This is a genomic window from Pseudomonas sp. GM30 (genome assembly GCF_000282275.2).
In the GTDB taxonomy this organism is placed as follows: Bacteria; Pseudomonadota; Gammaproteobacteria; order Pseudomonadales; family Pseudomonadaceae; genus Aquipseudomonas.
This window is the reverse complement of record NZ_AKJP02000026.1, coordinates 344,224-397,919: the sequence shown is the minus strand read 5'-3', so window position 1 is coordinate 397,919 and position 53,696 is coordinate 344,224. Positions and strand designations below refer to the sequence as shown.

Genomic DNA, 53,696 nt, shown 5'->3' with positions numbered 1-53,696 from the left:
AAGCGCAAGTCGCTGGCCAGCATCGAGCGTCGCGAGATCAAGGTACGCAAAGAGAAGCTAAAGAGTAGGGCGGATCATCTACGCGAAGCCCAAGCCGCGGTGAACAAGTACGTCCGCCTGCGTGACGCGCACCTGCCATGCATCAGCTGCGACTCGATGCCGAAGGACAGCGACCTGATCACCGGCAGCCGCTGGGACGCTGGGCATTATCGATCCGTGGGTGCCTGCCCGGAACTGCGTTTCGAGCCACTGAACATCCATCGTCAGTGCGTGAAGTGCAACCGCAACCTGTCCGGTAATGCCGTCGAGTACCGCATCCGGTTGGTACAGCGCATCGGCGCCGAAACCGTGGCCTGGCTGGAGGGGCCTCATGAGCCCCGCAAGTACACCGTCGAAGAAATCAAAACCATCAAGACTGAATACCGGGCCAAGACCCGCGAACTGAAAAAAGGGGAAGCCGCATGAAGCTGATCAACGCAAGGCAGGTATGGACTGAGGCTCAGCATGAATCGAACGCGTCGATCAGCGCTGCAGCCATTGACCGGGCAGAGTCTGCGCCGGTGAAAAAGGGCGCCCGTATGCGCCGGCATGAAGCGGTATTCGCCGCACTTGGTGAAGACAAGGAAGAGCGTATTCAAGTTGTGCGCGAGCGGATCAGCATCAGCGAGACGCGTCGCACGCCAGTTGGACGATCGACTGCTCGGGCTGCGCACTTGGCAACCATCGGCAAAGTTCTCCGCGCGATCGATACGCTACCGTTCCAGGTGCAGCAGCTCGGGCACTACATGTATCACCCATGCATGACGATGGTTCACGTGCTCAACGCCGAGAAACTGATCTGGAATTACGTGGATTTCTCCGCGCTGACAGATGCCAAGGCTGCGAAAGCTCATTGCATGATCACCGTCGCTCTGCAGTCGTACAAAGTTGAGGCTCATGGCGGGGAGCAGTGGGGGCCGGCACGCGTCGCCGAGGGGATGCTCAATCTGTACGGAGTGCGCATCGAGCCGAAAGTGTGGGACCGCGACTGGAAGGATGTGTGGAATTTCCTGCGTGAAGCTATTTCAGAAGTGGATGTTCAGGCCTTGCAGCCTGTATGGCAGGTCATATTTGATGAAAATTCTGAAGATGCGGCATAAAGGTGTTGCTATGTTGGGGTTTATGAGGTAATTTTTCCATAGTGCACAAGTAACGCGAAACGCACATAGATATTCAAGCCCGGCCAAGCGCCGGGTTTTTTGCTGAGGTGATATGGATACTGCCGGCCACCAGTTCGACCAAATCTACTTCGTGACACTTTACCTTCCCGGTTTCTTTTCGTTTGTATTAGTCATCGCCTTAGCAGTGCTTAGGAGGCGGTTTCTCGTCATACGGCAATGGAAAACTTTTGCGCTCTTTACGTTAGGGTTGCTGATCATCGGCGGTGCGTTACCAGTATGGCGGGCACTCTTTCCTGTGCCGTGCCTCTACTACCCTTTTAAGCCATTGAGCCCGTGTTGGATGGAGCCATCAGCAGCATTTCAGATGGGACTATTTGGCGGGGTTGTCGGTGCGCTAATAGCGCTGGTAGTACTCAAGGTTTCGCGAGTATCCGCCAGGAAAATAAGCCGTCTAAGGCAGTAGAAAGCCCGCCCGGTGCGGGTTTTTTTATTCCTCGAATTTACGTGTAGACAGGACAGCCTTCGGGAAGCCTGGACGTCGATAGGCGGATAGTGCGACGTACGGAATCAACACCGGCAGCCCGCGTACCCTGATCTCACAATGCTGCAGGGTGGCGCGACGTCGAATGGTGAGCGCAAAAGCACTGGACTGTATACGTGGGGGGCGCTCAGATTGGGGGTACCTGATTTTCAGGACCCGACCCTCCGGCCGGGCCGCATTGTTACTAGGTTATTTTGTCTCGCTGGTCTGCAACTGAAGCGACTGCAGCTCCATTGGCGAGAACTCCTTGGGATCCAGCTTGCGGTCGTATGTAGTAATCACGGGCTTCGGCCCCGACACGACTGGAGTGAGATCAGCAAGTGTTCCCTTATATGCCAAGGTATCCTTCGGAATCATAAGTAAATTTACGAATTTCACTGTTACGGTATTGCCTCGTTGAGAGTCTGCTCCTGACGTCAAGCCGCCGCCAGCCTTGGCCGTCCCAGCTCCTCCAGCAATTGGAGCTGCCAAATCGATCGTCAAATTTCCTGACTTTTTGTCACTTGCAGCGATGTTGAATACCACGGTTACTTCCGACGCGATCAGCCCGGTTTTCACATCCCCTTCAGCCATTTTCATTGCTTTTAGACCAGTACCGACTTCCTGCATAGCTTTCGCAAGCGTGATCTCACTCGGCTTTGCCGTTTGCTGGAATAGGCCACATCCTGAGATAGACAAGAATGCGGTTGCTATAAACATTTTTCCCAACATGATGCGCTCCTTTTTTTGGTGGCTATGCGCCACCCTCTGAGCGTAGTCGTTTAAATCTCTGGAGAACTGAATGGATCCTACTGACCTCGGCCCAGGCACAGCTACCTGGCTGGGCGGTAGTGCCACGGTGATACTAGGCGGGCTGCTGTGGCTGCGGAAATTCCTATCGAAGGATGCTGCTGACCGGGCAATGGACAACGCCGATATCGGCACCGTCCGCCGCCTCAATGAACTGCTCGACTCGGAGCGCACCGCCCGGAAGGAAGCGGAGTCCCGTGCCGATCAGTTCGCGAAAGAGCGCAACGACCTGGCTGCTTCGGTTGGCCGCATGGAAGGGAAGATTGAAGCGCTGACCAGTCAGGTCGCCCAGCTCACGGAGCGAGTGACCCTGCAGAGCGACGAGATCACCCGCCTGCGGAACAAGCTCGGAGGTGCTGTGTGATGGACAGATGCGCGATGGAATTCATTGCTCGCCGCTGGTGGCGCCGGGCAGAAGTTTGGGCGATCGCCATTGTGCTGGTCGCCGGCGGCACGGTGCTGGGTTATCAGGCCTGCTACTGGTCGCTTGCCGAGAAGCAGGCGAAGCAGGTCGAGGAGATCCGCAGTGCATACGCCACCGCCATGAATGAGCGGGACCACCGCCTGGACGAATTGACCCGCAAGACTGGGACTGCTGCCGAGAAGGCTTCGAAGGCCGCAACTACTGCCACCCAAGCAGCGGACAAAGCGCTCGAAGCAGTCGATCGGGTAAGTCAGTAAGTCGCGACACGTTTCGCGAATCAGCAAATTGTGTCGCGCCTTGTAGATCAGTCAGAGCTTGCCCTGAGTTTTCAGATTACTTAGCAACTGATATAGCTTGTTAAATCTACCTTTGAGGTCCTCGCCATAATTGTCGAGGAAGGAATCGAACTGGGCCTTTTCTTGCTGGGTTATTTGTTCCTCCTGGATTCGAAACCCATCGGGTTGATCAGTAAATAGGCCGCGTTCTATTTCTACTGCTGAATTGTCGCGGTCCAGCAGGGCTTTGGCCAAAAAAATGGAGGAGTCGATTACACGGTGGAGAGGGAGCTCTTCCGATTGTCGCGACCATTTGTCTTTGTAGCGCATGATTTTCAGCGAGAGCTCGTCGCTATCCCATTGCGAAAAGCCAACAGAGAGGTATCTGACATCGGTGTTTTTTCGGTACATGCCATCAAATGTTTTGTAAGGCATGGCATAGACGGGCTTATGATCTAAGTGCAGAGGAAGAGGCGGGGAAAATTTGTAATTTTCCTTCGCTGCGAATTCTTCGATGGGCATGGTTAGCAATCCTTTGAAGTAGGGGCACAGTTGTGCCGCAGGTGAGTGCGGCACGGATTGCCCAGATCTTAAACATTCTCTTTTTTGTGGCCTGTGCGGGCCTCTCTGTGCTTGTGGTCAAGCTCAATGAACTCGTCTGTCGGCTCGCTATTGTGAAGTAATACGTATCGTTCTGACTCTTGTCGTGTAAGTCCGACAAACAGTTCTTTGTCGGATTCAACTATGAGCGCTCCCGTAGCTTCCAATTGCTTCCTGTTGAAGTTGGGAAGATACAGGGGCTCCACTCCCGAGTTCAGTAGGCCGCAAGCGCTCACCGCCTCATCCTCAATTTGATACGGGCCGCCGACGTAATCGCCGTCAGCCTGCGAGTCCTCGATCTGATAACAGTATTGATCGATCGGGAGCGCGGGTGGCTGTGCCCCATGTTGAATTGCGAGAAGTGCCACGTTTGGGCGGTGCACCACACTGTATCTGTTGTTCATTGAATCCATCCTTGTGTTTGACGCTTACCAATACCGTCAACCAGTTTTCATTTCAAGCAATCGGGACAATCTATGGCAACCAAGCAACCCGACTGGGAGGCGATCGAACGAGCCGACCCAGCCGAGGTTGCAAGCATCAGGGCTTACTGAGCAGGCAAGCAACGATCCCGGGCTTCACACATTCCGGAGCGATCATCAAAATGACGACGGCTACTGCAAGCACTAAGTAAATTGTGTTTTTCATCCTTCGAGCCTCGTTGGTTAATGAGCGCTCATTAGGCCGGGCTGGCTCGCAAATAGGCGGGTAATCTGCCCCCCTTTTGGGGGCGAACTCTGAATTCAAAAGGTTCTTCTGGTATGAATCGGCCGCGCCCTCCTGCGTCATTGGTCGAGCTATCCGATCTTTCGGATTTCGGCACCCGCCTGATCCCAGCGCCTGAAGTTTGGGAATGGCTCCAAACCGAGATCCTCACCGAGACTGGCAGCATCCACAACGAGGACCATGCCCATCTGATCGACGCGGACATTCGTGTGATGTGGGCTTCTGCTGCCTTCACGAAGAAAGGGCAAACGGTGGTTGGCCAGGCTGAGCAGGTAGCGTTCCGCGCGGGTGGCTGGCAGAAGGCCCGGATGGAGCAGCAGATGCGTGATTGGTTCGGCGAAGTGCCGGGCTACATCATCACCCTGGCCGCCGACTACTGCGCTGACTGCTCCGATGCTGACTTCTGCGCCTTGGTCGAGCATGAGCTGTATCACATAGCCCAAGCGACCGATAAGTACGGTCAGCCAGCATTCACCCAAGACGGATTGCCCAAGCTTGAGATGCGCGGACACGACGTTGAAGAGTTCGTCGGTGTGGTGCGTCGGTATGGGGCGAGCCGTCAAGTGCAAGAGCTGGTGGACGCTGCAAACAAGCCTGCTGAGGTAGGGAAAATCAACATATCGAGGGCCTGCGGAACCTGTCTGCTCAAGTCGGCCTGATTCTGGACAGGCTCTGGACGGATGAAAATCTATGGCAGCCCTTCAAAACGACGTGAAGGCCTTTATCGTTCAGGCCTTGGCGTGCTTCGACACGCCTTCACAGGTTGTTGAAGCCGTCCAAAAGGAATACGGGATAACGGTGACTCGCCAGCAGGTGGAGACACACGATCCCACAAAGACATCAGGGAAAGGCCTTGCCAAGCGCTGGGTGACGATGTTTGAAGATGCCCGCAAGCGCTTCCGCGAAGAAACCGCCGAGATCCCGATCGCGAATCGTGCCTACCGCCTCCGGGCCATGAACCGGTTCGTTGAGAGGGCCGAGTCGTTGAAGAACATCGGCCTCGCCATGCAGATCCTCGAGCAAGCCGCGAAGGAAGTCGGCGACGTCTACGTCAATCGCCACCGTAAGGATGAGCCCGACGACGAACCGGCAATCCCGACGCGCATTCAGGTCGACGTAGTGGATGCGAGGAAGCCGAATGCCGAGCCTTAACGTTCCGCAGTCGCAGTTCCTCCTGTTACCCCACAAGTTTCGCGCATTCGTTGCTGGTTTCGGCTCCGGAAAGACCTGGGTCGGATGCTCGGCGCTCAGCAAGCATTTCATGGAGTGGCCCGGCGTCAACGCTGGTTACTTCGCACCGACTTACCCGCAGATCCGCGACATCTTCTATCCAACAATGGAGGAGGTGGCCTACGACTGGGGGCTGAAGACCAAGATCAACCAGGCGAACCATGAGGTTCACATCTACAGCGGTCGGCAGTATCGCGGCACTGTGATTTGCCGGTCGATGGAGAAGCCGCAGACCATCGTCGGTTTCAAAATCGGTCACGCCCTGGTCGACGAGCTGGACGTGCTGACGTCAATCAAAGCGCAGCAGGCCTGGCGCAAGATCATTGCACGGATGCGTTACAACATCCCCGGGCTGAAAAACGGCGTGGACGTGACCACGACGCCGGAAGGCTTCAAGTTCGTCTTTCTCCAGTTTGTGAAGCAGTTGCGCGACAAACCGGCGCTGAAGGAAATGTATGGGCTGATCCAGGCCAGCACCTTCGACAACGAGCTGAATCTGCCGGATGACTACATCGCCTCGCTGATGGAGTCGTACCCCGAACAGTTGATCCGCGCGTACTTGAACGGCCAGTTCGTCAACCTGACGTCCGGATCGATCTACCACGCTTACGACCGCAAGCTGAACCAGTGCTTCGACACGGTCCAGCCCGGCGAGCCGCTGTTCATCGGTATGGACTTCAACGTCGGCAAGATGGCGGCGATCACCCACGTCAAACGTGAGCAGGGCCTGCCGCGCGCCGTGGACGAGTTGATGGATGGCTACGACACGCCGGACATGATCCGCCGTATCAAAGAGCGGTACTGGGAACACACCGGCAACGACTTCAGAAAGACCTGCGAGATCCGGATCTACCCGGACGCCTCCGGCGACTCGCGCAAGTCGGTCAATGCCAGCCTCACCGATATCGCCATGCTGAAACAAGCAGGCTTCACGGTCATCGCGCCGGCGGCCAACCCGCCGGTGAAGGATCGGATCAACGCCATGAACGCCATGTTCTGCAACGCGCAGGGCGAACGGCGGTACCTGGTCAACCCGTTTACCTGCCCAACCTACGCCGACGGCCTGGAACAGCAGATCTGGGCGCCCAATGGCGAACCGGACAAAAGCCAAGGCAACGACCACGCCAACGACGGCGGCGGTTACTTCATTCACCGCGAGTACCCGATCATCAAACCGGTCACCGCCATCAAAATGGGATACGCCCGATGAGCAACGACGTCTCCTTCAAGCGGGCGGACTACATCGAAGTGCTGAATCGCTGGGCAACCGTGCGCGATGTTTGCGCCGGTCAGCACAGGGTTGTTGACCGACTGCCGTACATCAATGCTCACGACAAGTCGCCTGAGAACGTAGACCGAAACAAGGCCTATCGCGAACGGGCGGTGTTCAAGAACGCCACCGGTCACACGCGCAATGGCTTGCTCGGTTTGGCGTTTCACAAAGACCCGACGCTGACCGTCGCCAAGAAGATGGAATACCTGCAGGACAACGCCAACGGCTCCGGCGTGAGCATCTACCAGCACTCGCAAGGCACGCTAGAGAAGGTGCTTGAGGCCGGTCGGCATGGTCTGTACGTCGACTATCACCATGACGCCGGCGCCGGTGGTCACTCCGTGATCCTGTCGTACTGCGCCGAAGACATCATCAACTGGCGCACGGGCATGGTGAACGGACACTGCGTGCTGACCCTGGTGGTGCTGCGCGAATCGCCGGAAATCGAAGACGGCTTCGGCTTCAAGGTGATCGAACGGTACCGGGAACTGGCTCTCGAGGATGATGGCTTCGTCTGCCGCGTTTGGCGCCGATCCGGGCCGAAAGGCGGCGGGCCGCTGGCTGTTGTTGAGGAGTTCAAGCCCACCGGCGCCGTCGGCCGCTTGAAGGAGATTCCATTCACCTTTGTCGGCGCGCAGAACAACGACCCGAGTATCGACGAGTCACCGCTTTACGATATCGCCATGATCAACTTGGGCCACTATCGGAACAGCGCCGACTACGAGGACAGCGTCTTCTGGTGTGGCCAGGCACAGCCATGGATCTCCGGTCTGGATGAACAGTGGCGCGACTGGATGGAGAAAAACGGCGTTTACGTTGGTTCCCGTGCGCCGATGATGCTGCCATCAGGTGGCGCCTTCGGTTATGCCCAGCCTCTGCCGAACACGCTGGTGAAGGAGGCCATGGCCGACAAGAACCAGATGATGATCGAGTTGGGCGCACGAATGGTCGTGGCTTCTCTCTCGTCCAAGACGGCGACCGAAGCCCGTGGTGATCAGTCTGCATCGACTTCGGTGCTTGCCGGGTGTGTGGCGAACGTAAGCGAGGCGTATACCAGGGCGATCATGTGGTGCTGCACCTACATGGGCGTCGACGACGCGAAGGTTGCTTATCAGATCAACCAAGAGTTCGTGGAACTGACGGCTGATCCGCAAATGATCACCGCGCTGGTCGCCCTCTGGCAGAACGGTGGATTCGCCAAAGCAGATCTTCGAGCGTACCTGCGTAAGTTGGGCCTGATCGCGCCAGAGCGCACCGACCAGCAAATCGACGGTGAGCTGGCAGAGCAGGGCGACGGCTTGGGCCTGGACGATGAGGGCGTAATCGATGGCAGCAAACCAAGCAATCCTTGACGCCACGATCCGGCACGCGGTCTTCCTTGAAAAACTTAAGGCCGGGGAGGTTGGCAAGTTCGCTCCCTTCCTCAAGGAGATCGACCGCTCGATCCGCGACCGGCTCACCCAGTCGGATCTGACCGAGTACAACGTGAAGCGGCTGGAAGCGCTGCTGAAAGAGGTCGACAGTCTGCTGCTGGGCATCTTCGACCGTTACAGCGCGCAACTGAACCTCGACCTGATCGACATCGCCAACTACGAGGCTGAGTTTGAGGCGTCGAGCCTGGCCCGGTCGGCGCCGGTGGGTGTCTCGTTGGATGTGGTTACGCCCACGGCGGCGGCTATCCGCACCGCGGTGCTGACCAATCCCCTCAGTGTGCGCGGCACCGGCGGCGGTAAGCTGCTGAAGTCGTTCATCAAGGGCTGGACCAGTGCCGAGCGCGAGCGCGTTACCGGCACGATTCGGCAGGGATTCTTCGAAGGTCAAACGAACTTCCAGATCATCCGCAACATCCGTGGTAGCAAAGCAGCCGGATACAAGGATGGGGTTCTTGCCATCACCAACCGCAATGCCAGCACGGTGGTGCATACCGCGATTCAGCATGTGTCGTCCCAGTCGCGCATGGAGGTGGCCAAAGCCAACACGGACATAGTGTCCGAGGTTGAGATGGTCGCCACGCTGGACAGCAAGACCAGCCAGCAGTGTCGGTCGATGGATAAGCGCCGATTCCCGGTCGATTCCGGGCCGCGCCCTCCGTTTCACCCGAATTGCCGGACCACATTCGTCCTGCTTACCAAGCTCAGCGAAATGTTCGCCAAAGATGCTACACGGGCGGCGGTGGGCGCAGGTGGAGCAGGACAGGTCAGTGCGAGCCTCGACTATTACCACTGGCTTCAGCAACAGCCGGGATCGTTTCAGGACGTGGCTATCGGCCCCGTGCGAGCCAAGCTATTTCGCGAAGGCGGTTTGAGCGTCGAGCGCTTCGCAGAGTTACAGCTTGATCGCAACTTTGCGCCGCTGACACTTACTCAAATGAAGGGGTTGGAGCCCTTGGCATTCGAGCGTGCAGGAATATGACTCCTCAGCAATCTTGTCGCTGAGCGTCCAGTTCTGACATGTATTTGTAGTAGGCATCTTTCCAATCTGTGACGAGCTTTTCGTATTCCTCTTTGATGAACTCGGGTCTTTCGAATGATTTGTAGTCCGATACCCTAATGGTCATCCAGTCGGCGAGCTCGCCGGACTTTTCTCCGAGTTTTGAGTTATTCAACAGCATCAACGAGTAACCAGCTCTCGAGAACGCTTCTACATAAGCAGGTTTCTTCTCTTGAAATCCTGGTGAAGCACTGCCGGTCGCAAGTGTCGCTAGGGAAGCGATGAAAGCGTCACTTTTGATTCGGGCGTACTCCTCCCTTTTGTCTAACCGGCTTATGCAGCTAAGTTTTTCGCTAGATCTGGTCGTTTGCGCGCTGCTTATCCAAGACGTAACGCTGGTCGCAAGCACGCCGGTGAGTGTTAGTGCGGAAGATAAAACAGCGATCTTTAACGCGTTCTTCAGATTTTTTTGGGTTTCATATCTTGATGCCGATGACGCCATTTTTGTTTGTCTCCTAAAAAGTCGGCATTGAAATGCTTTAGCACTGGAAACGCAACGTGACCCGCTACGGCGGGTTTTTTTACGCCTGCAAAGTGGGCAACACATACCCAAGGGGTGCATCAACGTGGCAGAAGAAAACGAAATCGACCTGGACAATCCGGCAATCAAGGCCGCTATCGCGACTGCCGTTGAGACCTCTGTTTCTGGTCTGAAAACCAAAAACTCCGAGCTGCTGGGCAAGCTGAAGGAAACCACCGGCAAGCTCAGCCAGTTCGAAACCCAGTTCGAGGGCATCGACATTGACGCCGTCAAAGGCTTGCTCAGCCGGGCCGGCCAAGACGAAGAAACCAAGCTGCTGACTGAGGGTAAGGTGGACGAGGTGTTCAATCGTCGCACCGAGCGCTTGCGCGCCGACAACGATAAGCAGTTGAAGGCGCTCACGGCGCGGGCCGAAAAGGCTGAGGCCTTCGCCGCCAAGTTCCAGGGCAAAGTCCTGGGCGATTCGGTACGCGGTGCAGCACTCAAAGCCGGCGCACTGCCGGAAGCAACCGACGACATCATCCTGCGCGCCAAAGGCGTGTTCTCGCTGAACGAAGAGGGCGAAGCGGTCGCCGTTGATGAATCCGGCCAGGTCATCCTCGGTAAAGACGGCAAAACCCCTTTGACTCCGCTCGAATGGGCGGAATCCCTGCGCGAAAGCGCACCTCACCTGTGGCCAAGGGCTTCAGGGACACAAGCCCCGGGCGGGGGTGGCGGCCAGGCTGCATTCAAGCGCTCCGAAATGACTGCCGAGCAAAAGCGTGACTACCAGCGCAAGCACGGCCAAACCGCATACCTGCAATTGCCCAAGTAAGGGGATTTACCCATGGCAACGACTGTGAACAGCGACTTGATCATCTACAACGATGAGGCGCAAACCGCATACCTGGAGCGTGTCCAGGACAACCTCGATGTGTTCAACGCATCGTCCAATGGCGCGATCGTGCTCGATAACGAGCTGATCGAAGGCGACTTCCGCAAGCGCTCGTTCTACAAGATCGGCGGCTCGCTAGAGCATCGCGATGTCAACTCCACCGGCAAGGTGACCGCGAAGAAGATCGGCGCGGGCGAAGCCGTTGGCGTCAAGGCGCCGTGGAAGTACGGCCCATACCAGACCACCGAAGAGGCGTTCAAGCGCCGCGGTCGTCCGGTCGATGAGTTCTCCCAGATCATCGGCGCCGACGTTGCTGACGCCACACTGGAAGGCTTCATCCAGTACGCCACCGCTGCGCTGCGCGCCTCGATCAGCTCCAATGCTGACATGGTGGTTTCGGCCAACATCGAGACTGACGGCAAGAAAACCCTGACCCGAGGCATGCGCAAGTTCGGCGACAAGTTCGGTCGTATCGCGCTGTGGGTCATGCACTCCAGTGCTTACTTCGACATCGTCGACGAGGCGATCGCGAACAAGGTCTACGAAGAGGCGGGCGTCGTCATCTACGGCGGCCTGCCTGGCACTCTCGGCAAGCCGGTGCTGGTCACCGACACCGCGCCCGCAGATGTGATCTTCGGCCTGCTGCCAAACGCTGTGGTTATCACTGAGTCTCAGGCGCCCGGCTTCCGTTCGTACGCAGTGAACGACGAAGAGAACCTGGGTATCGGTTACCGCGCAGAAGGCACCGTCAACATCGATGTGCTGGGCTACAGCTGGAAGGAAGCCGCTGGCGGCGCGAACCCAACGCTTGCCGCCGTGGGCTCGGCTGCGAACTGGGTCAAGCATTCCAACAGCAACAAGGTGACTGCTGGTGTGCTGATCACCCTGACCACCACGCCACCAGCCGGCGGCTGATACTGGCCCTGACAGCGGCCAGCAATGGCCGCTACGGAGACTTTTATGGAACTGGTTTACTCCACTCAGAACTCGGACTTCGATCCGGAAAAGCGGTACCGCAATCCGGCGCACTTTGATCGGCCTGAAGCGGGTGTGACACACGCAGTTGTGATTGGCGATTGGCCGAAGGTGGTCGACGCTTATGAGGCGCTCGGCGTTGAGGTCTCGGTGATGAAGCCTTTGATCAGCGAGCCGATTGATTCAGGTGACGCTGCGGTCATTGCCAGCCTTGAGCAGGACAACGCCACGCTGCGCGCCGAGCGCGACGGCATCCTGCGACTGATCGAAGCCGCCGAGGGGCAATCGGAGCTGGAACATCCGGACGCGGGAGAGCTGCCGATCCGTCTGTTCGGTTCGCTGAAAACCATTCATGAGGGTTTCGAAACTCTTACGGGTGAACGTGACAACTTGGCGGGCGAGGTTGAATCCCTCCGCGCTGAAGTCGCCCGTCTCAAGGCTTCAGCGGAACCGGTTGACAGTGCCGAGAAAATCGCGGTCCTCAAAGCCCAGCTCGACGCCGCTAAAGTGCCGTATCGGGCGAACGCTTCGGTAGAATCGCTGGAAAAGGCAGTTGCTGAGCTTCCGAAGGCGTAATAATCCGGGTGTCCATTCACTGGCGCCCGATTCAAACAACACAGCGAGCTGATTCATGACTCTCATCATCGAGGACGGTACCGGCAAGCCTGACGCCGAAAGCTACGCATCCGCCGAAGACCTAGCCATGTACGCCGTGAAGTTCGGCGTGGTCATACCGGCGGAGGTGCCAGCACAGGAAGAGCTGCTACGTCGTGCCGCCCTGGCAATGGACGGCATGACGTGGAAAGGGCGAAAGTCCAACAGCGAGCAGGCTCTGGCCTGGCCGCGCCGCGGTGTCGAGTTGGATTACGAGATCAAGCCCGACAACTACCTGCCAGCGCGGATCCAGTACGGTCAAATGGCTTTGGCCGCCGAGATCCACACTGACGACGTCGACCCGATCGAGAAGCGCAAAGGCGCGGTAACGCTGGAGCGTGTTGAAGGCGCTGTCACACGCGAGTACGCGGCGATCCCGAACGCCAGCGGACGTCTGTTGCCAGCAGCGCCGGGCCGGCCGAGCGCTACGCAGTTCGCCGATTACCTACAGAAGCGTGGGTTGTTTGCGGTTAGAGCTTAGTGATAGCGTAATGACTTCATCTAATGGAAGAGAAGCTCATGACCGAAAAAGCAAAAACTGAAACCGAGCTGCAAGCGTGGGACATTTACTTCGCTGCAGCGCTGCCACTGGCAAAGGAAAAAGCAGATGCGTCAGGCTTAAGTGAAAATAAGTCTTGGGACAAACTTTTGAAGGTTGCCAGTGAAGTAGCCGACGATATGCTTAAAGCGCGTCGGTTAAGAGGATAGCTAATTAGCCCAGCCACCGTGCTGGGCTTTTCATATCGGGAGCCACCATGGCCTTCTACGACGAAATGGCCGTGATGGCTCTGGAGATGATCACAGAGTTCGGCCAGCCAGTGACCATTCGCGCAACGACTGTCGGTGAGTACGACCCGGAAGCCGGATCGGCACCACCAGACAGCACCAAAGAGCAGACCGCCCAAGGCATCCTGCTCGACTTCACCGGCCAGGAGTACCAGAACAACAGCCTCATCAAGCAGGGCGACAAGAAGCTGAAGATCGCCGCGCAGGGACTGGAGTGGGTGCCGGATCTGCTGAACAAAGTGATCATTCAGGGGCGTACCTGGTCCATCGTGCCGCCTTTGAAAGAGGTCAACCCAGCCGGCACGCCAATTCTGTATGAGCTGCAGGTGCGGTCATGAGCAAATACTCAGGCCTCAACGGCAGTTTCGCCGAGAACATCCGCCAGTTTGCCGAGCGGGCCCAAGCTGGACTCGACGCCACCTTCCGCGAAATCGTGATCGAGATCGGTAGCAGCGTCATCCGCATGTCACCGGTGGGTAACCCCGAGATCTGGGCCGCGAACGTGGCGCATCGCGCAACCAACACCCGTGCCGCTGATCACTACGATTTCAAGGTCGCCGTGCGCAACACCCTCATCAATCTCGATGAGAACAATTTCACCAAGGTCGGGAAGCTGAAGCGCGGCGTGAAGTACGCCAAGCCGCTGACAAAGACCGAGCGCGACCAGAACTTCAGCGTGAATGGACTGGTTGCTGGCAAGGATTACGTCGGCGGCCGATTCCGCGGGAATTGGCAGTTCTCGATCGGGACGCCGGCAGAAGGCGAACTTGATCAGGTCGATCCGGCCGGCGGCATCACCTTGGCGAAGCTCAGGCTTCAGGTCGAACAACTGACCATCGGGCAAACGGCGTACATCGTTAATAACCTGCCATATGCGGTGCCGCTTGAGTACGGCCATTCCAAACAGGCACCGGGCGGCATGGTGCGTATCACGCTCGCGCGATTCCAGCAGATCGTCGACGAAGCCATCAGGAACAATCAGGTATGAGCCACAACATCATCGCTTCGATCTACGAAGCCCGGCTGATCGCTTGGGCGAAGGCTTTGCCGACACCCATCAAGGTCGTCGTCGAGAACGAGGCCTATGAGCCCGGAAATGGTGTCACCTACCTGCGAGCTTTCACTTTGCCGGGCGACACCGCAAGCGGCACGCTTGCCGGTGATCACAAGCTGTTCACGGGGGTGTTTCAGGTCAGCATCGTGACACCAGCAGGGAAGTATCGCGGCGCGGCCGGCGCGTTGGCTGACCAGATCGCCGCGCTGTTTCCGCTGTACGAGCGAAACACGAAGGGTGCGCTGACCGTGGTGACCATAACGCCGGTCGATCAGGGGCCAGGTATTCCAGGCGACACGACCTTCACCGTACCGGTGTCGTTCATGTACCGAGCCGATACCGACTGATCTGCTGAGGTAGAATCCCGTCATCAACTCTTAAGAGCTATTGGTGATGGATGAAAATCGGAAGCAACGGCTTCAATACCTCGGCGAAATGGTGGATGCCCACTGCTATCGAAACCGTGAGGAAATTGGCGGGAGCGACCGGTGCCTATGCACTGGGTGCGGCGCATGGCTGAAGCCGGCCGAAATCATTAAGTGGTACGAAGAACTGCATGCTTGTTGCCCACACTGCGGGCTCACCGGCGTGGTTGTCGGTTCGAAGTCCGGCATACCGCTGGATGAAGTGCGTAACAATATGAAGCTTGAGTAGCAACATCTAAACCGCCCATTGGGCAAACCCAGAACCCGCCATTGAGCGGGTTTTGTCATTTCTGAAGAGAGGAAAACCCATGGCCGGTATTCAAATGCCCAACGGCGCGACGTTCGAAATTGCTTCCGCCTATGGCGCTGCAATCCCATTCACTGCCTTGACCAATGCCAACCCGGCAGTGGCGACCGCGGCAGCCCACGGTCTGGCCGAGGGCGACATCATCGCCCTCAGCTCTGGCTGGACCCGCCTGGACGGCCGTGCCGTGCAAGTCGGCGAGATTGCCAGCGGCACCTTTGCGCTCGATGGCGTGAATACCACGAACATTCAGCAGTATCCGGCCGGCTCGGGCGTCGGTGCCGCCCGCGAGGTGACGACCTTCACCGAGATCTCGAAAATCACCGAGCTCGGCTCGAGCGGGGGCGACCAGCAGTTTCTGACGTTTGGCTTCCTGGCTGACGATGACGACCGCCAGATGCCGACCACCAAGAATCCGATCACCCTGACTATCACGGTTGCCGACGATCCGTCGCAGCCCTATGTCGATGTCTGCGAGGCCGCGGACGACGACAAACAGGCCCGCGTTCTGCGCCTGAACCTGCCGGGCGGCAGCCGGATCATCTACAACGGCTACGTCTCGATCACCTCGACCCCGACCATGTCGCGCAACAACCTGATGACCCGCGTTATCAGCATCGCGCTGACCGGCCGCCCAACCCGCTATAGCGCCTCGGCGTAAGGAAGGCACATGGCAAAGTTCACACTCGCCCGGAATCCAACCTTCAATCACGTCGTCATGCTGCCAACGGTTGGCGGTGACCCGGTCAGCGTTGAGTTCGAATTCAAATATCGCGATCGCACCGAACTGGCCGGGCTCTACGCGGAGTGGGGTGAGCGTCACAAGGTGCTCAAGGAGAAAGCGGGAGAGGCCGGCATTGAGCAGTTCACGGCTTTGCTGATTGATCTGCAGGTCGAGCAGCTGAAGGCGATTGTCGCCGGCTGGGATATTGCCGAAGAGTTCACCGACGAAAACCTGCGCATCCTGGTCAAATCAATCGCCGCCACGCCGGGCGCGGTGCTGGCCGCTTATTCCGATGCCTTCAGCAACGCACGCTTGGGAAACTCCTAAGCGTCTCCCGCAAGCTGTACGAGCCGGGGCCGTCAGCCGAATCGCTGGCGGCCTTCGGCCTTTCTCTTCGTGACATACCCGATGAGATCTGTGAGGTCTGGCCTGATGTCTGGCAAGCCTTCAAGGTCTTCGAGGCCATGGGCACCCAGTGGCGTACAGGCGCGTGCGGCGCTACCGGACTCGATTACACGTCAATTCGCCATGTCGCCGGCTTTCTCGGCCTTACCCGGTCGGAGGTCGCCGACGTCTTTCCAGACATCCGTGTCATGGAAGCCGAAGCCCTGCGGGTGATGGCGGAACAGAGGGACAGTAAATGAGCACCACCTTCGCGTCCCTCGGTATCGAGGTGAACTCCTCGTCGGCATCCAAGGCGGCTGACGATCTCGACAAGCTGGTCGACTCGGCAGTTGATGCCGAAAAGGCGATTGACGATCTCGGCAAGTCGGGCGAAGGCCTGGCCAACACCGGCAAGAAGATCAGCCAGGCCGAGAACGAGGCTGCTCAGAGCATCGACAAGGCCACGGGCGCCAAAGAGCGCCAAGTCGATGCCAGCCGCAAGGCAGGTGCCAGCGCGGCCAGTGAAATCGCAATCATCAGCCAGCTCGACAAGGCGATGTCCGGCAACATCGGCAGCATGGAGCAACTGATCCAGGCTGAAGGCTTGCTGGAGCGCGCTCGCAAGGGCGGTCTCGTCACCATCGAGCAGCAGGAGTCCTATCAGGATCGGCTTGGCAAGGCGTATGAGCGGATCGAGAAAGCCGAAGCCAAGGAGATGGCGCAGAAGCAGCGGCTGATCGACGCTGAAAACCGTCAGATCGAAGCGTTGAAGCGCACGGTCAACGGCATCGACCCGGTCACTGCGAAGTTGGCAAAGCTGGAGGCACAGGAGAAAGCGCTCAATGATCTGTACAAGGCCGGCCAGATCGACGCGGCCCGTTACGGTGAGGCGCTGGCGAAGATCGGCAAAGACCGTGACGGCCTGACCGCGACGGAAACTGCATTCGACAAGCTGAAGCTCGGCACCCGCCAGGCGCAAGAAAACGTGATGCAGTTGACAAACGCCCTGCAGTCTGGGGATTGGGGTAGTGGTGCGCGGGCTGTTGCTCAGTTGGGGGCTGGTGCGGGAGCGTCCGCCAAGAGCTTGGCCGCAGCACTGATTCCTGCCGGTTTGCTAGCTGGCGTCCTCGGCGCGCTGGGCTATGCCTACTTTGACGCACAGAAACAGGCCCGCGAGTTCAACGTCGCCATCAACGGCGGATCGAACGATGCCGGGCAGAGCATTGCCAGCCTCAAGGTTATGGCTGAATCCGCTGGGGCGATCACTGAGAACTTTGCTGGCGCTCGCGAGGCGGTGATTGCGCTGGCTTCTGGTGCCGCTACCAGCGGCGTCCAAATGCAGAACCTGGCTCAGGCCGCCGCAGCAATAGGTGAAGTGACAGGAAAGGGCGCTGGAGACATCGCCAAATCGCTCGCGAATGCCGGTGACACCGCTACAGAAGCCGCCGAGAAGATCAGCGACCAGTATGGGCTGCTTACCTACGAGCAGTACCAGACGATCAAGGCGATTGATGATCAGGGAGACCATCAGCGAGCACTGGACGTCCTCAGTGAAGATCTCAATCAGTCGGCCCTGGAGCGCTTGAAGAACTACCGCGAATCCCTGTCTGACATCGAGCGTGACTGGGATCGGGTGAAAGTGGCGATCAAGGGTGCCTATGCTGAAGTCCGGTCTGAGATATTTCCCGACCTGGCCAAGCAGATCGAAATCACCCAGCGTGTGCTGGATACCCGAAAGGGTGGTGGTGTTGCCGGTGCGCTATCCAATGGGCTCAGTTGGCTGAACTCTTCGCTGGGGCTGGACGACGGGGAGAATGACGACTCAACTCCGGCACTGGAAGCCAAGCTTGCAGGGCTGAAGGCGCGTTTGTCAGCAAGCGAAAGCAACACTGCCGCCGCTGGCGAGGAAACGCGGGCGAACAAGGAATTGATCGCTGTCCAGAAGGAACTGGACAAGCAAATGGACAACCTGAACCCGCTCGCAAAGCGTGAGGAGGCCTACAAAAAGCTCAACGATCAGTTCACTACCCTCTATCAAAACGCAGAAAAGACAGGTCAAAAGTCCGCGCTGCTGGATGGTGTTCAGTTTGACGGGAAGAAGTTTTCCGGTGGTGCCTACGACAAGCTGCGCAAGGCAATCGACGAGCAGAAAAAGGACCCAAAAGCAGCCGCGGGTAGCGTCGATCTATCCGGTTTCAATGACTCGAAAAATGCGCTCAATACCGTGCTCGCCGAGTACAAAAATGCTCAGAAGGATCTGGAGGCTTCGCAAAAGGCCGGTCTGATCTCGCAGGCTGATTATTTGCAAGCGCGTGAAGCCATGATCGGCAACGAGCGCGACGAAGTTACTGCCGCGTATGAGGCTGAGATCGCCGCACTGGAAGCGGCGAAGAGTAAAGCCGGCACATCGGCCGCGCAGCGCATCCAGCTTGACCAGAAAATCGCCGACGCCCGGGCCGCCATGGTCAAGGTACAGCAGGATGCTGACACCGAACTGAGCGTGCTGGCAAAGAACGAAGAGGGCCGGCTGAAGAAACAGACTGAGGCCGTCAACACCTATAGCAGCGCGCTGCAGCAACAAGTCAAAACTCTGCGTGAGCAGGGCCAGCGTGCGGCGGCGGGCATCGGCCTGGGAGATCGTCAGCGCGATCTGATGAGCCAACAGAACGGCATCGACGATCGCTTCAATCAGCAGAAGCTAGATCTGGCGAATCAGTACGGCGATGGCTCGCGCGGCATGAGCCTCGACGAATACACGCAGAAGCTGGCGGCATTGAAGGCCACTCAGCAGGACCTGCACGATACGGTTCAAGCCAACTACGACGAGATGACAGCAGCCCAGGGCGACTGGAGTGCCGGAGCCTCGTCGGCATGGCAGAACTATCTCGAGTCAGCGCAGAACGCCGCGGGGCAGACGAAAAGCCTGCTCACCAATGCGTTCAGTTCGGCAGAGGACGCTGTAGCGAGTTTCGCCATCAACGGCAAGTTCTCTTTTTCTGACTTCACCAAGTCGGTGTTGGCGGATATGGCGAAGATCGCTACCCGACAGGCCACGTCTCAAGGGCTCAGTGCTCTATTCGGCGTTGCTGCATCTGCGGCGGGTTCTTACTTCGGTAGCGGTGGCAATGGATTGGCCGCTGGATCTGCCGGTGCCGTGTCTTCAGATCTCGGAGCATCGCAGGCCGGCTACACGGGGTTTGATCTCTCCGGATATCGGGCTGCTGGCGGGCCTGTTGCGCCGAACTCTCTTTACGAAGTCAACGAACTGGGGCCTGAGCTTTACAACGAGGGCGGCCGGTCGTTTCTGATGACTGGTGCCAACGGCGGTAGCGTCACGCCGTTGACTACCGGTGGCGGGCCTGCACTGGCCGCAATGTCCAGTGGTGGGGGCAACACGTACAACTTCCCGGTGGCGGTCTCGGTGCAGACATCCGGGAGCGACGGAGCGGGTGTTTCGCAAGAGACAACCAACCAGCTTGGCAAGAGCATCCAGCAGGCCGCCAAAACTGAAGCGGAAACTGCAATTGCCAGAGCGTTGCAGCCGGGCGGCTCAATCTGGCGCCTGACAAATGGGAGGGCCTAATGACCATTGAGAAATTCACCTGGCCAACCGAGCGCGGGGAAACACCCGAGATCTCGTATCGGGTGCGCACCTCGAAGTTTGGCAACGGCTACGCGCAGAACGTCGGTGACGGCCCGAACAACAAAGAGGACTCCTATCCAGTTACCTGCGTCGGCCAGAAGGCGGTGGTGCAGCAGATCATGGCGTTCCTCGACCGGCACGCCGGGGCGAAGGCGTTTCTCTGGACAACGCCGCTCGGCGAGCTCGGGCTTTTCACCTGCAAAAATCCCGCGCCCACACCCATGGGCGGAGGGGTCTTCAAACTCACTGCCACGTTCGAGCGGGCATTCCAACCATAAGGGGCAATCATGCCGCTGATCAGTGACATCCAGGTGCTTGAACCTGGCAGCGAAGTGCTGCTCTTTGAATTGGACGGCACGGACTATGGTGCGGACGTGCTGCGCTTCCACGGGCACGCGATTCCGCACACGGCGGCCGAGCTGATCGCCGCCGGCGACAATGCAGATCAGCTGCCGGCGAAGGCCATCTACTGGCAGGGCAACGAGTACAGCGCCTGGCCGATGCAGATCGACGGCATCGAGGCGAACGGCGATGGCACTGCTGTTCGGCCCACACTGTCGGTCGGCAACGTCAACGGGCGCATCACGGCGTTGTGCCTCGCGTTCGAGGATCTACTCGAGTTCAAGCTGACGATGCGTCACACGCTGGGCACGTACCTCGACGCGGCGAACTTCCCGGCCGGGAATCCTAAGGCAGATCCGACCCAGGAGACGATCGAGGTCTGGTACATCGACCAGAAGACGAACGAGGACGGGGAAACGGTCAGCTGGGAGTTGGCCAGCCCGGGCGACGTCGGTAACGAGTCCATCGGCCGGCAGGCCACGACGCTGTGCCACTGGTGCCTCACCGGCGGCTATCGCGGGCCGAACTGTGGCTACACCGGGCGATACGTGACCAAGGACGGCGCCGTTACCGACAACCCAGAACTGGACGAGTGTGACGCCACGCTGGGCAAGGGCTGCATTCCGCGCTTCGGCGAGGGCAACCCGCTGCCTTTCGGCGGCTTCCCGGCCGTTTCGCTGATCGCACGGAGCTGATATGCGCAAACACATATTGAACGCGATCCAGGCACACGCGGCCGCCGAGTATCCGAAAGAGTGCTGCGGACTGCTCCTGGGCATCGGTCGCAAACAGCAGTATTACCCGTGCCGCAACGTTTCGACCGAGCCGAACGAGGAGTTTCGCATCGACCCGGAGGAGTACGCCCAAGCCGAAGACATCGGCGAAGTAATCGGCGTAGTTCATTCGCATCCGGACGCCACCAGCCGGCCTTCGCCGCGCGATCTCGCCATGTGCGAAGCGACTGCATTGCCATGGCACATCCTGAGTTGGCCCGAAGGCGATCTTCGGACGGTCATGCCGGCCGGTGAGGTGCCGCTGCTAAAGCGGCCTTTCGTACACGGCGCCTGGGACTGCTGGCAGGTTTGCGCAGACTGGTACAAACGCGAGTGGGGGCTTGAGTTCGAGGCCTTCAAACGCGCAGATGGCTGGTGGGAGAACAAGGAAAACACCAGTCTGTACGAGGCGAACTACGAGGCCGCGGGCTTCTACCGCGTGGATCAGCCACAGCGCGGCGACATGATCGTGATGGAAGTGGGGCGCACCGTGTATCCAAACCACGCCGGGATCTTCCTCGGCGCTGACCCGGCGCTGCCAGGTGAGGACGCGACGACGTTCGGCCCTGGGCCGTTCCTGCTGCACCACCTGTACGGCAGACCCTCCGAGGTCATCGTTTTCGGCGGACCATGGCTCGACCGCACGCGCCTGGTGCTGCGCCACAAGGACTCCCGGTGATATCGTGGGCCATTTCCACAGGAGTGACCTGCATGAAATTGATCGTAGGAGCGTTGGCGGTAGCGCTTCTGTTGGGTGCTCCCACAAAAGGCAACCACTTGATAATCGTGACCCTTGCTTAGATTTCGGCCCCCCTGAAAGCTCAGGTTTTAAAGCTTGCTTAGATCGTCGAGCCCAAGCTCTGAAGGACCTGCTTGAGGGCACTTGTAGAAAACAGTATCAAATAGTTTTCGATTAGAAGGTCGATCCCTGACTCGAAATCACAAGCGCAACTGGAATTGGTATTGGAGCGCTGGCGCTGCCTGCTTCAGCCAATCTGCAATCGGAGCTGTAAATGGATCTGTCTCGCTTAAACGAACTCCTTTTCGAAAACAATTGCGTAGCTGCGATGAAGCTCGAAATGGTGGATTTTAAGTACAGCCTCAGCCTCACTATGTCCTCCTCGGAAGACCCAGAAACAGAGGGTGTGACGGCTGTTTTTCATGATGTCAGCTCACTGAATCTAAGCGGCTTCGGCGGCGGACTAACCCAATTCACGGATCTCGTCGTAACTCGCATCGACCGCGGTCTGGATAGAATCCGGTACGAGCTAAGGGATATTGAGGACAAAAAAATTTCGTTCTATTTCTTCACCTTCAGCGTACGAGACCATAAGGAGTAAATATGCGGATTTTGATAGGGGCGTTGGCGGTAGCGCTGTTGGCGGGGTGCTCGTCGCCCGGAGATGTGAAGAAGAACGATCCGACCATCAGCGCATCCACCAGTAAATCAGCCAAGAAGTACGCTCTGTGCGTATTCCCGAAATGGCAGGAGCAGCGCTCCACTTCGACCATGTCTGAGACAGAGAACGGCTACCGGCTGGTTGTTGCCACTGACATGATGACCGATGAGGTGCTTGAAGTTTCCAGCGCTGGAACAGGCAGCAAAGTCGCACTGTACCAGCGGTTGCCGTGGTCAAAAATGTGGGGCCGCGCGGCACTTGAGGCAGCAGTTCGCGAGTGCCTGTAAACCGAGCAATTCATCAAAACCGCCAATTGGCGGTTTTTTTCGCTAGGAGATAGCCCATGGCGGCCGTGGCAATTTCTAAACCATCAATGACCACCATTCTTTTATCTGGCCCGCTGGCAAGGCTATTCGGACGCGTGCATTACCGAGAGCTTGGCAGTAAATCGGTCGGCGAAGCATTCCAGGCATTGAAATGCACAATCGACGGGTTTGAAGGGGCGATCAAGGATCTGGATCGGCGCGGTATGCGATTCGCGATTTTCCGAAATCGGAAAAATGTGGGCGAAAAAGATTTTGCACTCGGGGGCGCTCAGGAAATTCGAATTGTTCCGGTTATTTCAGGAAGCAAGCGAGCTGGCGTACTTCAAACAATCATCGGCGTCGTACTGATTGCCGCATCATTTTTTGCCGGCGGCGCTGGTCCATCTCTGTTCTCGGCTGGTCTGGCAATGACTGCCGGCGGCGTGATTCAAATGCTCAGTCCCCAAGCGTCAGGTCTGAAGCAAAGCGCATCCCCAGAAAATGCCCCGTCGTATGCCTTTGGCAGCGCCAAGAACACCACGGCAAGCGGCAACCCGGTACCGATCTGCATCGGCGAACGCCGGTGGGGCGGGATGATCATCTCGGCGTCGATTTTGGCGGAGGATAAGGTATAGGCCAATTGGCCTACTATATGAACTATTGAATTGAGTCTCACGTGTGAGACTTAAGTTGCAGTATAGATAAAGCCAAATCCTCTCACTATGACTACAAAAGCAAAAGCCCCAGGCGTTCGCAGCGCGCTGGGGCTTTTTCACATCCACCCCTTGAGTAAGCAAGGAGTCAGACGTTGCCTGATCTTAAACCATTGGTAGGAATTATGAGTACCTCTATCCAGAAATATGGCCTTTGGCCGACCGTTGGCGCTTTCTGCATTTGTGCATTCGCCGTAGGAGTGGCCGGTTTTATATGGCACACACCGAAGCTGATCGCAGCTCTGGTCAAGTAGTCCAACTCTTCAAATAACCCACCGCCCCCGAGGCGGTTTTTTTATGCCTGGAGGAAAGCATGGGCGCAGCGCAACAGATCGAGATCCACGGCGAGAAGGGCGGCAGCAGCAAGCCGAAGTCGCCGGTCGAAGCCAGCGATAGCCTGCGCTCGACCAACCTTGCGAAATTGCTGATCGCCGTGGGCGAGGGCGAGTTCGACAGCGTCCCGACCGATTACGACATCTACCTGGACAACACGCCGATCCGCGATGCCAGCGGCAATTACAACTTTCCGAACGTGAGGTGGGACTGGCGCCCGGGCTCAGTGGATCAGACCTACATCCCGGGCATTCCGTCCGTGGAAAACGAGACCTCGCTGAACATTGAGCTGCGCAGCGATTCGACGTGGGTGCGCTCGATCACCAACACCCAGCTTTCCGCCGTGCGCATGCGTTTGGCGTGGCCGGCGCTGCAACGCTCCGATGACCAGGGCAATGTCGGCGGCTACCGCATCGAGTACGCCATTGACGTGGCCACCGACGGCGGCGCTTATCAGCAGGTGCTGGTGGATGCTGTCGACGGCAAGACCACCACACGCTACGAACGCTCCCGCCGGATTGACCTGCCGACCGCCACCACGGGCTGGCAGATCCGAGTGCGCCGCCTGACGCCGAACCAGAACAGCAACAAGGTCGCCGACACCATGCTGGTGGCCGGGTATACCGAAGTCATCGACGCCAAGCTGCGCTACCCGAACACAGCGCTGCTCTACATCGAGTTCGACGCTGAGCAGTTCACCAACATCCCGGCGGTCACCATGAAGTGCAAGGCCCGGCGCTGGATGGTGCCGAGCAACTACGACCCGGTTCAGCGCACCTACACCGGGACGTGGGATGGCTCGATGAAATCGGCCTGGACCAACAACCCGGCGTGGATCACCTACGGCATTTGCACCGAAGACCGCTTCGGCCTGGGCAAGCGCATAAAGTCGTTCATGGTCGACAAGTGGGAGCTGTATCGGATCGCCCAGTATTGCGACCAGATGGTGCCCAATGGCGTGGGTGGCCAGGAGCCGCGCTTTCTTTGCGACATGAACCTGCAGGGCAAGGCCGACGCCTGGTCGCTGCTGCGCGATATCTCGGCAGTTTATCGGGGCATGACCTACTGGGCGCAAGGCCAGTTGGTGATGCAGGCCGACATGCCGCGCGCGCAGGACTTCGACTATGTCTTCACCCGGGCCAACGTGATCGACGGCAAATTCTCGTATGGCAGCGCCTCGGCGAAGACCAGGTACACCCGGGCGCTGGTCAGTTACGACAACCCGGCGAACAACTACGACACCGACGTCATCCCGTTCGCGGATCTGGATCTGCAGCGCCGGTATGGCGACCGGCCGACCGAGCTGAGCGCCATTGGCTGCACCCGCGCCTCCGAGGCCCAGCGCCGCGGCAAGTGGGCGATCTTGAGCAACAACCAAGACCGCACCGTGTCGTTCAAGACTGGTATGGAGGGCGTGATTCCGCTGCCTGGCCACATTATCCCGGTGGCTGACTCGTTGCTGGCGGGCCGAGAAGTCGGCGGGCGGATCTCGTCAGCGGCTGGCCGCGTGGTCACGCTTGATCGCGATACCCAGGCCAAAGCCGGTGATCGGTTGATCATCAACCTGCCGGGCGGCCGCGCCGAAGGGCGTACTGTGCAGAGCGTCAACGGCCGCGCCGTAACCGTGACCGTTGCTTACAGCGAGCCACCGGTGGCGCAGTTGCAATGGGCGCTCGACGCTGACGACCTGGCAATTCCGCTATACCGCGTGCTGCGTACCAAGCGCACCCCCGAGGGCGACTTCGAGATCAGCGCGCTGCAGTTCGAGCCGAGCAAGTTCGCACACATCGACACCGGTGCTCGCTTGGAAGAACGGCCGATCAGCGTGATTCCGATCACCGTGGTTCCGGCGCCGGCGAGTGCGTCCCTCACGTCGACTTCGTCTGTGGTACAGGGTTTGGCCGTGGCCACCATGACCATCAGCTGGCCCGCCGTGGATGGCGCGGTCGGCTACGACGTCGAATGGCGCAAGGACAGCGGCAACTGGATCAAGCTACAGCGCACCGGGATGACTAACGCCGACGTGGTCGGCATTTATGCTGGCGCTTACTTGGCTCGCGTCCGCGCGGTGAGCGCCTTCGACATCTCGTCGATCTGGCGCAACTCGATCCTGACCAACCTCAGCGGGAAGCAGGGGTTGCCACCGGCGCTGGCGTATCTCAAAACGATCAGCAAGGTCTACGGCATTGGACTGGAGTGGGGTTTCCCACCTGGTGCGGAAGACACCCAGCGTACCGAGATTTGGAACAACAAGGTCAACGATCTGGCTACCGCTGTGAAGTTGGCGGATTTCGCCTACCCGCAATCGAATCACGAAATGCAGAACGTCGTGCCGGGTACCAGCCTGTTCTTCTGGGGCCGGCTGGTGGATCGCATCGGCAACGTCGGCCCTTGGTTTCCGGCGGTGAATGGAGTCAACGGGCAGGTAAGCATCGATCAGTCCGAATACGAGCAATACTTCCTCGGCAAAATCCAGGAGTCTGCGCTCGGCCAAAAGCTGCTTGAGGAAATCGGGAAGATTTCTGGTGACGGTGAAGACTCGGTCAATGAGCGACTTGAGCAGGCCAAGCAGGAACTGCAAGACCTGATCAGCCAAATCACCGACGCCATGGTGTATGACCCGACCAAGCCGTACAGCAAAGGCGAGGTGGTCCGGCTTGATGGGCGATTGTTCTCGGCGGTGACGGCGGTGCCAATCGGCACTGCTCCTCCGAATGCCGACTTCTGGTACGACATGGGGACGATCGCCGAAACCACCAATGCGATGGCCCTGCAAATTCAGCAGCACTCCACGCAAATTGAAACCATCGACGGCAAGGTCACTGCACAAGCCTCAACGATGCAGGCTCTACAAGCGGCCTGGAGGGAGGATGACGGTACTGGGGCAATGAGCGAGGCGCTCAAGGCGTATCAGAATACAGCCAACATCGTGACAAATGAGAAGGTGATCGCAGAGGAAAAGCGCGCGTCTGCTACGCGCTTTACCTCCATTGACGCTGCGGTAGGGAAGAACGCTGCGAATCTATCCTCGCTCGAGTCTGTTGTCGCTACTGACAAGGAAGCCACAGCCCGAAAAATCGATACGGTAACTGCAACCGCCAATGGAGCTACGGCAAAAGCTGAATTTGCCAGTACGGCTGTTTCCGGTCTTAACGGCAAGGTGTCCGCGCTCACCACCATCAAGACGTCTACTACGGTGGGCGGGCGAACGGTGATGGCGGGGCTGGCCATCGGCGTCGAAGGGCAGGAGCAGGAATCGCAGATTCTCGCGTTCGCCCAGCGCTTCGCGATTTTGGACGAGGTCAGCGGCCAGATGATTGCACCGTTCGTTGTCCAGGGCGGACAGGTGTTCATGAACACGGCGATCATCAGCCAGGCATTCATCAAGGAGTTGGTGCTTGGCATGACGCTGCGCTCTGCGGCGCTGAACAATCAGGGGCTTCCACTGCTGGAAATCAACATTCCGGCCGGAACGTTCACGCTGCGCGGCCAGTCCAGCACCGGGTACACGCTCCTGAACAACAACGGCATCTATGTGTATGACTTGAACTATATCGAGCGCGCGGCTCTCGGGAAGATGACGTGATGGATTACTACGGCGCAAGGACAAGGAACGCAGCAGGTCTGGTGACGCTGGACACATCGACGATGACAGTTCGCTCAGTCGTAACGAAGCAAATTACCGTGCCACCTATCACCAGTGACTTCACCAGCTTCATCAACATGCCGGAGATCACTGCGCAGTCATTTGTGTGCGTTACGCTGCCCGACCCCACCAATGAATCGGCGAACCTGCCGGCCGTATTCTGGTCGACGGGGCAGCTCAGGGTTCGGCGCGGGCAAGGGATGGTGCTCAACGTCTTTATCCTGACCTACCAATAGGAGGAGGGCATGGACTACGGTTTCAGGTCGCGCAATGGCCAGAACTTCTTCCAGGTCGATAGTAAGAACAGAGTGCTGAACGTGGCGGCATCTGGCACCTATACGATCGGAAAACCAGCGGCAGCTCCAGTAACAATCACACAAGCTGTCATCACTTACCCCGCACCGATAACTACCCTTGAAGCACCGCACGTTTTCCTGAACCCCTACAACCAAGGCATGTACCACTCGTTGGTTCAAATGGGAGGTCCGGGGAACTGGACGGGTTTCTATTTCAGGTTGCATCTGATGTCGCCGTTCAATAGCTCCGACTGCAGTGGACGATGGTTGGTCGCAACGTTCCGTTCGACTTCGGCGCCTAACGAATACGACCTGCGCTTGCGCAACGCTGCGGGTGAACAAATCTTTGTCGGTGCGGACAACCTTCTGATGATGACCGGGCTACCCATCAACGAAGGCTGGTCGCTCGATAATCGTGGCGGCGAGGTCTCTGGGATCTACTGGAGCGGATGCCAGATGCCGTGGACGGGGTCTTTCGATGACTATTTTTTAGCGTCCACGTTACTCGGCGGGAAAATTTACAACGGCAATACAACGCTACAGACACCATGTGGTTTTCATGCGGGCGTTCGCTCCACGCTAAACGGCTATGTGGGAGCCATGGTGAGCTCGGAGGGCGGCACTGCCAAAAACGGCAGAACTACTTTCGCTGCACGACCCGTGCGTCCGTTATGAGAACCCAAGCCCGCCAAGTGCGGGTTTTTTATCGACCAGAATTAGGATACTTCCATGCCTTGGCTTAGAGGTGGGACGGTTGCCGTCACCAATGGATCAGCGACCGTTGTCGGCACGAATGCAGATTTTGCTGCGAATGCAAAAAACGGTGATGCCTTTGTCGGCCCTGACGGTGCGACCTATGAGATTGGCAACGTCGCCAGCGCGACTGTCATTTCGATTATTCCAGCTTATAAGGGTGTAACAGCCAGTGGCGCTGCCTACGCCATCATGCCGGTGCAGGGTTATCCCAAGGCACTTGCAGACGCGTTCAGCGATATCAATCGTCAGTGGGGTGCGAAGCTTTCCGCGCTCGGCACGACCGGCAACTACGAAACTCTGCCGGTTGATAAAGGCGGGACGGGTGGAACTGACCAAGCCACAGCGCGCACTGGGCTGGGAGCAGCGAAGAGTGGCGTCAACAACGACATCACCGAACTCAATGCCGTAACCAAGGCTCTCACGGTCGCACAAGGGGGCGTGTCGAAAGGCTACATCGAGGGGCTGAATTTCACCTGGGTGTCCGGCACGCAGATCAGCATATCGCCAGGCGCAGCATATATACCGGGGCTCGCAAAAACGTTAGAGGTTAATAACACTTTGAATTTGAGCATCACTGCCGGTAGCTTGGCTTCTGACACGTTCTATTATTTGTATCTTTACAGTAATTCTGGAACGCCAGCTCTCGAATTAAGCACAACAATAGCGGATGCATATACTGGCGGAGCTGCAAGGCAGAAGTCAGGTGATCCGACACGGAGATTTCTTTTTTGCATCCGTAGCGGCTCGGGTGGAAGCTTCTTAAAGATGGTGCAGAATGGCGACGTAATGGAATACAGGAACATACTGAATGCGGCCCCCTATCGAATTGTTGCGGGCAACTCATCAACTGTTCCGTATTCTGTATATCTAATATCTATCGTTCCTCCAATTGCCAAGAGCGCCATTGTAAACTGTCACAACGCAACAGCGGGCACCGGCGGGCCAACACTCTGGATTACTGATGCCGAGTTTCAGTACTTTCTGATCAGGGGTATCGATAGCTCAACAAGGCAGGTTCTGCGAATTCCATTGGTAAATCTGAGCTTTCTTTTCTTCTTTGTATCGTCAGGTGGAAGCGCAAACTTTGACATCCTTGGTTATAGTGCGGAGAGATAGAGTATGGAAGGGTTTGTTATAACTGAGACTTCTTGGGCGCCTTATACAGAAAGTCGCGGGATTCTAGACGGTGAGACTTTTGTCGAGGAAATCCCTCAATGGTTGATTGAAAATCTTGCAAAGCTTGATGCTGAACGCGAAAGTCGTAGCCTTCTTTCTGCTCGTATGACGGTGGCGAGCGATGTAATACAGCCATTGCAGGATGATTTCGACATAGAAGAAATTAGCGATGAGAACCAGGCCAAATTGAAAGCCTGGAAGAAGTACCGTAGCGCACTGGGGAAAACCCCTGAGCGTGTAGGGTGGCCAGTTACGCCTGACTGGCCACCGCTACCTGAGGTTGGTTTAGCCTAGGGAAGGCTATACCGCCTCAGCGGATGCTGCTGGATTGGCTGTTTTTGCTTGGCGCCTAATGACATTCCTCACCGGCTCCAACCATTTGTTTGCTGACCAAGCCAGGCCGTAGGAAAGAAGCAGTATTGGGATGATGGATACAGCAACGAGGCTCAGTCCTCGACGCTGCCCATCCAACACCAGATAGCTCATTATGAAACCGACGACTCGGTGCAGCAGGAACATCGGGTATGCAAGGTCACCAAGCATTTTTCCTGAGCGCTTGAAAGTCTTTTGTAGGCTGGAGTTCGCGACGCAGTAAATAAAACTTGCCATGCAAATTAGGTTTACATAGAAAAACAGGTTGAAGCTCTTGAAGGCGAGGCCAGAGAATAACCCGCAGGCGAGAAGGTTCGCCGCCCCGATCAGAACAGATGCGCTAGCAATCGTGTGGAGCAGGGTGGGAGTCATTTTGTTTGCGAAGTCTTTGAAGAAATAAATGCAAGCTCCCATTGAGAACGGTAAAAGCGCCGCATAGAACGGGAAATAGCGTTTTGTCCAATCCATATCCATGGCAAAAGTAGCAGCATGATAGATCAGCGTCGCGATTACTGTGATAACTGCCAGTTTTTTGCTTCTGGCAACAAACAGCCACAGTATGAAATAGTTTATTAGCTCCACGCCTACCGACCAAGCTGGCGGGATCAACCTGAAGGAAGCGTCATAAAACTCGAATGGGAAAATGAATAGGTTGCCTACTACGTCTATGGCTCTGCCTGTAAATGTCCAAGCGTTATGGTATTCCTTAGCCCCAGGAATCACGACCATTGCAATAATCGTTATTATTGCTGCAACGTAATATATGGGAAAAAGTCGGAGGAACCGATTTTTCGCAAATGATGGTAAGTTGAAAGAGTACGCTTCATTTAGGACAATGGTCATTAGGTATCCGGAGATCAAATAGAATCCGAATACCGCAAAAATACCCCAATGTTCGAAGAATAGGCGACCTTCAGTCAGGTGCGCGATAACCACTAGCGCGGCTAGTCCAAATCGGTAGATCCCAAGCATTTTCGCATCCAAGCCGTATTTTAATCGGCGAATTGTATCGTTAGGTTTGCGCCTCAGCCATAAAAAACAATGGCCATAAGCCGTATTCATTACCCGCCACTGAGCGGGTATTTTTTTGCCCGGAGAAAAGTGATGCCTATAACCGAAAAAGATCGTGACATCCTCGCCCGCACACTGTGGGGTGAGGCTCGCGGAAAAGGGACGGCCGGCCAGATCGCCGTGGCCTGGACGATCCGCAACCGTGTCTTTGATGGGAAGACCAATTCGTGGTGGGGTGAGGGGTACGCTGGCGTGTGTCAGAAGCCGTACCAGTTCAGCTGCTGGAACAAGACCGACCCGAACTATCAGTTCCTGATCGGCGTGAAGCAGATCACGTTCCGCGAGCTGGCGCAGTGCCGTATTGCGGCTGACCAGGTGATCGACGGCAAGGTGCCGGATCCCACCGGGGGCGCCACGCATTACTACGCCACCAGCATCAAGGCGCCGGCTTGGTCGGCGAAGGCGAAGCAGACCTTAAAGCTTGGCGGGCATGTGTTCTTCAGGGATGTGCCGTGATGGTCGTGCCGTGGAAAGCGGTGGGCGCGCTGGCGCTGGTGCTGATCAGCGCCGGCTGCGCCTGGCAGTTTCAGGACTGGCGCTACGGCAAGCAGTTGGCCGAGCAATCCCAGCAGCACGCCGAAACGCTCAATCAACTGACCCAGGCCGCGGCCACTGCACAGCAGGCTGAGCAGGACAAACGTCTGGCGCTCGAGCAGCGGCTGGCGGACAGCGAGCAAATCCACTTCGAGAAAATGACCGATGCTCAAAAGAACCAAGATCGCCTGCGCGATCGCCTTGCCACTTCTGATCTGCGGCTGTCAGTCCTTCTCGACGCAACCGACGCTGCCAAAGGCTGTGGGGTGTCAGCCACCGCCGGCGCCGGCGGCTTGGATCATGCAGCCGTACGAGCCCGACTTGACCCAGCGCATGCTCAACGAATTATCGCCATCACCGATACCGGCGACCGAGGATTGATCGCGCTCAAGGCGTGTCAAGACTACGTCGGTGCCCTAAGATTCTGACCTATACTCCTACTCCAAGTGCAGTGGGATTGATGTCAACAGCGGATATGAGCTGAAGCTCAAGCTTTAGATCGGTGGGGGGGCATTAGCTTGGAGTCAGTTGTTTTTTTTCGCATCCAGAAGTTGTTCGTTGTGGTAGATGAACTCTGTTTTTGCGGACTTCAGGAGTTCGTGCATATGTGTTTTTTGAAGCTCGCAATTTAGTGCAGATATAGCTTCATTTTGAAGTGAGATATTTAGTTTAAGTACTGTTTTGCATAGTTCGCAAAAAATTATAAGATCTTCAAAAGATATTTCAGCTGCAAACGATGTGTGGCAGATATAGTTTGGTGCTTTTTCTCTGAGTGGGTCGGTTATAAATATTGTTTTTGCTGTTTCCATTTGAGATTTTCCGCAATGGGCGACCCAGTTGTTTCTCAGATTTAGTATTTGCTCGTGAAATGCAAAAAGATCGTCGCCAATGATTTTTCTAAGTTTTTGTTCCGGTAGTCTTGCGTTTCTGCCTTTGGCTGTGGCAAAGCATTTTCCATAGGTGATTATGCTCGACAATATAAAGTTATGCTTTATTAGGTGGTCAATATTGTTCTTGTCGTATTTTACGATATTGTTATCTTCAGGTTGTTGCTCCGCGTACAAAGATAGTGCGAACTCGATAGACGAAATGGCATGTTCTAAGTCCTTTGTTATAAGTTGATGTTCTGCAGCTTTTCGCGCAGATTTGCTAGTTAGTTCTATTGAGGGGCATGGCCGTCCTTCTCTGAGAAAAGAAACGATTAAACGATTGCTGTCATGCTGTTTGGTTTTGTTTATTTCCAGATCCGTGCGTTTTAGTGGTTCCATTTTTTATCCTGATGATCGTTGTTTTGGGCTGCCTATAACAGGTGTTATATCGTTGATATAATCGGTCACATTACCTTGATTCGCTTATGGTTTTCAGCGTAGCCCATTGGGCAGTGGCTTTTTCACGAAACCTTTTCCGGCGCAGGCCGTGCAGTCATCACGCGCACCAAAGCAATCGAGACAGGCTGGACAAATGCAGAAGGCTGCCGACTCGATATGAGGTCGAACCCTTTCAAATGTGCGCAGATCTCGCTCCTCCTGGGAGACCTGCGCCGTATCTACGAGTGCCCGATAAGCGTCTGCATCGGAAAGTGGGGGGCGGGAGACCCCTGCAATCGCCCGTTCGGTCTCGATCAGTTGGTACCGGCACCCATTCATTTCCAGCACCAAGCCAGAGATTTTCCCAATCTTTCGGGAAAGCCCCAAGGTCAGCCGTATCCCGTCCGCGTCAGAGTAAACCTTGCCGTCGTAAGGAAAAGAGGCGCCGCGTGGTTCGCCACTTTTGAAGTTGAAGATCGACCGGCTGATCGTACCCAGCAATTTCCCGTTGTCGACCTGCACGACGTCATAGGTCGATGCTCCGCGGTAATGTCCCGGCGAGTTCTGCAGCTCCTCCACGGCGTGCCAGTAGGCGGCGTTTGCCATCTCGTTCATGTCGAAGCGCTCAAGCTGATCGATCAGTCCCTCTGAATGCAGCGCCGCAGCCATATCATGGAGAGTTTCCCGGTGCCCCTCGGGGTTTTGCATGCGAAAGTCCTGGTCGTCGAGAGTCGCGCGCCATTGCTGGAGCCGAAGGGATTTGGCTTGGTCGAAATTCATGGAGGGAGATTCGCTGTACAAATGCTGTATGTATGTACAGTAATCGAGGCGTGACGAGCGAGCGAGGGTGAGGCGACGAGCTGTAGGAATTTGGACTGGTTACGGTCGGCAGAACGCCGGGGGAGGGGCGAAACACTGTAGGAAAATACAGCGCTAAGTTGTTGATTCTTATAAGTAGTAATGGCGATTTTTTACCATGAGGTTTGTGGTGTGTTTTCCTTTTATATCAGTAGGTACGTTAATTCCGAAGTCACCTTGACATGGTGGCGTGCGAAGTTGCGTGGGCTGTGTCCTGGTACTACAAGAACGACCAGCAACTGAACGTAGCGCACGACGTTTACAGTATCTTTTTTCTCTGTAATCATGAGGTTAACCCCGCAGAAGGGCCGACTCGATCGACTTTGGTTGAGTCTAAAAAAGGTGTTTACCAAATGAGTACTATTATCATTGTCCTTGTTGTTGTTTTGGCGACCGCGTGGGCGCTGTGGAATGTCGTTAGCTGGATTTACGATAAGATCTGCAGTCAGTAAACGTACACAGCTGTAGCCGACTTGCCGGCTATAATTGCAAGTATTTGAAGGCCCCTTTTTGGGGCCTTTTTTTATGAGCGCTATCGCGCGGCGAGCGAATCATCCGATGACCGGATACGAGGAGTTTTTTTTGCGCAAAACCTCCTCCGGACACTGCGTGTTTCCGTTTGCATAAGCAAAAAAAACGGTTTTTTTGCCACCACTAAAGCGGGCCGTTATCCTTATAAAACAAAAGTTTGGGTTGCTATGGTTCCCAGCTTGGGAGGCAAGTGCTTAGTTATGGTTTTACCCAGCGGTCGGTATAGAATCATTTGCTCGAAAAAACTTGACCCAGAAAGGATATTCCAATGCTGAAATTCAGTGATCTAACGCTCGGTGATCGCTTTACATTGGTGGGCGATGACCGATACCCACTACTCACAAAGGTCAGTGACCAGCAGGCCCGCTGGCACAGTTTCTATAGCATAGAAAATGAGATGTTTGGCCAAGACTCTGGGAACCTCGAAGAAGTAGGACCCGATGAAGCAGTTGAATTCATCCCGGTGGTGATTCGATAGCTTTCGAAACAGTCATGACCTTAAATCTGAAAATAGTATGCAAAATCGGCATATTGCATGACGTTTTTGAAAATGGTGTAGAGCAATTTATCTCATCAATAGGGTATATTTTTCGGACCGCAATCCTTTTAAGGTATGCGGAAACATTGACCTTGATGGCAGGCCTTCGAGCTTAATTGCGGACCAAAAAACCTATTGCAAGGCGCGGCCTGATTGATTTCAGCCCGGGACTTAAAATCCCCCGCTCGTAAGGGCGTGCCGGTTCGATTCCGGCTTCGGGCACCATGAATATCAAAGGCCTGCATGAGATTTCTCATGCAGGCCTTTATCATTTGTACCCTGCAATAGTTGGGCGCTTTATGCAATTCACTGGGTCGAAACGATCTCAAGGGAAGATGCACAGCGCATCAGAGCGGGAGCATGGATAACGTGAATCACACACCAATTGAAAACCCGGCTGAGCTCCGGGTTTTTTTGTGCCCGCCATTCGACCAAGCGCACGTCGTCTGCCAGACACCGATTCCTTGAACTAAAAGTTGACCGGTAAGTCGGGATAATGAGTCATCCCTTCATTCAGAGGTCATCCATGCGCAACTACACGATCCAATATTTGTTCGACGGCACACCCCGTACGCATCAGCTCCAACTGAATCAGTCGGAGCTTTCGGTCGCGGATGCTGCAATGCATCTGCTCGAGCTACATTTTGGCGATGGTGAGAACAGCTTGATCATGCCGAATGCGGATTCGACCGCTGAAGGGATCCTTCAGCAGGCGGATGTGATGGGAATTACTCAGGTCGAAGTGGTTACGTGAGCAAGGCCGCTCACCATTTGAATAATTTTGTGCTTATCGGCAGGCAACAAAAAGCCCGGACGTATCCGGGCTTCTCAGAGCTAACCTCAGCGCGAATTTACTTCTTCCTGTGTCCGGGCCGACGCTTTTTCCCTGCGCCGGCGAAGCCAGCTATAGAAAGCGTGAACCGGGTGTAAAAACGCCGCAAGTACGCACAGCAGCAAGATGATGAAAATGGCAATCAGCGGGAGGCTTTCGTGCGAGAACATGGTGGGGTACTCCTGTAGGCACTATGTTGGAACCCGCAGGCTAGACGCTTTGAGCCATGCTTGCGATGAACGTATGTTCATCCTCGGGCGCTTGAACTGTGCTACGGAGGGCTCACCAAAATGATCGATTCCAGAGGTGCGCAAGCGCCGGTCTTCCGTTAAGGCCGGCGCCGTGCGTGGAGTGATTACGCAGGTGTGTTTCAGCTGCGCTTGGGCAGCTTCCAGTTCGGGCGGATGAAATGGCAGGTGTAGCCATTCGGTATCCGTTCCAGGTAGTCCTGATGCTCAGGTTCCGCTTCCCAGAACGGCCCGGCAGGTTCGATTTCGGTGACTACTCGACCCGGCCACAGCCCGGAAGCGTCGACATCCGCAGCAGTGTCTTCGGCGATGTCACGTTGTTGTTCATTGAGGTAATAGATCGCCGAACGGTAGCTGGGGCCACGGTCGTTGCCTTGACGGTTGGGCGTACTTGGATCGTGGATCTGGAAGAAGAACTCAAGGATCTGCCGGTAGCTGATCACCGCCGGGTCGAAGATAATTTCGATGGCTTCAGCGTGGTTGCCGTGGTTGCGGTAGGTGGCGTTCGGTACATCGCCGCCGCTATAGCCGACTCGCGTCTGCAGCACGCCGGGATAGCGCCGCAGCAGGTCCTGCATGCCCCAGAAGCAGCCGCCGGCGAGAATCGCGGTTTCGGTTTGTCCGGTCATGATCTTTTTTGCCTCTCGGTGACTGTGGGTACGGTGCTGGTTATGAGGGCGCGTTGGCTATTTGCAAGCTTGACTCAGGGATAAGGACGGCTCGATCCGGTATTTTCAACAAAAAGCCCTGACGCTCAGGCCAGGGCATTGATGGGTTCGAGCGCTGAATTCGAGTCAGTTCACATCGAGTGATGGACTAAAAACACGACACAAGCGGTTATACAAACGCTTGCCCGAAAAAGCCCCGTGGCAGGCGCTGCGGCCCGGCCAGTGCGGTCAGGCGTTCGATCCACTCCGAACGCCAGTTAGAAGCGCGGTGATCAGCCTTGGTGTGGCGCGCCGCGCGGCGTGCGGCATTGCGCTGGGTCTTGCGTGCTTCTTTGTAGGCGTCGGTGTTGCGGCAGCTGCGGCATTTGACGCGATTGAGTTCCAGGCTGGAGGCCAGGTTGTTGCCCTTGTGACCACAAGCCAGATGTCCGTCTGTTTTGAAATGGATAACCATGAACAGTCTCCTGGGTGACGTGTACAGGTTTTGACCTCCCACGACCGCAGGCGTTCGCCGGATCGGCCGAGTGGTGCGCCCGGAGACTGTCGTTTATCGCTGTGCAGTCATCTGAAACGTGGCAATGGCCGCTCGACCGGTTGTAGCGACGACAGGGTGCTGCGGATCAGCGGTGTGTCTTTTTCGATGTCGTTCAGGCGATCGCGGATGCGCAGGGCGGTCGGATGGCCGCCTTGATGATCGACCCAGTCGGCGATTTCCTTGCAGGCCGCAGCCAGGCGAGCCTGACGGGAGTCGAGCAGGGTGAGGAGGGTGGTGATGGACTCTTTTTCGGACATGGAACACCTCCGTTCAGAAAAACCGTTGAGAGGCAGCAAAGAGCCCGCGGGCTGCGAGCTCTGTGCCGTTGGGGCGCTGGTCCGTCAGCTGCTTTGAGTATAGACCCCGCCTGTCAATTGCATCAGCCGGCCGATTGTCGCGCCGGCAGCGGCGAGCTGGCCGCATTGAGCCGTCGGCATTCGCGTCGGGCATCCTCCTCAAGATCGTAGCCATCGCCGATGAAACCGCCGGTGCGCGTGTCGTTGATCCGAAACCAGCTGCTGGCCTCGGCGGGCTCGTGCTGGCTTTCCCCGGCGCGGCGGCCGTGAATGATGATCTTGTTGCAGCGCTTCACGACAAAGATGTCTTCCATGGCGTCACCACAGCAAATGGGTGTCAGATCAACTATAGAAGCCTTGGCCAATCGTGCAAAAAATTGCCAGTCAGTTCGTCGGTTGCAGGTGCCATCCCCCGCAATACCAATCCAGGCGATGCGTCGGTTTCAACGCCTGTAGAAACTCAGGGTCGTGGGAGACCGCGACAATGGCGCCGGGAAACGTCTGCAATGCCTGTTCGAAAGCCTGAACCGATGCCAGATCCAGATGATTGCTCGGTTCATCGAGCAGCAGCAATTGCGCAGGTGTCTTGCCCCACAAGGCTACCGCCAGCGCGGCTTTCAAGCGTTCGCCGCCGCTCAGTGAAGCGCTCGCTCGGGTGACCCGTTGTGCGTCCAGTTGCAGATGAGCCAAATGCCCGCGCAATGCGCTTTCACTCAACGGACTCTGCAGCGCCAACAGTTGCTCGATGACGCTGAGGCGGTCATCCAGCAGCTTCAGATGCTGGTCCAGATAAGCCACGGGAACATGGGTGATGCATTCGCCACTGACGGGATGCAGTTGACCTGCGAGGACTCTGAGCAGCGTCGATTTGCCGCAGCCATTCGGACCATTGACGGCGACGCGCACAGGACCGCTCAGCGCGAGATTGAACGGTTGCGCCGGCAGCCATGGCAGGCGCGCATCAATCAACGAGCAGACCCTGCGCGCAGCGGGCACTGCGCTGCCGGGCAGGTTCATCAACACGGTCTCGTCCGCGAGCACTTTGGCGTAGGCATCGCGCACCCGTGTATCGAGTTCGGATTTGCGCTGCTGATGACCATGACGCACCTGGCCCATGATCTGCCTCGCAGCACCTTTCAGGCCGGCGCGCTCGAAACCGGAGACGTTGGCGGTTTTCGCATTGCGCAGTGAGCGGGCGGCATGCCGCTGGATGGTGTCGTGCTCGTTTTGCAAGCGCTGCTGCTCGCGCCGGCGCTCGGTTCGGCTCTGATCCAGCGTCGCTTGCGCCGCTGCCTGATGGATCTGTCGTTGTTGCTGGTAAGCGGAAAAATTGCCGCCGTACACCGTGACACCCAGCGGCGTCAGCTCGACGATACGTTGCATGCGCTCAAGCAATTGCCGGTCGTGACTGACGACGATCAATCCGCCGCGCCAGCGTTCCAGTTCGTTCATCAACCAGTCGCGGCCGGGGCCGTCGAGATGATTGGTCGGCTCATCCAGCACCAACAGGCGCGCCGGACTCAGAAACGCTCTGATCAACGCCAGCCGCGCCTGCTGGCCGCCGCTCAGTGGTTGGGTCAAATCCGTGGCGGCAATGTCTGGCAGACCGGCGTTATCCAGCGATTGGCGCAGACGTTCGGGCAGATCCCAGCGCTCGCCGAGGATGTCGAAGTCTTCCGCCGCCGCCGCGCCACACTGCAGCCGTTGCAATGCGCGAAGAGCGGCAGCGGTGCCGGTGGCATCGGCCACGGTCTGCCCCGCATCAGCGGTGAATGTTTGCGCGACATAGGCCAACGGAACCGAGCAGGTGACGCTGCCGGCAGTCGGTTGCAAATGTCCGGCAATCAGCTTGGCCAGCACGCTCTTGCCGACGCCGTTGCGTCCGACAATTGCAGTGTGGATGTGATCGAAATGCAGATTCAGGTCGTTGAAAATCGCCTCGCCATTGGCGAACTGAAAACTGGTTTGATTCAGGGAGACGAGGGCAGGCGTACGCGAGACGTGAGTCATCGGCACCTCCGAAAAATGTCGTGAAGACTGGCAGGCGCTATTCAGCGCTTGTCGCGATTACATTTTCAGAAGGCTTGATTGTTCACGGTCTGCGGTCGTCCAGAAGGAGGAGAGGTGGCTAGCCTAGATCACCCATCCGCCGCGATCAAGGCGCATCCATCATTTGCTCGAGAAACATCGCCAGCGCCACTTCCTCGGAGCGCAAACCCTTGCGCACTCGCGGACGAGGCAGTTCGGCCAGTGCACCGAGCAGGAAGCGCTCAACCACGGCTGGATGGATGTAGCACTTACGGCACACCGCCGGGGTGTTGCCCAGCTGTTTGGACACGTTCTTGACCATCTCCACCACGTGCCGTTTCGCTTCGGCTTCGGACTCCCATTGCAGTTCGCGCAATACCGCCAGGGCCAGTGCGCTGCCGGCCCAGGTGCGGTAATCCTTGGCGGTGAAATCGGCACCGGTGAGGGTTTGCAGGTAGCTGTTGACGTCGTGTGAGCTGACGGTGTGCCGCTCACCGTTTTCGTCCAGATACTGGAACAGATTCTGCCCGGGGATTTCCAGGCAGCGCTTGATGATGCGCGCCAGGCGACGATCCTTGACGGTGATCTGATGTTCGATGCCGCTTTTGCCGCGAAACTGGAACAGGATCGCGCTGCCGTTGACCTCGACATGCCGGCTGCGCAGGGTGGTCAGGCCATAGGAGCGGTTGTCCCGCGCGTATTGGGTGTTGCCGACGCGGATCAGCGTGGCGTCGAGCAGCGTGATGACCGTGGCCATGACCTTGTCACGGCTGAAGCCGGGTGCGTCGAGCAGGGTTTCGAGCTGTTTGCGCAACTTCGGCAGCGCCAGGCCGAACTCACGCAGGCGCGAGTACTTGTCGGCATCGCGCACCTCGCGCCAGCGTGGGTGATAGCGATACTGCTTGCGGCCCCGGGCGTCGCGGCCGGTGGCCTGCAAATGGCCACGCGGATCGGCGCAGATCCACACGTCGGTGTAGGCCGGCGGCACTGCCAGCGAATTGATCCGTTTGATCTCATCAGGGTCGGTGATGCGCTGCCCGGCCGGATCGAAATAGGCGAACTTGCCGCGCAGCTTTTTACGGGTGAGGCCGGGTTGGGTATCGTCGACGTAATGCAGGTCGGGCGGCAAGACGTCGGCTAGTGCGGTGTCGGGCATGGCAGTGTCCTTGGCGAATCGCTCTGTTACAGCGATTGACCGCGCGCCGTGGCCGTCGTGCCAACCAATTCAGGCCAGCACGGCGACGGCCTTGATCTGCGCCCACAAATGCTGGCCCGGGTGGATGCCAAGCTGATCCCGGGAAAACCGCGTGATCCGTGCCAACAGCGGTGTGCCGCCAGCGTCCAGACGAATCAGCACATGCGCGGTATTGTCCGCCGTCTGCTCGCTGATCACAGTGACCGGCAACCGATTGAGGATGCTGCTGGCCACACTGTCGTGGAGGCTCAGGCTGATGTCACGGGCGTGCACCTTGGCGCGCAAAGCCTGGCCCACGGCCATGGGGGCGTGGGTCACGCGGATGTTCATTTCGGTGGCCGGCAGTTGCAGGCTGAGCAACTGATAATCGGCGTCGTAGGCACTGACTTGACCTTCGATGATCACCCCGGCGTCGTCGCCCATCGCCATTGGCAGGTCAAGGCGCGCGAGGGTTTCGCCAATCGGGCCGCTGGCCAGGGCCTTGCCGTCGCTGAGCAACACCAGATGATCGGCCAGTCGCGCGACCTCATCCTGAGCGTGGCTGACATAGAGCACCGGAATGTCCAGTTCATCATGCAGACGTTGCAGGTACGGCAGGATTTCGTTTTTACGCTGACTGTCGAGGGCAGCCAACGGCTCATCCATCAGCAGCAGTTTCGGGCTGGTCAGCAGTGCGCGGGCGATGCCGACACGTTGGCGTTCACCACCGGACAGGTGTTGCGGATGACGCTCCAGCAAATGACCAATGCCCAGCAGTTCGGTGGCTTGCGCCATGTCGACCCGGCGCTGGGCCCTGGCAATGCGCTTGAGACCAAACTGCAGGTTGGCCAGCACTGACAGATGCGGGAACAGGCTGGCCTCCTGGAACACATAACCCAGCGCACGTTTGTGCGGCGGGACAAAAATCCGTCGCTCGCTGTCCTGCCAGATTTCGTCGTTGACCTGGATGAAACCCTGCTCGGCGCGCTCGAGCCCGGCGATACAGCGCAGGCAAGTGGTTTTGCCGGAACCGGAATGGCCATACAGCGCGGTCACGCCGCGCCCCGGCAAGTGCAGATCGACATCCAGGCTGAAACCCGAATAAGCGATTTTCAGACGTGCATCAATCATCGATCAGCTCCAACCCGCGCGGGTCTTGCGGCTGGAGTAGAGCGCCAGCAACACCAGAAACGAAAACACCAGCATCGCCCCGGCCAGCCAATGGGCCTGGGCATATTCCATCGCCTCGACATGGTCGTAGATCTGTACCGAGACCACGCGGGTTTTGTCGGGAATGTTGCCACCGATCATCAGCACCACGCCGAATTCACCGACGGTATGCGCGAACCCGAGGATCGCCGCCGTTACGAAACCGGGGCGGGCCAACGGCAGGATCACGCTGAAAAAAGTGTCCCAGGGATTGGCGCGCAAGGTTGCGGCCACCTCCAGTGGGCGGGTGCCGATGGCGGAGAACGCGTTCTGCAACGGTTGCACCACAAACGGCATGGAATAAATCACCGAACCGATCACCAGCCCGGTAAAACTGAAGGTCAGAGTGCCCAGGCCCAGCCATTGCGTAAAGTGGCCGAGAAAGCCATTGGGTCCCATTGCCAGCAGCAGATAGAAGCCGATCACGGTCGGGGGCAGCACGAGGGGCAGGGCGACGACTGCGCCGATGGGGCCGCGCAGCCAGGAACGGCTGCGCGACAACCACAGGGCAATCGGAGTGCCGACGACCAGCAGGATAGCGGTGGTCAGGGACGCCAGTTTCAGGGTCAGCCAGATCGCCGCGAAGTCGGCACTCGTCAGCGACATTTAGAGCTGATAGCCGTAGGACTTGATGACCGCAGCGGCTTTCGGGCCTTTGAGGTATTCAACCAGAGCCTTGGCAGCGGCGCTGTCCTTGCCCTTGTTCAGAATCACTGCGTCCTGTTTGATCGGGTCGTGCATGCTCGCTGGAACGATCCACGCCGAACCGCTGGTGACCTTGCCGTCCTTGTAGATCTGCGACAGCGCGACGAAGCCCAGTTCGGCATTGCCGGTGGACACAAACTGGTAGGCCTGGGTGATGTTCTGGCCTTCGACGATCTTGGCTTTGGTTGCTTCAGTCAGTTTGAGTTTTTCCAGCACCTGAGTGGCGGCCAGACCGTACGGCGCGGCTTTCGGATTGGCGATGGACAGGTGCTGGTATTCGTTCTTCTTCAGGACTTCACCTTTGGCGTCGACATAACCTTCTTTCGCCGACCACAGGGCTAGGGTGCCGATGGCGTAGGTGAAGCGCGAGCCTTTGACGGTGTCGCCTTCTTTTTCCAGTTTCTCGGGGGTGGTGTCGTCTGCCGAGAGGAACACTTCAAACGGCGCGCCGTTCTTGATCTGGGTGTAGAACTGGCCGGTGGCACCGTAAGCGGCGACCAGTTTGTGCCCGGTGTCTTTTTCGAAATCGGCAGCAATTGCCTGGATCGGCGCGGTGAAGTTGGCGGCAACCGCCACCTGCACTTCATCAGCCTGAGCGGCGCCGAAGGCGAATACCGCAAGCAGGGTGGCCAGGCAGGTAGGGGCAAAACGTGAGGCACGAATGGTCATGTAACAGCTCCGTTGTTGGCGAGTGCAGAGGGCAGTTATTGTTGGGGGTGGACTGCACCGATGCGAGGGGGTGAAACGCTATATAGCGAAATATATAGCGAAATGCCGCTAAACAGGAAGTGCTGTTGTATACAGAGTGAGGCTGTGCCGCGCCTCATCCTCAATCGAATCAGTGTCGAACCAGTTTTGCCAGCGCGCCTTGCGCCAGTTCCCGGGTCAGATCGGCGCTGCTCAGTTCCTGGCCCAGCGGGAACGCCTGGCCGGCCCAAAGGTTACTGAACTGCGCTTCACTTTTGGCACGCAATGGCATCAGCGCTCCGCCTGCCAGCGGGAAGGCCGGGGCTTTCGCTGACATCGGGCCGATTTCGCGCATCACCCGATTGAGAATGCCGCGAGCCGGGCGCCCGGTGAACAGGTTGGTAACCGCGGTTTCGCTTTCCTTGGCGGTGCGCAGCGCCTGATGATGGGAAGCGCTGACTTTCGCTTCCGGGGTGAACAGATACGCGGTGCCGACCTGCACCGCTGACGCACCGAGTACCAACGCCGCCGCCACCCCGCGCGCATCGGCAATGGCGCCGGCAGCAATCACCGGCACCTTCACGGCATCGACGATCTGCGGCACCAGCGCAAAGGTGCCGACCTGACTGCTCAAGTCATCGCTGAGAAACATCCCGCGATGCCCGCCAGCCTCGTAACCCATGGCGATGATCGCGTCGCAACCGTTTTGCTCAAGCCACAGCGCTTCATCGACGGTGGTGGCGGACGAGAGGATTTTCGCACCCGTGGCCTTGACCCGATCCAGCAGGGATTTTTCCGGCAGGCCAAAGTGAAAGCTCACCACCTCAGGACGAAACTCTTCGAGCACGGCGCACGCTGCCGTATCAAATGGCGCCCGATTGGAAACCGGGGTCGGTGCGTCGAAATCGACGCCCAGTTCGCGGTAATACGGCTCCAGCAGGTTCTTCCAGTCTCGCGCGCGCTGTTCATCGGCGGCCGGTGGCTGGTGGCAGAAAAAATTGACATTGAACGGATTGCGGGTGTGCTCGCGAATGGTCTTCAGCTCTTCGCGCAACTGCTCGATGCTCAGCATTGCGGCCGGCATCGAACCCAAGCCACCGGCGTTGCACACGGCAATCACCATGGACGAGTTCGTGGCACCGGCCATCGGGGCCTGGATGATCGGCAACTCGATGCCGAGCAGGTCAAGAATGCGAGTGTCAGGCCATTGGCTCATGGAAGCGCTTCTCCGAACGATGAAACGGGGCAGGGACGGCAGAGCCGGTTTTTTAACAGCAAAACCGGACCCAGGGCCAGTGCGAATTTTTCAGATCAAGGACAATCGCGCGGCCTCAACGTCGATGAAATCCCCCGCCGCCAAAGGAGTGGTTCATCAATCGCGAGGAATCGTGAAAGGTGTTGGTTCGCTGATTGCCGAAGTTGCGTGCAGCGGATTCGCGATTGAGGTTTTGCAACTGCGCGTTGTTGTTGACCGGTGCCGTGCGGTTCGGGCTGCCCTTGACCATCGATTGCCAACCATTGTCGGTCTTCTTGTAGACGTTGCCATCGTGCCCGGCGTAGACGTTGTCACCCACTCGTGCGGCGGCGCCGTTGCGTCCCTTGACGCCACCATATTGTGTGGTCTTGTCGGTGTTGGGGTTGTATATCGCGCCACGATTGGCGCTGACCTGGGTGCCATTGCGAGCGTTGCCTGCGGTCACCCGTCCACCGGCGATGGCGCCACCGTTTGGGCCGACCACTTCACCGCTGCGCCCGGCCGCATAATTGCCGTTATAGACATTGTGTACGGCACCGCGCTGGCCCGCCGCCGCAATGCCGGTGCGCGAGTTGTAGGAAGAACCGACCTGTCCGGCCCAGTGATTGCCGGTCCAGGCGTTATATCCGGCGCCATAACGACTCACCGTCGCGCGATCGCCCCACTGCCGATAAATATTGCCGGTGGTGCCGGCCCAGCCACCGGGGCCCCAGGCCACAGCACCGCCGCGATAACCATAAGCGGCGCCGCCCCAGGCCAGTGGCGCCGGATACAGGCGCGGCCCCCAGGCGTAACCCCAGCCATAATTGCCCCACCACGGATAAGCACCCCAGCCCCAACCCATCGCTACGGTATTGCCGCCCCAGCTCCAGCCGAAACCGAAGCCGAAGGTCCAGCCAGTCCACGGCGTGTAGCGCATGGCGACGCCGAAACCGTAGGTCACCGGTGGCCCGTACCAGACGCTGCCGACCCACGGCGTGTACGGATAACCGGTGCCGTAGACCACCACACCGGTGGCCGGATCCAGCGTCGAACCCTGATAACCCGGGGTGTAGCCGACCACCACAGTGTCGCCGCTGGATTCATAGACTTTGACGTAGGTGAGGTAATGCATCGGCGAACTCGGCGGGATCGAATAGATCACCGCCGGCACCGAACTGGCCACGGCCCATGGCCCGTTCACCGAGGTGGCGCTGAACCAGATACCGTTTTCCACCGCATACCAGTTGTCGTTATCGACACGAATAATCGGCGTCGCGCTGTTGACCACGTACTGCAGGGATGTGCTGTTGATTGCCTTCAACTGTGGCTCGCCATCGAACTGCGGTGCGGTCATTTTCACAGCGCTCTTCTTGATCGCCGAGGTTTGCGGGATGGTCGCCGCGATCGCGGCTTCCTTGGCCTGTGGCGTGCCGGCGACCGAGGCCTTGACGTTCTCTTTCGGGCTGTCGTCAGGGATGTTGGCGAAATCCGCCGGCAGCTTGTCTGCCGGGGTAAACGTCCACGGTCCCTTCATGTCGGCGGCGCGAAACCAGCGCCCGGAGATCAGCACGTAACTGTTCTGGTCGCCGATTTCCTTGAAGATGTGCCCGGTGGTGTTGCTCACGTAGAGCAGGCTGGTGCCTTGAATCGGCAGCCACTGCGCTGCGCCGTCGGTGACGATCAGCTCCGTGGGCGTGGTGGCGATGAAGATTTTCGGCTGCGGCGGTTTGGCCAGATTTGGGATTTTGTCTTTCGGATCACTCTGCCCGGTCAGCAGGTCGACCTGACGGCTCTGGATCGCCGCCTGTTTGGCTTTCTCCAGATCGGCCGGTGGTGTGCTCAGACGAGTGTATTCGCCGCTGAGGCTGTCAGCGACCATCCAGCCATCGAACACATGCAGGTAGTGCTTGCCCTCGGCGTCCTTGAGCAACAGCGGGCGGGTGTTGATCACCCGCTGCAACGCGGTGCCGTCGACCGCACGGTACACGGCGTCGCCATCGATGTAGACGAGCAGGGCGGGAACGTCGGAACTGATGATCGTCGGCGGGGTGTTTTCCAGTGGTGCGCTGTCGGCTTTCTGCTCGGCCGACAGCACGCCGACAGCGGCTTCGAGTTGATCGAGGGAAATGGTTTTCTTGCGGCTTTCGGCATCTTTTTGCAATGCGCTGAGCCAGACGTTTGCCTGACTGGCGTCGGCGGGGAAATCGGCCTTGATAATCTTGTACTGACCCAGTGCGACCCAGCGCGTGGCTTTGTCGACCAGGGTGTGCGCGCTGAACTGGACGATGCCGAAAGTGGGTTTGCCGTCGGCGCCGGTGGCTTCGACGGCAGCCCGGGCATTGAGGGTGTAGCCATCCCAGCTGTCGAGTTGCGGCTGGTACACGGTCAGTTTGGCCTTGCCGCTGCTGATCACTTGCGGCCACGTCGGCGCGCTGGGAGCGGTGTCGGCCGCAGTGGCTTGGGTCGCCGGGGTGGACGCTGCCCAGGCATCGCCAACGGTCAGCAGGCACAGCATCAGTATCGCAAGCAACGAGCGCGGGTAAGACATTGTCAGCTCCATCGACAGGGCCGCTTTCAGCGGGATGGCGGCGAAAGTTCGACCGTCGAAAAAGCATAGCCGCCCGCTCCGGAATTACTGGATGGATTTGCGAATTAGCGCAAAGTCGGGTGGGGCAATGTGTTGCTTTGTGTTATTTCAGGGCACGAGGACTTGAACCCATTGATTGAGAGGCAGCCATGTTCAACGGCATTTTGATCGACAAAGACGACAGCGGATATCGCGCCAGCCTGCAGCAGATCAGCGAAGCGCAGTTGCCCGAAGGCGACGTGACGGTGAAGGTCGCGTACAGCACGCTGAACTTCAAGGACGGTCTGGCGATTACCGGCAGCAGCCCGGTGGTGCGCAAGTTCCCGATGGTGCCGGGGATCGATCTGGCGGGTACGGTCGAAGCCAGTTCGCATCCCGACTATAAAGTTGGTGATCAGGTGCTGCTCAATGGCTGGGGTGTGGGCGAAAGTCATTGGGGCGGGCTGGCGCAGAAGGCGCGACTCAATGGCGACTGGCTGATTCCGCTGCCCAAAGCCTTTACCGCAGCGCAGGCGATGGCCATCGGTACCGCCGGCTACACGGCGATGCTGTGCATTCTGGCGCTGGAGCGTAACGGCGTGACGCCGGATCAGGGCGAAGTGCTGGTGACCGGCGCCAATGGCGGAGTGGGCAGTTTCGCCATCGCCTTGCTCAGCCAGCTTGGTTATCGCGTGGTGGCGTCCACCGGCCGGGTGTCGGAGCATGAGTACCTCAAGCAATTGGGCGCCAGCGAGATCATCGACCGCGCAACCTTGTCGGAACCAGGCAAACCGCTGGCCAAGGAACGCTGGGCCGCAGTGATCGATTCGGTCGGCAGTCACACCTTGGCCAACGCCTGCGCCAGTACCCGCGCCGAGGGCACGGTGGCAGCCTGCGGTCTGGCCCAGGGTATGGATTTTCCGGCGTCGGTGGCGCCATTCATTCTGCGCGGCGTGACATTGGCCGGGATCAACAGCGTGACCCAGCCCAAGGCGCGGCGGATCGAGGCCTGGGCGCGTCTGGCCAAAGATCTGGACTTCGCCCTGTTGCCCTTGATCAGCCATGAAATCGCCTTGAGCGAAGCCATCGACGCGGCGCCGAAACTGCTCGCCGGACAACTGCGCGGCAGGGTTGTGGTCGACGTCAATCGCTGACAGAGTAGGCGTCATTGCGGCCCTGTGTGGCCGCACTTCTATTCAGGGAGCCGCAATTTCGATGGATTTGAAACGACAGCAAATCGACGCCTTCACCGTTGCCGGCCTGCGCGTGCGCACCACCAACGCCGCCGAGCACCAAGCCGAAAACGCGAAAATCGGCCCGATGTGGGGCCGGTTTTTCGGCGAGGAGTTGGCCGAATCCATTCCAGGCAAGTCAGCCCATTCGCCGATTTATGGCGTGTATTCGGCTTATGAGTCGGATGCCTCGGGTGCGTTCGATGTTATCGCCGGTGTTGCCGTGAATGCGCCGGTCAATGACTTCGAGTCCGTGCGGATCGAAGCAGGTGAATATCTGGTGTTCGAAGCACAGGGACCATTGCCTGATGCGGTCATCTCGACCTGGGGGCGGATCTGGGAGTTCTTTGAGCAGAATCCACAGATTCAGCGTCGTTACGCCACGGACTACGAGGCCTATACCGGCCCCGAGTCCGTTGCTGTCTATATCGGCGTGCGCTAAGGCTGGGTTTCGCGTTCCAGCAACTGGCGCTTACGCTCAACGCCCCAGCGATACCCCGACAGATTGCCATCGCTGCGTACCACGCGATGGCAGGGGATCGCCACGGCCAGACGGTTGGCGCCGCAGGCCTGCGCCACGGCGCGCATGGACGTCGGCGCGCCAATGCGCTGGGCGATTTCGGCGTAACTGACGGTGCGTCCGGCGGGGATTTCCCGCAGCGCCTGCCATACCCGTTCCTGAAATGCGGTGCCGCGCACGTCCAGTGGCAAGTCGAGGCCCAGCGCTGGCGCCTCGATGAAACCCACCACTTTGGCAATCAACTGTTCGAAGCCGGCATCGGCGCCAATCAGGTTGGCCTGACGGAATTGATCCTGCAGATCGCAGACCAGTTGATGCGGGTCGTCACCCAACAGAATCGCACACACCCCGCGTTCGCTTTGCGCCACCAGAATCGCCCCGAGTGAGCATTGCCCGACAGCAAAATGAATGTCGTTGTTGCGTCCGGCAGCGCGGTAGTCGCCGGGTTTCATGCCCAGCAGCTTGTCGGCCGACTCATAAAAGCGGCTGTTGGAATTGAAACCCGCGTCATACAACGCATCGGTCACCGAGCCGCCGTCTGCAAGCCGTTCACGCACCCGGCGCGAACGATGCGCCGCTGCGTAGCCTTTGGGCGTCAGGCCGGTAGCCGCCTTGAACACGCGATGAAAATGGAACGGGCTGAGGCCGGCGACCTCGGCGAGTTCATTGAGCGCGGGCACTGTTTCACTCGACTCGATCTGCCGACAGGCCATCGCCACGGTCGCGGCGTGCTGGCTGGCGACTTCAGTCTGATCCTTGCTCGTGCGTTTGCTTGGGCGGTAGCCCGCCGCTTCGGCAGCTTGAGCACTTTCGAAGAACTCGACGTTCTGCGGTTTGGGCAAGCGTGAAAGGCTGCTGGGGCGGCAGTAGATGCCGGTGGTTTTCACCGCATAGACAAACTGCCCGTCGGCCCGTGGGTCCCGTGCAACGACAGCGGCCCAGCGTGGATCGGTTTCAACGTTGATGATGGGCGAAAGCTTTTTCATGGCGAGTAGTCCGTTGACCTGTTTGATTCAGGTTAACCAGCAGCAATGTTGGTAACACTCCGGGCCTTGCGGTCAAACTTTTCAGATCATCCGGCGACACGCAAGGTCAGGTTGATCCGCCGCTCGCCCAGACGCGGATGCTGGCCGGGCTTGATCGGCAATACGCCGTGAAAACGCAAGCGATCGACCCCGCCCCAGACCACCATGTCGCCGTGCAGCAAAGGAATACGCTGGCTCTTGTCGCCGCGGGCAAAACCACCGAAGAGGAACATCGCCGGCAATCCCAATGACAGCGACACGATCGGCGCCGCGTAGGCATGTTCGTCCTTGTCTTGGTGCAAAGACATTTTCGCGCCGGGGACATATTGGTTGATCAGGCAGGAGTCTGGATGAAAGTCGGTAAATCCTGCGCGCTCTGCTGCTTGGCGTGCCAGTTCTGACAGTACTTCTGGCATCGCCGGCCAGGGCTTGCCGGTCAGCGGATCCACGGAGCTGTAGCGATAACCGCTACGGTCGGTGATCCAGCCCAGCGTTCCGCAACTGCTGGTGCCCACCGACATGCTGAAGCCACCCGGGGTCATCATGTGGCGCAACGGTGCTGCGGCAACAATGGTATCCAGCGCGGGCAGCAGTCGGTCTACAACCGGCAGGGCGAAGCCGCGCAACACCCACGACTGTTCGCCGATCTTTTCAGCGCGGGGTTGTTGCTCGGGTTCGTGGTCGGCGAACAGGTCGAAAGTGGTCGGTTGCATGGCGTTCATGATGCGTCGTGAAAGATGATGCCCAGAGTATGCCGATTTCCGCTGTGCAGGCGACTGACGCCGTGACGCATGGTCACTCGATAATCACCGCGTGTGCCGCTGACCGGGCGCTGGTTGACCGCGAATATAACCGCGTCACCCTTGTGCAGATCCACAACGTGCGGGCGCGACTGCATGCGTGGGCGCTGCTCGGTCAGGACGAACTCACCACCGGTAAAATCCTGCCCCGGCTGCGACAGAAGAATCGCCACTTGCAGTGGGAAAACCAGTTCGCCGTACAGATCCTGATGCAGGCAGTTGTAGTCCTGCGGGCCGTATTGCAACAGTAATGGCGTCGGCCGCAGCTGGCCGGCAGCCTGACAGCGCTGCACAAACTCGGGATGGGTGGCGGGAAAACGTACAGACAGATTCATGCGTTCGTACCAGCGGTTGGCCAGCGGCACCAGGCGCGGGTAAAGCGCGGTGCGCAGACGTTCGATGGTGGTCGGCAGGGGATAGCTGAAGTACTTGTATTCCCCGCGACCGAAACCGTGGCGGGCCATGATGACCTGCGAACGAAACGGTTCGGTCTGCGAATACAGGGCGCTCAAGCGTTCACAGGTTTGCGCCGACAGCAACGAGCGGACGATGGCATAGCCATATTGATCCAGATGCTGTTCGAGGCTTGCCCAATCGAGCGCATCCAGCCGAGACGGGGACATTGACATTCTGACTCCTGAACCCTTTGGTCGAGGCTGTCAGTCTGGGCAAATCCCGGCGGCAGAACACTCCGCCGCTTGCGGTCGAATCCCCGGATGTTGCGTTACAGGGCTTTGCTGACGGCGATGTCGCTGATTACATCATCAGTCTGGCCGTGGATGGCATCCAGTGCGGCCTTGGCTTCTTCCTCGGTGCCGTTTTCCAGTTGTGCGAATTCGAAGCGGCGTTCGCCGTTGAGCTTGTATTTGATCACGTATTTGGTCGTTTGGGCCACGGTCGTGCTTACCTTTGCGTTAGAGGCGACTCAGCTCAGCTTGGAGCTGGAGCGGCGGATGATCTTGATCGAGTGGGTCAGGGTCGGTTTGCGCGTGACGCTGATGGCGCGACGGTTGACGGTATCGATGGTGATGTTCCAGAAACCGGTGCTCGGTGCGGTGATGCGCGCAGGAAACGTGTCGAAAGCGCCGCCGTGGTAGGTGTGGCGGCCGCCGTTCTTGAACGCTCGGAAGTTGGCGTCGTTCATCAAGCGGATGTTGCAGGTTTGCGAGCATTGGATGACGACGATGTCGTCTTCGTTGAGGTGCTCGCGCTGGTGAATGAATTTCATGGGCGCCTCCAGAAGGGCTTTTTCTACTAAATCAAAACGATAGCATGTGCGATTGGCGCAGTTTATCAGCCCGAACGGGTTATTATCCCGCCGTCGAGCGCTGCTTTGACAATTAAAAACAGTTATTCGCGATTCCATGCGGGTTTAATGGAGTAAGCCTCGGAGAAAAATGGCATTACTGCTGTCCGAGGGTCTTTATGGGAGGTATTTGTATGAAGTGGGGTGTGGTGTGTCTGCCGTTGATGTTGGTCGTGGGTGGTTGCGCGAGTGTTTCCGAAATCAACGAAACCTTGCCCACCATGAGCGTGATTTCCGGCAAGAAACCCCATGAGTATGCTCAATGCCTGGCCGACAAGCTTGCCAACAGCCGCGGCGCGCTGCAGATGCAGCCGCACAAGGATGGCGTGCGAGTGATTGTTCCCGGGAAATTTTCCACCGGCGCGGCCGCGGTGTTTGATATCGAAGACCGCTCTGGCGGCAGCAGCATCAAGCTGCATGAGCGGATGTCCAATGTGCCGATTCGTCCCCGTGACGTGCAAAACGCCGCCAATGCCTGTATTTCCGGCTGATAGAATAACGTTCATCAGCACCGATGCCGTCACAGTCATGCTGTGACGGCATTTTCATTTCTGGAGTCGCGCATGAAGCGAGAGCAAGTACGGGAACGGCATGCAGAGGGCCTTATCTCTGCCACGCATGTGATTCAAAATCCGGCGAACTCGGGCGAGTGGATCGTGTTTTTCAAGAAGAGTGCCGGTCGCAGCTATTTTCTGGTGGACGATAACGACGAAGTCGAATCCTTTGCCCGGCTCGACGACCTGATCGAGGTCGTGCGCGGGCTCGGGATCAAATTCGCCGAGATCCACATGTAGGGTCTATTTGCAGACTACCACCACGCTGCGGTTCTTGTAGTTGCCGACATCGACCCCCAGGGTCTTGTCGCTTTCCTTGGGCGCCGGCGTGCCGTCGGTACCGACGATGCGGTACCCGGTGCCGGCGCAGGAGGCGTCAGCCTTTTCGTAGCAGGTGGCCCAGGAGTTGGCTTCCCCGGAGCAGTCGATGCTCAAGCCCTGTTCGCCGTTGTTCAGGTAGGTGGTTTCCGAGGTGGCACAGCCACCGAGGGCCAATACCGCGATCAGCGGCAGCATTCTGTTCATGTTCATAAGTGTGTCGTCTTCAGCGAGGGAGGGGCTAAACGCTCTGACAGCGCCAGCATGAAAAGGTTATAGCGATTGGCCACTTGTTTTCATCATGCTGCGAGCGGCCACAAAAAAGCCCTGCACAAGGGCAGGGCTCGGCGTGTGTCGCAACCGATCAGTCCTGATCTTTGCCACGGCGCTTGGACGATGCCGGGGTGTCAGTGAACACCGACGCTACATCAGTCGCCAACTGCTCGCTGTCGAAAGGACCGGCGATGTGTTCGCCATTGGTAGTGGTCAGGTTCCACTTGCCGTCTTTCTTGTCGATCACATACCCGTTGATGATTTTTACCGCGGCCATCTATCTGTCTCGTTCGCTGGATCAAAGGCGCCATGATACCGACAAATCCTCACATTGGGGGATGATGAGCGTATGGTGATGCAGCGCATTTGAATGTTTGAGCTACTCTGTTTCCGCGGGTCGAAGTCGCCAACGGAACTATCGGCGAGAATATTTCTCTATGTTGGCATCGGTTAGCCAGTGCGGGGCATTGTAAGGTGCACGCCGCCTGATTAGACTGCGCCGAACTCGTACACACAGCCCTTTCAAGGACTTATATGATCAAGAAATGCTTGTTCCCAGCAGCCGGTTACGGTACTCGCTTCCTGCCAGCGACTAAAGCCATGCCCAAAGAAATGCTGCCGGTGGTAAACAAGCCACTGATCCAGTACGGCGTTGAAGAAGCTCTGGACGCTGGCCTGACTGAAATCTCGATCGTGACCGGTCGCGGCAAGCGCGCTCTG

The 53,696-nt window shown here is 57.9% G+C and carries 67 protein-coding genes (2 of these 67 only partly in view); 41 read left to right on the top strand and 26 right to left on the bottom strand.

The window, feature by feature from the left end; all coding sequences use genetic code 11:
• Together PMI25_RS17520 and PMI25_RS17515 are read left to right on the top strand one after the other, a co-directional pair.
• Positions 1 to 465, top strand: partial view of a recombination protein NinG gene (locus PMI25_RS17520; protein ID WP_007965018.1) — the 3' portion only. The gene continues 141 nt to the left of window position 1, outside the view; the window shows 465 of its 606 coding nt (coding positions 142–606); its start codon lies off the left edge, out of view; it ends in the stop codon at positions 463 to 465.
• Positions 462 to 1,139 (top strand): hypothetical protein, encoded by a 678-nt coding sequence (locus PMI25_RS17515; protein WP_007965017.1) that lies wholly within the window; start codon positions 462 to 464, stop codon positions 1,137 to 1,139. The genes PMI25_RS17520 and PMI25_RS17515 overlap by 4 nt, the downstream gene beginning before the upstream one ends.
• Positions 1,140 to 1,890: 751 nt before the next feature.
• Here PMI25_RS17515 and PMI25_RS17505 read toward each other — a convergent pair.
• Entirely contained in the window at positions 1,891 to 2,412 is a 522-nt protein-coding gene (locus PMI25_RS17505; protein ID WP_045122091.1) for a hypothetical protein, read from the bottom strand.
• 70 nt (positions 2,413 to 2,482) lie between these two features.
• Here PMI25_RS17505 and PMI25_RS17500 point away from each other — a divergent pair, with 70 nt between their 5' ends.
• Together PMI25_RS17500 and PMI25_RS17495 are read left to right on the top strand one after the other, a co-directional pair.
• A complete protein-coding gene (locus PMI25_RS17500) occupies positions 2,483 to 2,854 on the top strand; it encodes a hypothetical protein (protein ID WP_007965015.1) in 372 nt (123 codons plus the stop codon).
• Positions 2,854 to 3,171: a hypothetical protein gene (locus tag PMI25_RS17495; protein WP_007965013.1), complete on the top strand. Its 318-nt coding sequence runs from the start codon at positions 2,854 to 2,856 to the stop codon at positions 3,169 to 3,171. The genes PMI25_RS17500 and PMI25_RS17495 overlap by 1 nt, the downstream gene beginning before the upstream one ends.
• Before the next feature lie 51 nt (positions 3,172 to 3,222).
• Here the strand turns inward: PMI25_RS17495 and PMI25_RS27730 are convergent, their stop codons facing one another.
• Together PMI25_RS27730 and PMI25_RS17485 are read right to left on the bottom strand one after the other, a co-directional pair.
• Positions 3,223 to 3,711: a DUF6530 family protein gene (locus tag PMI25_RS27730; RefSeq protein WP_007965012.1), complete on the bottom strand. Its 489-nt coding sequence runs from the start codon at positions 3,709 to 3,711 to the stop codon at positions 3,223 to 3,225.
• Between the two features lie 68 nt (positions 3,712 to 3,779).
• Entirely contained in the window at positions 3,780 to 4,193 is a 414-nt protein-coding gene (locus tag PMI25_RS17485) for a hypothetical protein (RefSeq protein WP_007965011.1), read from the bottom strand.
• Positions 4,194 to 4,550: 357 nt separating this feature from the next.
• Here PMI25_RS17485 and PMI25_RS17480 point away from each other — a divergent pair, with 357 nt between their 5' ends.
• Genes PMI25_RS17480 through PMI25_RS17460 form a run of 5 tightly spaced genes read left to right on the top strand, consistent with a single transcriptional unit; the run spans position 4,551 to position 9,430 of the window.
• The gene (locus PMI25_RS17480) at positions 4,551 to 5,174 is read left to right on the top strand and encodes a putative metallopeptidase (protein WP_007965009.1); all 624 of its coding nucleotides are present in this window, start codon (positions 4,551 to 4,553) and stop codon (positions 5,172 to 5,174) included.
• Positions 5,175 to 5,205: 31 nt separating this feature from the next.
• Positions 5,206 to 5,667, top strand: coding sequence for a DUF2280 domain-containing protein (locus PMI25_RS17475; RefSeq protein ID WP_007965007.1), 462 nt, complete (start codon positions 5,206 to 5,208; stop codon positions 5,665 to 5,667).
• On the top strand, positions 5,654 to 6,955 hold the full coding sequence (locus PMI25_RS17470; protein ID WP_007965006.1) for a terminase large subunit domain-containing protein: 1,302 nt from the start codon (positions 5,654 to 5,656) through the stop codon (positions 6,953 to 6,955). Before PMI25_RS17475 ends, PMI25_RS17470 begins: the two co-directional genes overlap by 14 nt.
• Complete coding sequence (locus PMI25_RS17465) at positions 6,952 to 8,370, top strand: DUF4055 domain-containing protein (RefSeq protein WP_007965005.1); 1,419 nt, start codon at positions 6,952 to 6,954, stop codon at positions 8,368 to 8,370. The genes PMI25_RS17470 and PMI25_RS17465 overlap by 4 nt, the downstream gene beginning before the upstream one ends.
• Positions 8,345 to 9,430, top strand: a complete 1,086-nt coding sequence (locus PMI25_RS17460) for a minor capsid protein (RefSeq protein ID WP_007965002.1) — start codon at positions 8,345 to 8,347, stop codon at positions 9,428 to 9,430. Before PMI25_RS17465 ends, PMI25_RS17460 begins: the two co-directional genes overlap by 26 nt.
• Positions 9,431 to 9,434: 4 nt before the next feature.
• On the opposite strand, the gene PMI25_RS17455 is transcribed toward PMI25_RS17460, so the two are convergent.
• The gene (locus tag PMI25_RS17455) at positions 9,435 to 9,950 is read right to left on the bottom strand and encodes a hypothetical protein (RefSeq protein ID WP_007965000.1); all 516 of its coding nucleotides are present in this window, start codon (positions 9,948 to 9,950) and stop codon (positions 9,435 to 9,437) included.
• A 124-nt stretch (positions 9,951 to 10,074) separates the two neighbouring features.
• Here PMI25_RS17455 and PMI25_RS17450 point away from each other — a divergent pair, with 124 nt between their 5' ends.
• The 23 genes from PMI25_RS17450 (at position 10,075) to PMI25_RS17335 (ending at position 29,846) form a co-directional block, all read left to right on the top strand.
• Entirely contained in the window at positions 10,075 to 10,803 is a 729-nt protein-coding gene (locus PMI25_RS17450; protein ID WP_007964999.1) for a hypothetical protein, read from the top strand.
• Positions 10,804 to 10,815: 12 nt separating this feature from the next.
• A complete protein-coding gene (locus PMI25_RS17445) occupies positions 10,816 to 11,778 on the top strand; it encodes a major capsid protein (RefSeq protein ID WP_003225242.1) in 963 nt (320 codons plus the stop codon).
• Between the two features lie 45 nt (positions 11,779 to 11,823).
• Complete coding sequence (locus PMI25_RS17440; protein WP_007964998.1) at positions 11,824 to 12,414, top strand: hypothetical protein; 591 nt, start codon at positions 11,824 to 11,826, stop codon at positions 12,412 to 12,414.
• A 55-nt stretch (positions 12,415 to 12,469) separates the two neighbouring features.
• Entirely contained in the window at positions 12,470 to 12,973 is a 504-nt protein-coding gene (locus PMI25_RS17435; RefSeq protein ID WP_007964997.1) for a DnaT-like ssDNA-binding protein, read from the top strand.
• A gap of 38 nt (positions 12,974 to 13,011) precedes the next feature.
• On the top strand, positions 13,012 to 13,200 hold the full coding sequence (locus PMI25_RS17430; RefSeq protein WP_007964996.1) for a hypothetical protein: 189 nt from the start codon (positions 13,012 to 13,014) through the stop codon (positions 13,198 to 13,200).
• A gap of 47 nt (positions 13,201 to 13,247) precedes the next feature.
• Positions 13,248 to 13,616 (top strand): hypothetical protein, encoded by a 369-nt coding sequence (locus PMI25_RS17425; RefSeq protein ID WP_007964995.1) that lies wholly within the window; start codon positions 13,248 to 13,250, stop codon positions 13,614 to 13,616.
• Entirely contained in the window at positions 13,613 to 14,266 is a 654-nt protein-coding gene (locus PMI25_RS17420; RefSeq protein ID WP_007964994.1) for a hypothetical protein, read from the top strand. The genes PMI25_RS17425 and PMI25_RS17420 overlap by 4 nt, the downstream gene beginning before the upstream one ends.
• Entirely contained in the window at positions 14,263 to 14,679 is a 417-nt protein-coding gene (locus PMI25_RS17415) for a phage tail terminator-like protein (RefSeq protein WP_007964993.1), read from the top strand. Before PMI25_RS17420 ends, PMI25_RS17415 begins: the two co-directional genes overlap by 4 nt.
• 386 nt (positions 14,680 to 15,065) lie before the next feature.
• Positions 15,066 to 15,722 (top strand): phage tail protein, encoded by a 657-nt coding sequence (locus PMI25_RS17405; RefSeq protein ID WP_007964989.1) that lies wholly within the window; start codon positions 15,066 to 15,068, stop codon positions 15,720 to 15,722.
• A 9-nt stretch (positions 15,723 to 15,731) separates the two neighbouring features.
• Entirely contained in the window at positions 15,732 to 16,112 is a 381-nt protein-coding gene (locus PMI25_RS17400) for a phage tail assembly chaperone (RefSeq protein WP_007964987.1), read from the top strand.
• Positions 16,034 to 16,429 carry a DUF1799 domain-containing protein gene (locus tag PMI25_RS17395; protein ID WP_443200890.1) on the top strand — a complete coding sequence of 132 codons (396 nt, stop codon included), beginning with the start codon at positions 16,034 to 16,036 and terminating at the stop codon, positions 16,427 to 16,429. The genes PMI25_RS17400 and PMI25_RS17395 overlap by 79 nt, the downstream gene beginning before the upstream one ends.
• Positions 16,426 to 19,752: a phage tail tape measure protein gene (locus tag PMI25_RS17390; protein WP_007964983.1), complete on the top strand. Its 3,327-nt coding sequence runs from the start codon at positions 16,426 to 16,428 to the stop codon at positions 19,750 to 19,752. The genes PMI25_RS17395 and PMI25_RS17390 overlap by 4 nt, the downstream gene beginning before the upstream one ends.
• Entirely contained in the window at positions 19,752 to 20,090 is a 339-nt protein-coding gene (locus PMI25_RS17385) for a phage tail protein (protein ID WP_007964981.1), read from the top strand. Before PMI25_RS17390 ends, PMI25_RS17385 begins: the two co-directional genes overlap by 1 nt.
• A gap of 9 nt (positions 20,091 to 20,099) precedes the next feature.
• A complete protein-coding gene (locus PMI25_RS17380) occupies positions 20,100 to 20,849 on the top strand; it encodes a phage minor tail protein L (protein WP_007964980.1) in 750 nt (249 codons plus the stop codon).
• Between the two features lies 1 nt (position 20,850).
• Positions 20,851 to 21,606, top strand: a complete 756-nt coding sequence (locus tag PMI25_RS17375; RefSeq protein WP_007964978.1) for a C40 family peptidase — start codon at positions 20,851 to 20,853, stop codon at positions 21,604 to 21,606.
• Positions 21,607 to 21,940: 334 nt separating this feature from the next.
• Positions 21,941 to 22,267 (top strand): hypothetical protein, encoded by a 327-nt coding sequence (locus PMI25_RS17370; RefSeq protein ID WP_007964974.1) that lies wholly within the window; start codon positions 21,941 to 21,943, stop codon positions 22,265 to 22,267.
• A gap of 2 nt (positions 22,268 to 22,269) precedes the next feature.
• Positions 22,270 to 22,614: a hypothetical protein gene (locus PMI25_RS17365; protein WP_007964971.1), complete on the top strand. Its 345-nt coding sequence runs from the start codon at positions 22,270 to 22,272 to the stop codon at positions 22,612 to 22,614.
• 56 nt (positions 22,615 to 22,670) lie between these two features.
• Entirely contained in the window at positions 22,671 to 23,267 is a 597-nt protein-coding gene (locus PMI25_RS17360) for a tail assembly protein (protein ID WP_007964970.1), read from the top strand.
• Between the two features lie 391 nt (positions 23,268 to 23,658).
• Positions 23,659 to 27,264, top strand: coding sequence for a TipJ family phage tail tip protein (gene gpJ, locus PMI25_RS17355; RefSeq protein WP_007964967.1), 3,606 nt, complete (start codon positions 23,659 to 23,661; stop codon positions 27,262 to 27,264).
• Entirely contained in the window at positions 27,264 to 27,560 is a 297-nt protein-coding gene (locus tag PMI25_RS17350) for a hypothetical protein (RefSeq protein WP_007964965.1), read from the top strand. The genes gpJ and PMI25_RS17350 overlap by 1 nt, the downstream gene beginning before the upstream one ends.
• A gap of 9 nt (positions 27,561 to 27,569) precedes the next feature.
• A complete protein-coding gene (locus PMI25_RS27725; protein ID WP_007964963.1) occupies positions 27,570 to 28,295 on the top strand; it encodes a hypothetical protein in 726 nt (241 codons plus the stop codon).
• Positions 28,296 to 28,349: 54 nt separating this feature from the next.
• Positions 28,350 to 29,492 carry a hypothetical protein gene (locus PMI25_RS29510; protein WP_007964960.1) on the top strand — a complete coding sequence of 381 codons (1,143 nt, stop codon included), beginning with the start codon at positions 28,350 to 28,352 and terminating at the stop codon, positions 29,490 to 29,492.
• 3 nt (positions 29,493 to 29,495) lie between these two features.
• A complete protein-coding gene (locus PMI25_RS17335) occupies positions 29,496 to 29,846 on the top strand; it encodes a tail fiber assembly protein (protein WP_007964958.1) in 351 nt (116 codons plus the stop codon).
• A 6-nt stretch (positions 29,847 to 29,852) separates the two neighbouring features.
• Here the strand turns inward: PMI25_RS17335 and PMI25_RS17330 are convergent, their stop codons facing one another.
• Complete coding sequence (locus tag PMI25_RS17330) at positions 29,853 to 30,986, bottom strand: acyltransferase family protein (RefSeq protein ID WP_081755217.1); 1,134 nt, start codon at positions 30,984 to 30,986, stop codon at positions 29,853 to 29,855.
• 42 nt (positions 30,987 to 31,028) lie between these two features.
• On the opposite strand from PMI25_RS17330, the gene PMI25_RS17325 reads away from it, so the two are divergent.
• Both PMI25_RS17325 and PMI25_RS17320 read left to right on the top strand, forming a co-directional pair.
• Positions 31,029 to 31,451 (top strand): cell wall hydrolase, encoded by a 423-nt coding sequence (locus PMI25_RS17325; protein ID WP_007964953.1) that lies wholly within the window; start codon positions 31,029 to 31,031, stop codon positions 31,449 to 31,451.
• Positions 31,451 to 31,957: a lysis system i-spanin subunit Rz gene (locus PMI25_RS17320; protein WP_007964951.1), complete on the top strand. Its 507-nt coding sequence runs from the start codon at positions 31,451 to 31,453 to the stop codon at positions 31,955 to 31,957. Before PMI25_RS17325 ends, PMI25_RS17320 begins: the two co-directional genes overlap by 1 nt.
• A 96-nt stretch (positions 31,958 to 32,053) precedes the next feature.
• Here PMI25_RS17320 and PMI25_RS17315 read toward each other — a convergent pair whose 3' ends face one another.
• Both PMI25_RS17315 and PMI25_RS17310 read right to left on the bottom strand, forming a co-directional pair.
• Entirely contained in the window at positions 32,054 to 32,797 is a 744-nt protein-coding gene (locus PMI25_RS17315; protein WP_007964949.1) for a hypothetical protein, read from the bottom strand.
• A 93-nt stretch (positions 32,798 to 32,890) separates the two neighbouring features.
• Positions 32,891 to 33,616: a hypothetical protein gene (locus PMI25_RS17310; protein WP_045122088.1), complete on the bottom strand. Its 726-nt coding sequence runs from the start codon at positions 33,614 to 33,616 to the stop codon at positions 32,891 to 32,893.
• An 877-nt stretch (positions 33,617 to 34,493) separates the two neighbouring features.
• On the opposite strand from PMI25_RS17310, the gene PMI25_RS17300 reads away from it, so the two are divergent.
• Both PMI25_RS17300 and PMI25_RS17295 read left to right on the top strand, forming a co-directional pair.
• Positions 34,494 to 34,703 (top strand): hypothetical protein, encoded by a 210-nt coding sequence (locus tag PMI25_RS17300; protein WP_007964944.1) that lies wholly within the window; start codon positions 34,494 to 34,496, stop codon positions 34,701 to 34,703.
• 586 nt (positions 34,704 to 35,289) lie between these two features.
• Positions 35,290 to 35,517 carry a hypothetical protein gene (locus PMI25_RS17295; protein WP_007964943.1) on the top strand — a complete coding sequence of 76 codons (228 nt, stop codon included), beginning with the start codon at positions 35,290 to 35,292 and terminating at the stop codon, positions 35,515 to 35,517.
• 86 nt (positions 35,518 to 35,603) lie between these two features.
• Here the strand turns inward: PMI25_RS17295 and PMI25_RS29505 are convergent, their stop codons facing one another.
• From PMI25_RS29505 to PMI25_RS17240, 12 genes are all read right to left on the bottom strand, one after another.
• Positions 35,604 to 35,765 carry a hypothetical protein gene (locus PMI25_RS29505; protein ID WP_007964942.1) on the bottom strand — a complete coding sequence of 54 codons (162 nt, stop codon included), beginning with the start codon at positions 35,763 to 35,765 and terminating at the stop codon, positions 35,604 to 35,606.
• A 200-nt stretch (positions 35,766 to 35,965) separates the two neighbouring features.
• On the bottom strand, positions 35,966 to 36,472 hold the full coding sequence (gene msrA / locus PMI25_RS17290) for a peptide-methionine (S)-S-oxide reductase MsrA (RefSeq protein ID WP_007964941.1): 507 nt from the start codon (positions 36,470 to 36,472) through the stop codon (positions 35,966 to 35,968).
• Between the two features lie 208 nt (positions 36,473 to 36,680).
• Complete coding sequence (locus PMI25_RS17285) at positions 36,681 to 36,965, bottom strand: hypothetical protein (RefSeq protein ID WP_007964940.1); 285 nt, start codon at positions 36,963 to 36,965, stop codon at positions 36,681 to 36,683.
• A gap of 107 nt (positions 36,966 to 37,072) precedes the next feature.
• Positions 37,073 to 37,303, bottom strand: coding sequence for a hypothetical protein (locus PMI25_RS17280; RefSeq protein ID WP_007964939.1), 231 nt, complete (start codon positions 37,301 to 37,303; stop codon positions 37,073 to 37,075).
• Between the two features lie 122 nt (positions 37,304 to 37,425).
• On the bottom strand, positions 37,426 to 37,656 hold the full coding sequence (locus tag PMI25_RS17275) for a hypothetical protein (RefSeq protein ID WP_007964938.1): 231 nt from the start codon (positions 37,654 to 37,656) through the stop codon (positions 37,426 to 37,428).
• A 70-nt stretch (positions 37,657 to 37,726) separates the two neighbouring features.
• On the bottom strand, positions 37,727 to 39,352 hold the full coding sequence (locus PMI25_RS17270; protein ID WP_007964937.1) for an ABC-F family ATP-binding cassette domain-containing protein: 1,626 nt from the start codon (positions 39,350 to 39,352) through the stop codon (positions 37,727 to 37,729).
• A gap of 145 nt (positions 39,353 to 39,497) precedes the next feature.
• Positions 39,498 to 40,526 carry a DNA topoisomerase IB gene (locus PMI25_RS17265; protein WP_007964936.1) on the bottom strand — a complete coding sequence of 343 codons (1,029 nt, stop codon included), beginning with the start codon at positions 40,524 to 40,526 and terminating at the stop codon, positions 39,498 to 39,500.
• Between the two features lie 69 nt (positions 40,527 to 40,595).
• Positions 40,596 to 41,675: a molybdenum ABC transporter ATP-binding protein gene (gene modC / locus PMI25_RS17260; protein ID WP_007964934.1), complete on the bottom strand. Its 1,080-nt coding sequence runs from the start codon at positions 41,673 to 41,675 to the stop codon at positions 40,596 to 40,598.
• A 3-nt stretch (positions 41,676 to 41,678) separates the two neighbouring features.
• The gene (modB, locus tag PMI25_RS17255) at positions 41,679 to 42,359 is read right to left on the bottom strand and encodes a molybdate ABC transporter permease subunit (protein WP_007964932.1); all 681 of its coding nucleotides are present in this window, start codon (positions 42,357 to 42,359) and stop codon (positions 41,679 to 41,681) included.
• Entirely contained in the window at positions 42,360 to 43,127 is a 768-nt protein-coding gene (gene modA / locus PMI25_RS17250) for a molybdate ABC transporter substrate-binding protein (RefSeq protein ID WP_007964930.1), read from the bottom strand.
• Positions 43,128 to 43,296: 169 nt separating this feature from the next.
• Positions 43,297 to 44,361, bottom strand: coding sequence for an NAD(P)H-dependent flavin oxidoreductase (locus tag PMI25_RS17245; RefSeq protein WP_007964928.1), 1,065 nt, complete (start codon positions 44,359 to 44,361; stop codon positions 43,297 to 43,299).
• A gap of 115 nt (positions 44,362 to 44,476) precedes the next feature.
• The gene (locus tag PMI25_RS17240; RefSeq protein WP_007964926.1) at positions 44,477 to 46,930 is read right to left on the bottom strand and encodes a hypothetical protein; all 2,454 of its coding nucleotides are present in this window, start codon (positions 46,928 to 46,930) and stop codon (positions 44,477 to 44,479) included.
• A gap of 188 nt (positions 46,931 to 47,118) precedes the next feature.
• On the opposite strand from PMI25_RS17240, the gene acuI reads away from it, so the two are divergent.
• Both acuI and PMI25_RS17230 read left to right on the top strand, forming a co-directional pair.
• Positions 47,119 to 48,102, top strand: coding sequence for an acrylyl-CoA reductase (NADPH) (acuI, locus tag PMI25_RS17235; protein WP_007964923.1), 984 nt, complete (start codon positions 47,119 to 47,121; stop codon positions 48,100 to 48,102).
• A gap of 61 nt (positions 48,103 to 48,163) precedes the next feature.
• On the top strand, positions 48,164 to 48,622 hold the full coding sequence (locus PMI25_RS17230) for a GyrI-like domain-containing protein (protein WP_007964922.1): 459 nt from the start codon (positions 48,164 to 48,166) through the stop codon (positions 48,620 to 48,622).
• Here PMI25_RS17230 and ada read toward each other — a convergent pair.
• From ada to PMI25_RS17210, 5 genes are all read right to left on the bottom strand, one after another.
• On the bottom strand, positions 48,619 to 49,686 hold the full coding sequence (gene ada / locus PMI25_RS17225; RefSeq protein ID WP_007964920.1) for a bifunctional DNA-binding transcriptional regulator/O6-methylguanine-DNA methyltransferase Ada: 1,068 nt from the start codon (positions 49,684 to 49,686) through the stop codon (positions 48,619 to 48,621). The two genes, PMI25_RS17230 and ada, sit on opposite strands and share 4 nt — an antisense overlap.
• A gap of 86 nt (positions 49,687 to 49,772) precedes the next feature.
• On the bottom strand, positions 49,773 to 50,438 hold the full coding sequence (gene alkB / locus PMI25_RS17220; protein ID WP_045122105.1) for a DNA oxidative demethylase AlkB: 666 nt from the start codon (positions 50,436 to 50,438) through the stop codon (positions 49,773 to 49,775).
• 5 nt (positions 50,439 to 50,443) lie between these two features.
• Entirely contained in the window at positions 50,444 to 51,154 is a 711-nt protein-coding gene (locus tag PMI25_RS17215; RefSeq protein WP_007964917.1) for a 2OG-Fe(II) oxygenase, read from the bottom strand.
• Between the two features lie 95 nt (positions 51,155 to 51,249).
• Complete coding sequence (locus tag PMI25_RS29500; RefSeq protein WP_007964915.1) at positions 51,250 to 51,420, bottom strand: hypothetical protein; 171 nt, start codon at positions 51,418 to 51,420, stop codon at positions 51,250 to 51,252.
• Between the two features lie 30 nt (positions 51,421 to 51,450).
• Positions 51,451 to 51,753 (bottom strand): DUF1883 domain-containing protein, encoded by a 303-nt coding sequence (locus tag PMI25_RS17210; RefSeq protein ID WP_024164475.1) that lies wholly within the window; start codon positions 51,751 to 51,753, stop codon positions 51,451 to 51,453.
• A 212-nt stretch (positions 51,754 to 51,965) separates the two neighbouring features.
• Here PMI25_RS17210 and PMI25_RS17205 point away from each other — a divergent pair, with 212 nt between their 5' ends.
• On the top strand, positions 51,966 to 52,322 hold the full coding sequence (locus tag PMI25_RS17205) for a hypothetical protein (RefSeq protein ID WP_007964659.1): 357 nt from the start codon (positions 51,966 to 51,968) through the stop codon (positions 52,320 to 52,322).
• 72 nt (positions 52,323 to 52,394) lie between these two features.
• A complete protein-coding gene (locus tag PMI25_RS17200) occupies positions 52,395 to 52,625 on the top strand; it encodes a hypothetical protein (RefSeq protein ID WP_007964656.1) in 231 nt (76 codons plus the stop codon).
• Positions 52,626 to 52,628: 3 nt separating this feature from the next.
• Here PMI25_RS17200 and PMI25_RS17195 read toward each other — a convergent pair whose 3' ends face one another.
• Together PMI25_RS17195 and PMI25_RS17190 are read right to left on the bottom strand one after the other, a co-directional pair.
• Positions 52,629 to 52,916: a hypothetical protein gene (locus PMI25_RS17195; RefSeq protein WP_007964655.1), complete on the bottom strand. Its 288-nt coding sequence runs from the start codon at positions 52,914 to 52,916 to the stop codon at positions 52,629 to 52,631.
• 151 nt (positions 52,917 to 53,067) lie between these two features.
• A complete protein-coding gene (locus PMI25_RS17190) occupies positions 53,068 to 53,253 on the bottom strand; it encodes a hypothetical protein (protein ID WP_007964653.1) in 186 nt (61 codons plus the stop codon).
• A 257-nt stretch (positions 53,254 to 53,510) separates the two neighbouring features.
• Here PMI25_RS17190 and galU point away from each other — a divergent pair, with 257 nt between their 5' ends.
• A protein-coding gene (gene galU, locus PMI25_RS17185; RefSeq protein WP_007912230.1) for a UTP--glucose-1-phosphate uridylyltransferase GalU crosses the window boundary here: on the top strand, positions 53,511 to 53,696 show its 5' portion. Its footprint extends 654 nt past the window's final position; 186 of the gene's 840 nt are visible here — the first part of the coding sequence; it begins with the start codon at positions 53,511 to 53,513; its stop codon lies beyond the right edge, outside the window.

Coding starts and splice junctions, on each gene's coding strand:
- PMI25_RS27730 (WP_007965012.1), bottom strand. CDS start 3,711: ATGCCCATCGAAGAATTCGCAGCGAAGGAAAATTACAAATTTTCCCCG.
- PMI25_RS17350 (WP_007964965.1), top strand. CDS start 27,264: ATGGATTACTACGGCGCAAGGACAAGGAACGCAGCAGGTCTGGTGACG.
- PMI25_RS17500 (WP_007965015.1), top strand. CDS start 2,483: ATGGATCCTACTGACCTCGGCCCAGGCACAGCTACCTGGCTGGGCGGT.
- PMI25_RS17265 (WP_007964936.1), bottom strand. CDS start 40,526: ATGCCCGACACCGCACTAGCCGACGTCTTGCCGCCCGACCTGCATTAC.
- PMI25_RS17480 (WP_007965009.1), top strand. CDS start 4,551: ATGAATCGGCCGCGCCCTCCTGCGTCATTGGTCGAGCTATCCGATCTT.
- PMI25_RS17335 (WP_007964958.1), top strand. CDS start 29,496: ATGGAAGGGTTTGTTATAACTGAGACTTCTTGGGCGCCTTATACAGAA.
- PMI25_RS17460 (WP_007965002.1), top strand. CDS start 8,345: ATGGCAGCAAACCAAGCAATCCTTGACGCCACGATCCGGCACGCGGTC.
- PMI25_RS17380 (WP_007964980.1), top strand. CDS start 20,100: ATGCCGCTGATCAGTGACATCCAGGTGCTTGAACCTGGCAGCGAAGTG.
- PMI25_RS17330 (WP_081755217.1), bottom strand. CDS start 30,986: ATGAATACGGCTTATGGCCATTGTTTTTTATGGCTGAGGCGCAAACCT.
- PMI25_RS17475 (WP_007965007.1), top strand. CDS start 5,206: ATGGCAGCCCTTCAAAACGACGTGAAGGCCTTTATCGTTCAGGCCTTG.
- PMI25_RS17270 (WP_007964937.1), bottom strand. CDS start 39,352: ATGACTCACGTCTCGCGTACGCCTGCCCTCGTCTCCCTGAATCAAACC.
- PMI25_RS17420 (WP_007964994.1), top strand. CDS start 13,613: ATGAGCAAATACTCAGGCCTCAACGGCAGTTTCGCCGAGAACATCCGC.
- alkB (WP_045122105.1), bottom strand. CDS start 50,438: ATGCAACCGACCACTTTCGACCTGTTCGCCGACCACGAACCCGAGCAA.
- PMI25_RS17285 (WP_007964940.1), bottom strand. CDS start 36,965: ATGGTTATCCATTTCAAAACAGACGGACATCTGGCTTGTGGTCACAAG.
- PMI25_RS17190 (WP_007964653.1), bottom strand. CDS start 53,253: ATGGCCGCGGTAAAAATCATCAACGGGTATGTGATCGACAAGAAAGAC.
- PMI25_RS17240 (WP_007964926.1), bottom strand. CDS start 46,930: ATGTCTTACCCGCGCTCGTTGCTTGCGATACTGATGCTGTGCCTGCTG.
- PMI25_RS17320 (WP_007964951.1), top strand. CDS start 31,451: ATGGTCGTGCCGTGGAAAGCGGTGGGCGCGCTGGCGCTGGTGCTGATC.
- PMI25_RS17310 (WP_045122088.1), bottom strand. CDS start 33,616: ATGAATTTCGACCAAGCCAAATCCCTTCGGCTCCAGCAATGGCGCGCG.
- PMI25_RS17215 (WP_007964917.1), bottom strand. CDS start 51,154: ATGTCAATGTCCCCGTCTCGGCTGGATGCGCTCGATTGGGCAAGCCTC.
- PMI25_RS17495 (WP_007965013.1), top strand. CDS start 2,854: ATGGACAGATGCGCGATGGAATTCATTGCTCGCCGCTGGTGGCGCCGG.
- PMI25_RS17205 (WP_007964659.1), top strand. CDS start 51,966: ATGAAGTGGGGTGTGGTGTGTCTGCCGTTGATGTTGGTCGTGGGTGGT.
- modB (WP_007964932.1), bottom strand. CDS start 42,359: ATGTCGCTGACGAGTGCCGACTTCGCGGCGATCTGGCTGACCCTGAAA.
- PMI25_RS17390 (WP_007964983.1), top strand. CDS start 16,426: ATGAGCACCACCTTCGCGTCCCTCGGTATCGAGGTGAACTCCTCGTCG.
- PMI25_RS17280 (WP_007964939.1), bottom strand. CDS start 37,303: ATGTCCGAAAAAGAGTCCATCACCACCCTCCTCACCCTGCTCGACTCC.
- PMI25_RS17245 (WP_007964928.1), bottom strand. CDS start 44,361: ATGAGCCAATGGCCTGACACTCGCATTCTTGACCTGCTCGGCATCGAG.
- PMI25_RS17455 (WP_007965000.1), bottom strand. CDS start 9,950: ATGGCGTCATCGGCATCAAGATATGAAACCCAAAAAAATCTGAAGAAC.
- PMI25_RS17210 (WP_024164475.1), bottom strand. CDS start 51,753: ATGAAATTCATTCACCAGCGCGAGCACCTCAACGAAGACGACATCGTC.
- PMI25_RS17485 (WP_007965011.1), bottom strand. CDS start 4,193: ATGAACAACAGATACAGTGTGGTGCACCGCCCAAACGTGGCACTTCTC.
- PMI25_RS17445 (WP_003225242.1), top strand. CDS start 10,816: ATGGCAACGACTGTGAACAGCGACTTGATCATCTACAACGATGAGGCG.
- PMI25_RS27725 (WP_007964963.1), top strand. CDS start 27,570: ATGGACTACGGTTTCAGGTCGCGCAATGGCCAGAACTTCTTCCAGGTC.
- PMI25_RS17365 (WP_007964971.1), top strand. CDS start 22,270: ATGCGGATTTTGATAGGGGCGTTGGCGGTAGCGCTGTTGGCGGGGTGC.
- PMI25_RS17515 (WP_007965017.1), top strand. CDS start 462: ATGAAGCTGATCAACGCAAGGCAGGTATGGACTGAGGCTCAGCATGAA.
- PMI25_RS17295 (WP_007964943.1), top strand. CDS start 35,290: ATGCGCAACTACACGATCCAATATTTGTTCGACGGCACACCCCGTACG.
- PMI25_RS29505 (WP_007964942.1), bottom strand. CDS start 35,765: ATGTTCTCGCACGAAAGCCTCCCGCTGATTGCCATTTTCATCATCTTG.
- PMI25_RS17195 (WP_007964655.1), bottom strand. CDS start 52,916: ATGAACATGAACAGAATGCTGCCGCTGATCGCGGTATTGGCCCTCGGT.
- modA (WP_007964930.1), bottom strand. CDS start 43,127: ATGACCATTCGTGCCTCACGTTTTGCCCCTACCTGCCTGGCCACCCTG.
- PMI25_RS17425 (WP_007964995.1), top strand. CDS start 13,248: ATGGCCTTCTACGACGAAATGGCCGTGATGGCTCTGGAGATGATCACA.
- PMI25_RS17360 (WP_007964970.1), top strand. CDS start 22,671: ATGGCGGCCGTGGCAATTTCTAAACCATCAATGACCACCATTCTTTTA.
- gpJ (WP_007964967.1), top strand. CDS start 23,659: ATGGGCGCAGCGCAACAGATCGAGATCCACGGCGAGAAGGGCGGCAGC.
- acuI (WP_007964923.1), top strand. CDS start 47,119: ATGTTCAACGGCATTTTGATCGACAAAGACGACAGCGGATATCGCGCC.
- PMI25_RS17375 (WP_007964978.1), top strand. CDS start 20,851: ATGCGCAAACACATATTGAACGCGATCCAGGCACACGCGGCCGCCGAG.
- PMI25_RS17315 (WP_007964949.1), bottom strand. CDS start 32,797: ATGGAACCACTAAAACGCACGGATCTGGAAATAAACAAAACCAAACAG.
- PMI25_RS17325 (WP_007964953.1), top strand. CDS start 31,029: ATGCCTATAACCGAAAAAGATCGTGACATCCTCGCCCGCACACTGTGG.
- PMI25_RS17405 (WP_007964989.1), top strand. CDS start 15,066: ATGGCCGGTATTCAAATGCCCAACGGCGCGACGTTCGAAATTGCTTCC.
- PMI25_RS17200 (WP_007964656.1), top strand. CDS start 52,395: ATGAAGCGAGAGCAAGTACGGGAACGGCATGCAGAGGGCCTTATCTCT.
- modC (WP_007964934.1), bottom strand. CDS start 41,675: ATGATTGATGCACGTCTGAAAATCGCTTATTCGGGTTTCAGCCTGGAT.
- PMI25_RS17300 (WP_007964944.1), top strand. CDS start 34,494: ATGCTGAAATTCAGTGATCTAACGCTCGGTGATCGCTTTACATTGGTG.
- PMI25_RS17385 (WP_007964981.1), top strand. CDS start 19,752: ATGACCATTGAGAAATTCACCTGGCCAACCGAGCGCGGGGAAACACCC.
- PMI25_RS17415 (WP_007964993.1), top strand. CDS start 14,263: ATGAGCCACAACATCATCGCTTCGATCTACGAAGCCCGGCTGATCGCT.
- PMI25_RS17440 (WP_007964998.1), top strand. CDS start 11,824: ATGGAACTGGTTTACTCCACTCAGAACTCGGACTTCGATCCGGAAAAG.
- PMI25_RS17400 (WP_007964987.1), top strand. CDS start 15,732: ATGGCAAAGTTCACACTCGCCCGGAATCCAACCTTCAATCACGTCGTC.
- PMI25_RS17275 (WP_007964938.1), bottom strand. CDS start 37,656: ATGGAAGACATCTTTGTCGTGAAGCGCTGCAACAAGATCATCATTCAC.
- PMI25_RS17465 (WP_007965005.1), top strand. CDS start 6,952: ATGAGCAACGACGTCTCCTTCAAGCGGGCGGACTACATCGAAGTGCTG.
- msrA (WP_007964941.1), bottom strand. CDS start 36,472: ATGACCGGACAAACCGAAACCGCGATTCTCGCCGGCGGCTGCTTCTGG.
- PMI25_RS17370 (WP_007964974.1), top strand. CDS start 21,941: ATGGATCTGTCTCGCTTAAACGAACTCCTTTTCGAAAACAATTGCGTA.
- PMI25_RS17505 (WP_045122091.1), bottom strand. CDS start 2,412: ATGTTGGGAAAAATGTTTATAGCAACCGCATTCTTGTCTATCTCAGGA.
- ada (WP_007964920.1), bottom strand. CDS start 49,686: ATGAAAAAGCTTTCGCCCATCATCAACGTTGAAACCGATCCACGCTGG.
- PMI25_RS17230 (WP_007964922.1), top strand. CDS start 48,164: ATGGATTTGAAACGACAGCAAATCGACGCCTTCACCGTTGCCGGCCTG.
- PMI25_RS17435 (WP_007964997.1), top strand. CDS start 12,470: ATGACTCTCATCATCGAGGACGGTACCGGCAAGCCTGACGCCGAAAGC.
- PMI25_RS29510 (WP_007964960.1), top strand. CDS start 28,350: ATGCCTTGGCTTAGAGGTGGGACGGTTGCCGTCACCAATGGATCAGCG.
- PMI25_RS17470 (WP_007965006.1), top strand. CDS start 5,654: ATGCCGAGCCTTAACGTTCCGCAGTCGCAGTTCCTCCTGTTACCCCAC.
- PMI25_RS17430 (WP_007964996.1), top strand. CDS start 13,012: ATGACCGAAAAAGCAAAAACTGAAACCGAGCTGCAAGCGTGGGACATT.